Genomic DNA, 52,976 nt, shown 5'->3' with positions numbered 1-52,976 from the left:
GGACTGGAGACATTATTGCAGTCGCTTCTTGAAATATCCAAGATGGAAACTGGACTGATTCAGATTAATAAGAAAAAACTTCCGCTTATGGATACTGTCATATCTGCTGTGAACTGTACTTATCCAAAAGCGGATGAGAAAGAAATTGAATTCGTTTTTGACTATGAAAAAGAGCTGGAAACATGCACGATTATGCAGGATAAAAGGTGGCTTGGTGAAGCTGTGATCAACGTTCTGGATAATGCGGTCAAGTACAGTCCGTGTGGTTCAAAAATATTTATTCGGTTACAAAAAAGAAACTATCTTGTAAGAATGGAAATTGAGGATCAGGGAATTGGTATTCCGCAGAATGAGTATCACAAAATTTTTCAACGATTTTACAGAGGAAGTTCCAAGGAGGTCATGGAAAAGAGTGGTACAGGAATCGGACTTTTTCTATCGAGAGAAATTATCGAAAAACACGGAGGTACAATCATGGTAACCTCCGGCAAAAAGAAAAAAGGAAGCACGTTTGTGATTCAATTACCATATGTTGGTTAAATTTTAAGTGGGCAGAAATCTTACAATTCTGTAAGACTTCTGCTCGTTTTTTGAAAGTGAAATGAAAGATTGTCCTGATACAATTTGGATGTAGGTTGAAAAATGACCAAATATATAAACAGGCAAAGAAAGCGTGCTGAAAAGGTACGCTTTACAGAATTGAAAGGGAGGCAACACATGAGTGTGATATTAGAAACCAAGCAGCTTTGTAAGTTTTATGGCGCAGGTGAGAATCAGGTCAAAGCGGTCAATCAGGTGGACATTCAGATTGAGCAGGGAGAATTTGTTGCAATTGTTGGAAAGTCAGGTTCCGGTAAAAGTACATTACTTCATATGCTTGGAGGCCTTGATACCCCGACAAAAGGCAGTGTTACTTTAGCAGGGAAAGATTTATACAGGATGAAGGAAGATGCCCTTGCTGTTTTCCGCAGAAGAAAAATCGGATTTGTTTTTCAGGCATTTAATCTGGTTTCATCTGTTAATGTCTGGGAAAATATTGTACTGCCACTGGGGCTGGATGGAAGAAAAGTGGATGAAGCGTATGTAAATGATATTATTGCAACTCTGGGGATTGAAAACCGGATTTATAATCTGCCAAATCAGTTATCCGGAGGACAGCAGCAGAGAGTAGCAATTGCAAGAGCACTGGTGAATCGTCCGGAAATTATATTTGCAGATGAGCCGACAGGAAATCTTGATTCTAAGACCAGTGATGAAGTAATCGCTCTGCTTAAGATGACAGCAAAAAAATATGGACAGACAATTGTAATGATTACCCATGATGACGAAATTGCACAGGTCGCTGACCGTATTCTGGTGATTGAGGACGGACAGGTGGTGGATTTCAGATGAAGACAATAAGCAGGATTGCATATAGCAATGACAAAAGGAACAGGACAAGAAGTATACTGATCATGATGGCAATCTGTCTGACCACGATGCTGCTTGTTATCATCAGTACTGTGGGAAATGGGGGAATTCATTTACAGAAAAGTCAGGCGGCAGGATCATATGGAAGCAATTATGGTCTGTTTGTTTCCGCAGACGGATCGCAGTTAAAAGAAGTAAACCGCCGTGCGGAAATAGATGCTACAGGCACTATGTGCACCGAAGGTATCATAAAAGGCAATGAAAAAGGCGGGTTTGTCTGCATGGATGAGACTGCAAGAAAAATGCTTCCCTATAATAAGGAATATGAGTTAAAGGAAGGAAAGTATCCGGGGGGAACGCAGGAAATTGCCGCAGGAAGAGCATTTTTTCGTGCAATGGGGTATGGTGATGTAAAGATCGGAGATACGGTTACACTGGATTACCGCGCAGGGATGCAGTCAGAATATAAGCCGGAAGAATTTGTTGTCAGCGGAATCCTATATGATCGGGATGAGTATACCATCGAGGCATCTTATGTTGCTTTCGGGTCACAGGAGTTTTATGATGAGCACGTCGCAGAGAATGACAGACAGTATAATATTTATTTTACTTTAAATGATTCTGCAAATGTATCTATGAATAATATTGATTCGGTTATAAAGCAGATTGCAGCAGCTTGTGGGATCGAAGAAAAAAACGTTATAGTCAATGATCTCTATTTGCAATGGGTCTTGCAGCCGAGTTATGAAACGATTGCGGTATGCGGGGTTTTGATTCTTGCAATTGTACTTTTCTCTGTTGTGGTCATTTATAATATTTTTCAGGTCGGTATTGCCAACAAGATACAGGAGTATGGAAAAATCAAGGCTCTGGGAGCGACAAAAAAGCAGATGAAACAACTGATCTTCAGAGAGGGCATTTTTTTGACATTTTTTTCAATACCAGTTGGATTGCTTTTTGGCTTTCTGATTGCAAAATGCGGTTTTAACTGGCTGGTAGAACAGGGGAACCTTGTATCAACCGGAACTGGCTCTATGGGAGTTCAAAATCAGCAGGTGCCTTTGTTTTCCCTGCCTGTTATGCTTCTCTGTATTTTCGTATCATTTCTTACCGTTGCTTTGGCACTGCGTAAACCAATGAAAATTGTTTCACGGATTTCACCTATCGAAGCAACACGGTATTTAGAAAATGCAGAAACACAAAAAAAAGGAAAACGAAATGGCAGAAAAAATGTCACCGTGTTTTCTATGGCAATGGCAAATGTAACGGGTAATCCCAAAAGAACTATTGGTACTATCATCACAATGGGTTTTTCTTGCGTATTGTTTGTGATTATCTCTAATTATGTGGGAAATATTGACACGGAGCATGAAGCACGTCTTTCCGTTAATCATGGACAATTTGAACTGCAGCTTGACTATTCTGCTGAGTATGATGAAAGATATCCGGAGAATAATCTGGATACGATTCTGACGGATGATCCATTGAATGATTCGCTGATTGAAGAAATCAAAAGCATTCCGGGAGTAACAGATGTCATGACGAGAGAGATTGTCTCTGTAAATCTGAACGGAACAAGATTTCCGGCTACTATTGTGAGTAAAAAGGATTTTGATTTTATGCGCCAAGAAGGGGATATTGGCTCTATGGACTATGATCAGGCGGTAAAGAATGGTGATATTTTCTTTGGCTGGTCAACGTGGATGGAACAAGATGGATATGCTCCGGGTGAATCCATTGCATTTGACTTTGAGAATGGAAGTGGAACCTATACCTATCAGGGAAAGATTGCAGGATCTTTTGTAAGTGCGGACACTTATCTTGTCATTCCGGAAGGTGTATATCGTTCCATGAATCCGAGAGGAACAGCCTATGGCTATCTGTGGGTGGACTGTGATAAAAAAGATGTGGCATCTGTGGAACAGAGTCTGAATACTTTGATTTCTAATACTTCACATATAAAAATGGATACCTATCATGCGCAGTTACAATCTGCCGAATTTGCAAGCAGCATGATGAAGCTTGGCTGTTATCTGTTTATGGCTATTGTAGGACTCATCGGGTTTATGAATATGGCGAATACCATGATCATGAATATTACGACAAAAAAGCAGGAATATGGTATATTACAGGCTGTGGGTATGACAAATAAACAATTAAATTTATGCCTGCAGTTACAGGGACTGATGTTTACGGTTGGTACCATATGCGTAGCTTTGATCATTGGTCTGCCGCTCGGCTATGCACTTTTTTCCTATGCAAAACATAATGGAATATTTGGAATGAATATCTATCATGTTCCAATCGTACCAATTTTTATTATGATTTTTTTGGTCGGTCTGTTGCAGATTGTACTTTCCTGCGTTTTAAGCAGTAATCTGAAAAAGGAAACGCTGGTAGAAAGAATAAGGTATGATGGATAGCAAGTAATATGTAATGAACTAGGTCTTAACGAAGAGGAGAAATAGATAACTTCAAGTTTGCAGAACTAATAGAGAAGTAACATATAAAACAATAAATATGGTCAAAAAATCATCGACATCCGACCTACAGCACGTTATAATATAGTTAATCTAATAAGAAAACCAAGTGATCATTGTTACGAAGCTGAATCGTAATGGTGGCCAACTGAGTGAACTCGATGGAACGGAATGGTTATATCCTCCGGGTGCTCCGAGCACCGGACGAGCACCGAAAGGTGCTTTACAGAGATGAAAACAGGTTTTCTTATTTTGACGAGGAGTAACAGAATAGTTAGGAAAATCAAGGATTTCCTTGACTTAACTTTACTAAGAATTATATATGTTTTCAGTGGTATCTCAAGCTCCTAAGCGAGGGGTCGGAGGTTCAAATCCTCTTGGCGACGGGCTTCAAAGCGTTCGAAAATGTTAGCTGGATTAGCTGACATTTTCGAACGCTTTTCTTGTTTTCTAATCACGTTCGTGACATGAAATTCCATTCAAAATGATCAATTTCCAGCTAACGCAATTCGCTCTTATGTAAATATAAAATGATTGAAATTTTTCATTATTAAATACATATATTTATAATTAAGAGAGTTGCGGTCAATTTGTTATCGACAGTTGGCCGCAAGCACGGTATAATAGATGTAGATCTAATAAGAAAACCCAATAATCAGATGTCAGGTAATGGTAGTCATCATTTATAAAATGTAAAGGGGCTGTCGCACTAATTTTCCTTTAGTGCGACAGCCCCATTTTTATTTTACTGCTGATAAAGTACCAGTCTTTCGTTCTGCAGATCATTACACAGTTCGCATGATACTTTGCTCATATCATACACATGAACAACCTGCTTCAACTCAGGATCCTCCGTAAACAGGCTTACAATATCAGGATATTCTGCCAGTTTTTCCGGTGCAAACCGTAACGTTTTTTCATTGGCAAATACTGCGGTGTACAATATCTCTGCTTCTACCAGATCCTGAAAAATATGGCTTCCATACGAAAGTTCCGGATTATATCCCGCCTTTTTCTCTTCTATCTCACAGATTGCTTCAAATTCACTGATATCTGCAAATGTTGTCGGAACACCAAGTTCCGGAGAAGATGTACCTATACGTCCCGGAACCATAAGAAGCATATGCTTATTTTTTCCTTTGTATTTCCAGTTTATTGTTCCGATCAGTTTCGCCACGTTTGGCTTTTTGGCATACGGCATATTATAGTATGCAATCGAATCAACCAGAACAATGTGATCGATTTTCACATTTCTGGACAGTCCCATCGAAGAATGCACATTCTCCAGAATTATTTTTTCTTCTGCAATATCCTCCGGAATCTGTGCTTTTCCGATATCCTTAAACACCTTCAGTGGCCGGCACTGCAACAGGTTTATGGAATATTCTCCTGTTTCTGAAAGGTTCACCGTAAATTCGATATCAACCGGATATTCATATTCTTTCTGGAGCAGCTGCATAATATCCTGTATCTGCTTCATCAGAATCTGATTCTTTACTATACCACTGCACGCAATAAAACGAACGGATCTGTTTATTCCCCTCTCCCTGAATGATCTTTCTGCGTCAAAATCATGATCCAGAAGAATATTAGCAAGGTATTCCGGAAGGAATCCTTCGATCTGATCCAGATACATTTGTCTCACGCAGTGTCCTGAGGTATCCACTGCTTCTACTTTTCGCTGCGAAAACTGATGTTTCTCTGCAATGGTTGTACAGCTTGTTGCCTGTGGCATATCCAGACTGACAAGCCGGGGATAAGAACCTTCCGTGCGGTCCACTGCTGCTGTTCCAAGACCCATAACCAGCCTCAGCATTCCTGCTTTTGGATCGATCTGCTCTAAAAACTTATAAGGGCTGTAAGAGTACCCAACTCCCGCTGCACATGGCATATAATAAGATCCATAGTAAGAGCCAGAAACGCGCTGTACAAGAAGTGCCATCTGTTCATCCCGTTTGTCAAGTCCTCTCCGCTTTCTGTAATCCAGTGCCGACAGACTCATGGAACTGGCATATACAGTCCTTATTGCGTTTTCAAACTCCAGAAGGCGCTCTTCCAGAGTTCCCCTGTTGGCGCAGAAAACTGACTCATATTTTCCTGCAAATGCATTGCCGAAACCATCCTCGAGAATACTGCTGGAGCGTACTATAAAAGGATCCTGTCCATAGTATTCCAGAATATGCAGAAACTGATTTTGCATTTCTTCCGAAAAGACACCATTTTTTAGTTTCTGTGCAAATTCTTCTGCCAGCGAAAAGTATTCCTCTTCCTCTCTCTGACGAACACGGATATCCCAGAATCCATTATCTACAATGTAAGTATAATAAACATCAGATCCGATAAAAAAGGAATCATGAGGTTCAAGCACCTCATCAATGTCCGGTGCCAGATTTCGGACAATTGCTCTGGAAAGCAGCATTCCACATGCTTTTCCACCAATCATACCTGTTCCGATCATATGATTTCGAACATTAAAATAATCCTGTGGCGTAAAGTGCTTTTTCACCATGAAACGCATCTTTTCATCTCTGGTCATCATAATATTACACATGGTATTACAGGCATCATCTGTATTCATATGATTGTCATATAACATTTTTGCTGTGTTGAAAAACCGATTCCAGGAATCTGTAAACTGCTCTTCACCTGTTCTCTGAAATTTGTCAAGAACCTGATAAAAACGGCTGGACTGTACTCCATCCAGGATCGGACGGAATGCACCTGTTTCTCTGTTATAAATATGTGGTCGAAACATGGTTTCCGAATCTCTGTTCCACACTTTTGCAGGACGGACGTATGTATTTCTCCTGTCAGAATAGACATCCAGAAGTAACTGTGTAGTATTTAATATTTTCTTTACTGCATGAAAAGAATGTTTTCCCCTGATAATCGGAAAAAATGCAACTGTATCCAGTGTAAAAAGGAACGGACACGTAACACGAAAGAAGTTTCCCATCATAAGGTCTGTTGCCCAGGCTGTCTGAAGTTCTGAAAGACAGTCAAATACATAAAATACATCAAAACCTTCTTTTTCAATGATTTTATGTATTTTCACAGTAAAATCCTCAAACCTGTGTGATAAGGGAATTTCTATACGTTCTACCTGTGGACATTCTTTTACCAGCGGCTCATGACTGGCAAATCGAAAATATACAATTCTTCTATTGTCCTTGATTGCCTGCTCTATATAAGGTTCGCAGAAATACCTGAATTCCTGGAGATTTGAAACTCTCCAGACCACATTATCCCCCAGCCGGATATTATCCAGTGCCTGATCCATATCCGGAATTCCCGAACAGATTCTCTCAAAAGCTGCCATATTTTCCCTCCATAATCCAAGAATAAAGTAAAAAAAGCACACAGACATTCCTGTCTATGTGCCACGCTGCACCCTTTTTATGAAATAATTATAAAAAGAATATATTATAAAGTCAACCATCTTTATTGGTGTTACCTGTCATCTCGCAAAAGCAGACGATACGGAACAGATTTTATATGTAGACATAGACATGCAGGAATCCTTAAAAATAAGAAATGCAAAACCGTATACACAGCTTAGAAGACCGGATTTTTATTTATAAGAGCCTTGGAATCAGCCCTAATAGACATATATACTGCGGAAGCATATTTTGTAAAAGCGTCAAGTTAGCTGAACCGCTGGATGCAAAAACGCGTGTCTGGCAATTTGATGTAAATGCTGAAGAGTGGGGTGATACAGTGAAAGCAATAATGGGAATTATAAGACTATATCTGCAAAATTTGATACAACCAGATTCCAGTTTGATGGAGAAAACAAAAATCATTCATGCACTTTGTTATATAGTTTTTGAATGTTTGCTGCAAGAATGGCAAGGTGCCGACCAGTTCATCATTGTCATGGATACTTGGTTCGAAAGACTGATGGCGGAATAATAGATGTTGTGATAGAATGAAGAAAACGATTTGAAGTGCAATCGGAATTTGGAGGTAAAAAGCATGATGAAGCTCGATAATTTTATTAATATGATGACGGGACACTTTAATAACAAAGAGCAGTTTGATAATATGCAGAGAGAAGGGAAAACATATCCTTATGCAGAACACATTAATACAATCTGTAATGAGAAAATTTCGAACCTTCCTAAAGATTTTAATGGTAAATTTGTTGTTGAAGAAAGCTACTATGAGATAAATGGTAAACGCCATGCTTCCCCGCATCTTTTCCTTATTACAGAGAAAGAAGATGGAATTGTGTTGTATTCTTATGAAATACCAGAAGGAGAAGATAAAAGTACGTTTTCATATGATTCTATGAAAAATGCTGACTACACTGAATTGAAAAAATCTGAAAAATTCACTCCGGCGCTCTATCATAAAAAAGATGGAATCTGGGAAGGAGGCAGTACAAGCCAGTTTTCACCGGTAATGACATTTAAGCTTTGGGAAAAGTTTTCTGATAGTTGTCTGGAGGTATCTGAAAGCATGGAAGTTAATGGAAAGAAAACTTTTGGATATGATGAACCAATTATCTATAAACGAGTATAATCCAAGTGGTTCAATATGATATAAACTGAACATTGCAATGAAAAGATCATTTACCGTAAACAAACAGTAGATGGTCTTTTTTGTAACTTTTTTGGAACAAGTAGCGATTTATAGCTGGAAATATATGTTTTATCATAATCTGTGAAATAAGGCGGGTTAATTCTTCAATTTACATATTTTTTAAGGTGTTCCGGCATGGTATTATGGTACTTATAAAGAACCAATTATATCTATTGGAGAGAGCGGTGAAAAGTTATGAAGCTATTGTTTAAACAAAGGTTGTTTTCATGGTTTGACAGCTATGATATCTATGACGAAGCAGGCAACACTGTTTATGTAGTAAAAGGTCAGTTGTCCTGGGGACATAAACTTGTAATTTATGATGCCTATGGAAATGAAGTAGGAATGGTTGTTCAGAAAGTACTTACTTTTCTTCCTAAATTCGAGATTTATAAAAACGGCAGTTATATCGGATGCCTGAGCAAAGAATTCTCATTCCTGACGCCACATTATAATATTGATTACAATGGATGGCATATTGATGGAACCATTATGGAATGGGACTATAGCATTCTTGATCGAAGCGGTTATTCAATCGCCCGGGTCAGTAAAGAACTGTTTCATATGACTGATACATATGTTATTGATGTTCAGAATCCAGGAAATGCGTTGGATGCGCTGATGTTTGTACTTGCGATTGATGCAGAAAAATGTTCTAGGAATTAAATAGTTGATCTTGTTACAGTAATTATTCGGAGGATGAAGCATGGGGATATTCAAAAAGAAAATCGTGAAAAAAACATATGACCGAGAACATATGAAACCTGTTATTCGTGCAAGCATTTGTACCGGAGAAGAAGTAGCAGGGTTTAAAGACATACGGACCGGAAAAATCGAAGAAATCATGCTGATCAGATCGCCGGAGGACTTAGAAAAATTTAAAGAGATATATGAGATAGCAGAGGAAATTACAAAAGAATATTAGACATTGGATAAGGGGGATGTGTATTGTGAAAAATAAATTTGTTATAGTGACAATATCAACAAAAAAGCAGAATATAAATGGGGTGATTAGATGGAAGCAGCGCAGAGAATTCGATTAGTACGGATAATAGAAAAGATGGAGAAAAATCCGGCATTCAGTAATAAGCTTGGTATGAAGAACACATCTGAATATTTAGCAGAAAAAGAACAGAAAAAATGAAAGACACATATCAGAATGAGTTTCGGAAGGAGTAAAAAATGTTATCGTTATTATTTACAATTTGTATGATTTGGTTTGTAGGAAAATTTTTTGTTTTTGGGTTAAGAGCATCCTGGGGAATTATGAAACTACTTTGTACAGTTATTTTCTTCCCGGTGATATTGATAGGTATGGTTGTAGGCGGACTGATGTACATTGCTTTTCCATTGTTGATTGTCGGTGGCGTTATAGCATTGGTGACGTCACATTCATAATGGATCAGGAGGAGAAAACGAATGGGATATGATATTGAAAAAGAAAAAAGAGAAGCAATTGAAGCTGGGCGTAGAGCGTTGAATAGTCTTCAAGCAGCAAAAGAAAATTTAAACAGTGCAAAGAATTGGGGACTGGTAGATATGTTTGGCGGTGGTTTTTTCACAACGATGCTAAAACATTCCAAAATGGATCAGGCCAAACGGAATATGGAACAGGCAAAGTATGATCTTCGTAATTTCAGTAGAGAATTAAATGATGTAAATATGGCATGTAACTTGAATATCGATACTGGAGATTTTCTTTCTTTTGCGGATTATTTCTTTGATGGTTTTGTTGTGGACTGGGTGGTCCAGGATCGAATCAATAATGCAAAAAGACAGGTAGAAGAAGCAATTCGAAGAACAGAAAGTATAGTCAATCAATTACAGCGTATGTAAAGTAAAAGGCAATGAGTCAGAAATGGTTCATTGCCTTTCGTGGCGTTATGGATTATTTTAATTTTTCTTTCTCGGCATTTAAGAGTTCAAGATTAAGCCCCTGTTCTCCGGCGGTCTTATCTACCCAAAGATTCAAAGAGTCTATGGCTAAAGAAATTTCATCAAGTTTTTTACTGATATAAGCAAAATCTTTCATTTCATCATCGCTGATCTTACCGTCACGGGCAATCTGGATCAGACGACCGGTAAGAGGATTGATTTCATTTAGACTGGCAATTGTCTCCAAAATGATATTTGACAGATCGGTTACTTCTACTTCTGGAACATAACGATAGCCGATTTCGCATTTGTGAGAGCAATAATAATTGCAAAGATCTGGTCTTTTATAGGCATCTGCCATCTGGAGGATATCATAAGGCGTAGGTTCTTGTGTTTCATATTCAAATTTTTCAATTTTTGAATCAGAGACAGCAACCATTTTTTCACTGGCCTCTGCTCTTGTAAGTCCTGCCGCTTCTCGGCAAAGCTGGTAAATTGTTTTGTTTTCCCTGGTGGATTGTTTGCCCATAAGAATTTCCTCCTCGTATATCGCTAAACATGAGGATTATCAATCTTTAAGTCCTCATGCAAGACGCGTATTTCTCGTATAGAGTTTATTATACTTGAATTATCAATTAACAACAAGCTCAATAATGAACATGAAGTCAAAAAGAGTGATAGAGGAAAGAGAGGTTACAGAAAGGGCATTATGAACAAACAGGAAATCAATGAATCTATTGAAAAAGAAAATCCAGAGATAAAGAAATTTAATTAAACATAATGTAGACGGTGTGCTATAATTGCTGACAGTAGACGTCAGAAAAGAAGGGACAAAATATGCAGATCAGTTTATTACTAATGGAAGAGATCGCAAAGCTTTTTGCGATCATGCTTATGGGATATGCGGTTGTAAAAGCTGGACTTATGAAGTCATCGGAGAGTAAAAGCATATCTGTAGTCATGGTTTATCTGGTTATTCCATGCGTGATTATCGACGCATTTCAGGTGGACTATACAGCAGATGTAAAAAAAGGACTGCTCCTGGCATGTGCAGCAGCAGTTCTGGTACATGTTTTATTTCTGATACTTACCACAATATTAAAACAAGTATTGCAGCTGGATACCATTGAGCGTGCAACTGTTATTTATTCAAATGCTGGGATACTGGTGATTCCGCTGGTACAGGAGTTGCTTGGACAGGAGTACGTTATTTACTCCAGTGCTTATATTGCGGTACAGCTGATTCTGATCTGGACACACTGCAAAAATATGCTTTGCGAAGAAGATAGATTAGAGTGGAAAAAAGTATTTCTGAACGTAAATATTATTTCAATCATAGTAGGAGTGATATTGTTTGTCTGCAAAATCCAGTTGCCTTCGGGTGTACAGGATGTCTTGGATATGATGAACAATATGATTGGTCCGATCGGTATGCTGCTTGCCGGAATGGTTATTGCGGATGTACCTCTTAAGACTGTATTTACTAAAAAAAGAAACTATGTTTCGACAGTATTGCGATTGGTTATTTATCCAATATTTATATTGATTTTAATGAAAGTGATTAATACATTTGCGGGAGTGAATGATTCCAAACAGATTCTTCTGACTGTGTATATTGCGTCCATAACATCTGCCTGCGCAACTGTGACATCCATGGCGCAACTATATGATAAAGACGCGGCATATGCGAGCTCGTTGTATGTGCTTACGACACTGCTGTCAATTGTGACCATGCCAGTGATGGTGGGAATGTATGAGATGTTTGTGTGAGAGAATAGAAAGATTGAAGAAATGACAGAAGAGACACTGACTGCGGTTGGTGTCTTTTTTTGTTGGTTGTCGGGATTTTTGTACAGTCATTTGCTATAAAATGATAACATCAAAAAAATCCAAGGAGGACTGGCAGATGAAAGGTTATAACACAAGCAACGGATATATGGGATATGTAGAAGGCAAATACATTTTATTTGCCAGTGAACAGGAATATTTCGAGTTTATGGAAGATTAAGAGGAGGAAGGGCAATGAGTAAAATTTATTTTACTATACTCGGCTATTTGCTTTGGCTGATGGGAAGAAACATAAAGAAACAAGGAAAGCAACAAAATACGGAAAGTTATTTATGACAATTTATTACATGTAAGGTATAATAATGAACAAAAGGTTCATTTTAATAGATATTTGAGAAAATCAAAATAAGGAAGAATTAGATCAGTAGATGCGAATGTAATCAATGAATTGAAAAGCGGCTTAAGTGCTATTTCCAGAATCTTTGGAATAGTGAGTATGCTTTATCTTAGTTGGATTTATGCAGAGGAAGAAAGAATATGGGAATTAGATTAACTGGACTTAGTACTCCTGTTATAGGTGCAGAGTGGGAATATGTAGACAAAGATATTATTGAGTATCGTACGATGGAATATTATCGGAGAAGGTATGTAGAAAACTGATTCTTAATATTATCTCAAGAGGAATTAAAATATGATGTACACAGTAAAACGAATCGATGAAGACCTGGATTTTGGTTGTGAAGAACGGCCGGATGATGCACCAGTCATGGCAATAGTGACTCTTGTGGATTCTTCAGGAAAAGAAGTGACAGTAAAAGCGGAGGACGCCAGGCTCTATGAGCGTAATATCAATGAAGGAGACAAAGTTTGTTTCGATGTAAATAATAAATTGGAAAAAGTAGAATGAAAGCTACAGGGAGAAAGTAAATGGTAAAGCAAATTGTAAGAGACGTTTTCTTTTTAGGCCAACCATCTGAACCAGCCACGAAAGCTGATATCCAGGTTGGAAAGGATCTGCAGGACACACTGCAGGCGAACCGGGAACGGTGTGTTGGTATGGCTGCCAATATGATTGGTGTAAAGAAGAATATCATCATTGTGAATATGGGATTCATAGATGTTGTGATGTTCAATCCGATGATTGTTTCAAAGTGTGATATGTATGAGACAGAAGAAGGCTGTCTGTCCCTGGACGGTGTTCGTAAGACGACCAGATACCAGGAAATTGAAGTAGAGTATTATGACTTCAACTGGAAGAAAAAGCGCCAGAAATTGTCAGGATGGACAGCACAGATTTGCCAGCATGAAATTGATCATTTGTCTGGAAAGATTATTTAACCGCATGCGGATTGCGAATATTCGCTTGACTCAAAGCGGATTGTGAGGTGACGGATATGCTGAAAAACGTACTGATTGTGGTAGATGATATAGAAAAATCCATAGAGTTCTATAAGGACTTATTTGGACTGCAAGTGATTCTTAAGAATGAAGGTAATGTGATCTTATCGGAGGGACTTGTTTTGCAGGATGCCGACGTATGGGGGAAAACATTGAATGAAACTTCTACGCCATTTAATAACAGGATGGAACTGTATTTCGAGGATTTTGATATAGATGGATTGCTTGCAAAATATGAATCTGGTAAGTATTTCGTCCGATATGCTACTGAACTGACAGAACTTGTAGGTGGACAGAAGCTTGTAAGGCTGTATGATCCGAGTGATAATCTCATCGAGGTTCGTACGCCATTTATGTCTAATTAAAGGAGAAGATATGCAGATTTTTGTTGATGCAGATGCCTGTCCGGTAGTTGGTATTGTTGAAAAAGTTGCAAAAGAGCACAGTGTTCCGGTAACGTTATTGTGTGATACCAATCATGTGTTATCATCTGATTACAGTGAAGTGATCGTAGTTGGAGCCGGAGCAGATGCCGTGGATTATAAACTGATCAGCATTTGCCATGAAGGCGATATTGTTGTATCACAGGATTATGGAGTGGCGGCAATGGCACTTGGAAAAAATGCGTATGCGATTCATCAATCTGGGAAATGGTATACCAATGAGAATATTGACCAGATGCTTATGGAGCGGCATCTGAATAAGATGGCACGAAGGGCATCCGGAAAGAATCATTTAAAAGGATCAAGAAAACGAACATCGGAGGATAATGAGCATTTTAGAGAATCCTTCGAGAAAATGATACATATGGCGATGGATAAGGAGAATTAGTTCGAAATGGAAGAATGTAGATTTCATATTGGTGATGTAGTCCAGCATTTTAAACGGGAAAATGTAAATCTGGAAACAGCGGAGTACTTGTACCGGATTCTGGCTTTTGCGCAACATACAGAAAATGATGAGAAGCTGGTAATTTATCAGGCATTGTATCCGCCTTATAAAACATGCGCCAGACCATACGACATGTTTTGCAGTGAAGTGGATCGGGAGAAGTATCCGAATGCGAAGCAGAAATATCGATTTGAGGTAGTGCCGGTAGATTTTTGGCCAAGATAATATGGATAAGGATCTTCTGCTTGTTGCCAAGGACGACGAGATGGGCAGGCAGCTACAGGATCTCAATCTAATCACAAGAAAACGCGCACCAAGGAGGTCTAAATAATGGTGGTTACCAATACGGATGATCACCTGAGAAATCGTGCGTTTATTCTGACAGACAAGGGATGGATTCTTTCACCTTTGTATGACGTAAATCCTGTTCCTTATGGCGATGAGCTGTCTCTTAATGTGGATGAGGAAGATAACAGAATCAGTATTGATCTGGCAGTGCAGACCGCTGTGAGATTCGGTATTTCCAAATCGGATGCGGAAGACTATGCGGAAGATATCTTGAAAATCATCAGAGATAACTGGGAAAAAACAGCTGTCGGATATGGCTTGACTCGCAGACAGATCGAAGAAATGAGACCTGCTTTCAGCGCTTGTTACTAATAAAATAAATAGTGGACGGCTCTTCCATGATGGAGTAGTGGTTATGAAAGATATGGTTTGCAAAGTCTCAAATAATGATACTCCAAGAAGCGTAATTGATGGTTGCATGCGAAAGCAACTATTAACGAACATTGATAGCTTAACAATTGCTCTGAACTCTGCGATAGGGACTTTATATTTGCAGCAACATACTCTGCAGAGACAATGGCTATTTACAAATATGACAATAACAGGTATCATTCTTTTATAAATACATTCATAAAAGAAGGTAGAAACAGAATGAGCGGACTGGAAAAGAAATTTGCTACGAAATCAAAAATCGTAAATTATATTATAAATAGAGAATCCACATCAAAAGTGGAAATATCCAAAGAACTGAATCTGAGTATGCCAACAGTTCTGTCTAATGTAAAAGATTTATTGGAAAAAGGTATCATAATAGAAACTGGAGAATATGAATCCACAGGAGGAAGAAAGGCTAAAAGTATTGGAATCAATCCATCCTATCGTTATGCAATGGGAATTGTGATCACTGCAAATCATCTGGGAATGGTGCTGGTAAATCTGAAGTATGAGATTGTGAAATCAGAGCGGATTCGTCTGAAATTTGTATCTGATATGTCATATTGCAGTCAGGTGGCAGATTATGCGGCGAAATTTCTGGATCATATGGATGATGCAGAACAGAAAGAAAAGCTTCTGGGTGTTGGAATCTCTATTCCGGGAATCATTAATCAGGAGCAGAAACTGGTGATAAAATCCCACGCACTGAAACTTGAAAACTATAGTCTTAGTTTCCTGGAACAGGCATTTTCTGTCTCGGTTTATTTTGCAAATGATGCCAATGCGGCAATGATGGCAGAAGATATGAACACCTATCAGAATGCAATTTACCTTTCGTTGAATCAGACTCTTGGTGGTGCATTTTGCATAGGGGGAAATTTGTTTTCCGGAGAAAATCAGAAGGCCGGAGAATTTGGACATATGATACTTGTACCTCAAGGCCGCAAGTGTTATTGTGGAAAATTAGGTTGTGCAGATGCTTATTGCGCTGCAGGTGCACTTGTTGGTGAGTCAAAGGATTCTGTGGAACAGTTTATGCAGCTGCTCAAAAGTAATGATGAAAAGGCAGAGAAAAAATGGGAAGAGTATCTTGATTATCTTGCAATTCTGATTTCAAATCTGCGCATGGCATATGATATGGATATCATTCTTGGAGGTGAAATGGGTGGATATCTCTCAGATTATATGATACCGCTTGGGGAAAAAGTAATGAAGTATAATGGATTTGATCATGATCTGAGATATCTGAAAAACTGTTCTTATAAGAAAGAAGCCTCAGCTGTAGGTGCAGCAAAGCATTTCCTGCAGGATTTTATCGGAAAGATATAGATTTGCCTATAATCTGCCGATATATCATAGTAAAAAAATATCTGAATACAAAAAATACCCTGATTACAACAATGAAACGTTGTGATCAGGGTGTTTTTGTTGAGGGAATTCCGAAGACAATCAGAAGGATTGCTATAGTAAAATCTGCATAAAAACAAAATCTTTACTTTGTGCAACTGGTAGAAATGAGAAATATTTTTAAATGTTTATTGACAAAGTTAGAGATTTGAATAATAATGTAATTACTTTAATAAAACATTTAATAAAATATAACAAATAACTAGAGGTTCAAAGTACATTCAACAAACAAGGAGGAAAATATTATGTTACAGCAGGTTATGACAAATCCAGGAGAAATTATTTTCAGAGAGGTTCCCGTACCAGAGATTAAAGACAACCAGGTTTTGGTTAAGATTATGAATATTGGTATCTGTGGTTCTGATATCCATGTATATCACGGAAAACATCCTTTTACAAAATATCCGGTAACCCAGGGACATGAAGTATCAGGAGAAGTGGTAAAAACAGGTGATGCAGTAACAGAATTTCATGTGGGACAGAAAGTAACAATTGAGCCACAGGTATATTGTGGACATTGTTATCCATGCCGTCACGGAAAATACAATCTCTGCGAAGAACTGAAAGTAATGGGATTCCAGACAACAGGAACTGCATCCGAGTATTTTGCAGTTGATGCATCAAAAGTAACACCGATACCGGAAGATATGTCTTATGAAGAGGGCGCAATGATCGAGCCTCTGGCAGTGGCTGTTCATGGTGTTAAACAGATGGGCGATGTAACAGGAATGAATATTGTGGTGATAGGAGCCGGTCCGATTGGAAATCTGGTAGCGCAGTCTGCAAAAGGGATGGGAGCAGCTAAAGTTATGATCACAGATGTCAGTGATCTTCGTCTGGAAAAAGCAAAAGAGTGTGGAATTGACGTGTGTGTCAACACAAGAAATAAAAATTTCGGGGAAGCAATGGTAGAAGCCTTTGGACCGGATAAGGCAGATGTTATCTATGATTGTGCAGGAAATAACATTACAATGGGACAGGCGATCAAATATGCAAGAAAAGGAAGCGTGATTGTGCTGGTTGCAGTTTTTGCAGGAATGGCTGAGATCGATCTGGCAGTTGCAAATGATCATGAGCTTGATATCAAGAGCACAATGATGTACAGACATGATGATTATGTAGACGGAATCAGACTGGTGAATGAAGGAAAAGTGCATTTAAGACCGCTGATCTCTAAGACATTTGCATTTAAAGATTATCTGAAAGCATACCAGTACATTGACGATAACCGTGAAACTACAATGAAAGTGATTATCAATGTGCAGGAAAAATAAAATACCCTGCTGATCATAAGCCTTATGTAAGACAAAGATATAATAAAAAAGACTGCTGTAAAGAAGACATGAGTAAACGGAAAGACGGAGGATGGCAGCAGGCAGGAGGAATTATGGAGAGTAAAAACGAAAATGTAAAAGTTCCGTTGATCAGTAAAATCGCATATGGATTTGGCGATGTAGGATGTAATTTCAGCTGGATGTTCGTCAGTAATTTTCTCATGATTTTTTACACAGACGTATTCGGAATCAGTATGGCAGCAGTCTCTGCCCTGATGCTGTTTTCGAGATTTTGGGATGCGATCAATGATCCGATCGTGGGTGGACTGACAGATAAAACCAAAACAAAATGGGGACGTTATCGTCCATGGCTTCTCATTGCAGCTCCGATCACGGCCGTGCTTCTGATTATGACATTCTGGGCACATCCGGACTGGTCGGACAGATCAAAGGTTATCTATATGGTAATTACATACTGTCTGTTGGTACTTGGATATACTTGTGTAAATATCCCGTATGGCACCCTTTGTGGAGCAATGACACAGGATATCGATGAACGTGCAAAGATTAATACATCACGTTCAGTATCTGCAATGGTTGCAATTGGAATTATCAATATCATTACAGTTCCACTGATTGGAAAACTTGGCAGTCAAAGTGCTAAAACCGGATACCTACTGGTAGCAATCATATACGGATGTATTTTTGCAGCCTGTCATTTCTTCTGTTTCGCAAAAACAAAAGAGCAGGTGATTATGCCGGAAAAAGACAAAATATCCATAAAAGTGCAGTTAAGAGCAGTGATGCAGAACCGCCCATATATTCTGGCATTAATCGGACAGGTGTTATTCGGATTTACACTTTATGGAAGAAATGCAGATGTTTTATACTATTTCACTTATGTAGAGGGAAATGCATCCTACTATACTACATATTCCATGTGCATTATCATTCCATCCATTATCGGTGCTGCATGTTTCCAGCCTGTATTCCGAAAATTGAATAATAAAGGAAGAACTGCATCTATTTTTGCCCTTTTTACCGGAATTTCCATGCTCTGTATGTTCTTCTTCAATGTAAAAGAAACATCGGCAGCGTTCTATACACTTGCAGGAATTACACAATTCTTTTTTTCTGGATTTAACACTGCAATCTATGCGATCATTCCCGATTGCGTAGAATACGGAGAGTGGAAAACGGGCTTAAGGAATGATGGTTTTCAATATGCATTTGTGTCACTGGGAAATAAAATTGGCATGGCAATAGGAACAGCGCTTCTTGCAGCACTTCTTGGAAAATATGGATATGTGGCAAATCAGGTACAGAATCCGGCTGTTCTCAGTATTATGAGACATTCCTTTACTACAATTCCGGGAGTTTTATGGATAGTGACAGCAATTGTACTGTTTTTCTATCGTCTGAACAAAAAACGTTACAATGAAATCGTAGAAGACCTGAAAAAACAGGATAAAATAAATCCCAGATATTGATATTGCAATATCAATGGGATGCAATGTGGGATGTCCTTTTATTGGAAGGGCGTTTGATGATAACTGGGGACTTGATGATCCAACGGGAAAATCAGATGATGATTTCAAGGCTGTGATACAGCGGATTGAGGAGAATATCATTGAGCTAAAGAAAAGGTTGAGTGAAAGTTAAAGTGGAGTTTTGCGTGAGCAAACATTAGAAAATACAGATGGTTAAGGTGGTGATCAATGTGGTCATCACTTTTTCTATTTCTGAAAAGACAGGAATATTTCGAGTTTATGGAAGATTAAGAGGAGGGTTCAACTAATGAAGTCAAATATAGAAATGAAAATGGAGCTTATGGAGCGAAGACAAGCGGTACATGCAAATAAGATACAGGCACTTATGCTAATGATAACAGTGATGCAGATCCCGGAAAAAGAGAAGAACCGAAAGATATTAAAAGCTGTTCGAGTTAGTACCGCATTATTGTGGATTCTTACATGTGTAGAGGATTTAGTGTTAATGATCCGAAAAAGATGAATGCAGATGCTGTGGCATTAGAGATAATGGATCGCAGGAATTAGAAATAGTAATTAAAATCGAGGGATAAAATAGGAAAAGAACAAATATTTTTACAGGGACAGGTGATTGTACAGAATGATAAGTTTGTTTTACAGGAAAGATGTACTACAGAGGTTATATCTATGTTATACTTGAGTTGATCTTGCGTGAAAAATCTATCAAAAGGTGTATAGTAAAAGGAAAATTAGATTGTCCGTCTGTCTTTCGATAGACTGCGAAAAGTCAATAACTCAAACTTCGCACATAGATTTTAGCTATGCACCTTGAAAATTCAATACCTGGCAGTTATTCGGTTGTCAATGTTCAGACCTTAGGAAGAGAGTTTCTGCAGTTGATTGAAACAACGGATATGCAGAAAGTGTATAAGATGCCGATTCTGTACGGTTTCTATAACGAGGGAGATGTACGGCTGGCTGTTACAGATGCTGAGGTAGTGGAAAGCTGGAAAAAGTTCTTTGACCGAGGAACAAACTGGAAGGATTTTCCGAAAGTAACTTCATACGAAGAGTATCGTACGATGGAATATTATCGGAGAAGGTATGTAGAAAACTGATTCTTAATATTACTTCAGAGGAATTGAACTATGATGTACACAGTAAAACGAATCGATGAAGACCTGAATTTTGGTTGTGAAGAACGGCCGGATGATGCACCAGTCATGGCAATAGTGACTCTTGTGGATTCTTCAGGAAAAGAAGTGACAATAAAAGCGGAGGACGCCGAGCTCTATGAGCGTAATATCAATGAAGGAGACAAAGTTTGTTTCGATGTAAATAATAAATTGGAAAAAGTAGAATGAAAGCTACAGGGAGAAAGTAAATGGTAAAACAAATTGTAAAATATGAATCTGGAAAGTATGTCGTCCGATATGCCACAGAACTGACAGAACTTGCAGGTAGGCAGAAGCTTGTAGCCGAATGCAAAACAGAAATATAGATTTGAGGTAGTGCCGGTAGATTTTTGGTCAAGATAAATAAGAATTAGAAACAGAACACAGGAGAATTCGGAGGTGTAGAATGATGGAAAAGAAAAGAACCTATATTGCAATCGATCTTAAGTCATTCTATGCGTCTGTGGAATGTAAAGAACGAAATAGGGATCCTTTGACGACCAATCTTGTGGTTGCGGATAAAAGCAGAACAGAAAAAACCATCTGTCTTGCGGTATCTCCAGCATTAAAGTGTTATGGGATACCAGGAAGAGCTCGTTTATTTGAGGTTGTTCAAAAAGTAAAAGAAGCCAATAGCGCCCGCAGGTGGAAAGCGCCGAACAGAACTTTTATCGGAGTCTCTGATGACAGCACAGAATTAGATATCAATCCGGCACTGGAGATTGATTATATTGTCGCCCCTCCTCGGATGGCTCTCTATCTGGAATACAGCACCAGAATTTACAGCATTTATCTGAAATATATTGCGCCGGAAGATATTTTCCCGTATTCGATTGACGAAGTATTTATGGATGTAACGAATTATCTGCATACCTATAATATGACAGCAATAGAACTTGCAATGACCATGATACAGGATGTACTGAAAACAACAGGCATAACTGCAACTGCAGGAATCGGAACAAATATGTATTTGTCCAAGATTGCGATGGATATCGTGGCGAAGCATATTAAAGCAGATAAAGATGGCGTACGAATTGCGGAACTGGATGAAATGTCATACCGAAGGAAACTCTGGAGCCACAGACCTCTTACTGATTTCTGGAGAGTCGGAAAGGGATATGCAAAGAAGCTGGAAGAATATGGACTTTATACGATGGGCGATATTGCAAGATGTTCCATCGGAAAAGAGAATGAATTATACAACGAAGATCTGTTATATAAGCTGTTTGGCGTTAATGCAGAGCTGCTGATCGATCATGCCTGGGGATATGAGCCCTGTACCATGGAAATGGTCAAGGATTATAAGCCGGAAACGAACAGTGTTTGTTCCGGGCAGGTACTTCATTGTCCTTATGACTTTGAAAAAGCAAAATTAGTCGTCAAAGAGATGACGGACCAGATGGTTTTGGATTTGGTGGATAAGAAGCTTGTAACGGATCAGATTGTGTTGACGGTTGGCTATGATATTGAGAATCTGAACAATGCCGACAGGAAAAAGCAGTATCATGGAGAGGTTACGATCGACCGTTATGGAAGAAGAATTCCGAAACATGCACATGGAACGATCAATCTGAAACGGCAGACTTCCTCAACAAAACAGATAATGGATGCAGTAATAGAGTTATATGACAGGATTGTTGACAGAAACCTGCTTGTCAGAAGAATCAATATCACGGCGAACAGGCTTGTGGATGAGAGTTCTGTAAAGAAAGAAGAAGTGTATGAGCAGATGGATCTTTTTACAGATTATGAGGCGCAAAGGAAAAAGAAGGAAGAGGAAGAAGCCGCGCTGGATCGCGAAAAACGTATGCAGGAAGCAATGCTCAGTATTAAAAAGAAATTTGGAAAAAACGCTGTGCTGAAGGGGATGAATCTTCAGGAAGGTGCAACCGCCAGGGACAGAAACGAACAGATTGGCGGTCACAAGGCGTAAAGGAGTTGAAAGAGGATGAAAAATAATTCTTATGACGATATCATCAATTTACCCCATCCGGTCTCTAAGAATCATCCGCAAATGCCACTTCGGGATCGGGCTGCGCAGTTTGCTCCTTTTGCAGCCCTGACCGGGCATGATGCTGCGATAAAGGAAACAGCAAGATTAACCGATGAAAGATTGGAACTGAGCGAGGAAGCGATTGCTCAGCTGAATGAAAAAATCAACATAATCAGAAATAATATCGGTATAGAACAGAATGTATCGATAACCTATTTTGTTCCCGATGCAAAAAAAGCCGGCGGCTCCTATGTCACGTGCTCTGGTATTGTAAAAAAGATAGACGAATACGAGCATACCATCATTATGACGGATCAAACGGTTATTCCAATCGAGCAGATAAGTGATATTAAATGTGAAGAGTGGTAAATGTAAAAACAGATACAAAGAATATAGAATGTTTCACTAGAAAAAGTTGAGACAGAAAGTGGAGGTGACCATCATGGCTTCTTTTGATCAGAAGCTCCGTAAGTTATATCTGATGGAAATCCTGCTGGAACGTACCGATGATGAACATATGTTAAATGCATCGGAGTTGTGCACGGTTCTGGATCAGGAATGGCCGACTGATAAAGTGGCACTATCTCGCTGACTTAAAGCAATTTATCACATCGAGTTGGAATTGTTGACAATCATATTGGCCTAGACTATACTTGTTTTATCAAGCACGGCTCGAAAATTCTGTATTGTCAGAAAAATAAGTAGATGTTGAGTTCAAGAAAGTAAAACTTTCATAAAGAGGTGTCAGAATGGATAAAAAAACAACGTTGGAAATGATTGCAGCAATTTCAAATGCAAACGGTACATCAGGCTTCGAAGATGAAGTGGTTGCTGCAATTCGTCCTTATGCAGAAGGACTCGGAGAAATTACAGAAGATCGCATGCGCAACCTATATATCCGCCGTAAAGAAAATAACGGCAAACGTCCGGTTGTTCAGCTTGATGCACATAGTGATGAGGTTGGCTTTATGGTGCAGGCTATCTGCCCGAACGGAACTCTCCGCATCATTCAGATCGGAGGTTGGGTGAACCACAATATTCCCGCTCATAAAGTCCTGGTTCGTAACCGATTCGGAGAATATATTCCAGGTATTACTGCCAGTAAGCCTCCGCATTTCATGACAGAGCAGGAGCGTAAAGCACCTCTGGATATGAAAGATATCACGGTAGATGTTGGCGCTGTTTCTAAAGAAGAGGCGGTTGAAAAGTTCGGCATTCGTATCGGTGAACCGGTAGTGCCAGATGTGACATTTACATATTCAGAAACCACAGATCTGATGGTGGGCAAGAGCTTTGACTGTCGTCTGGGATGTGCGGCAATTCTTAAGACCATGCATACTCTGGCTGGTCAGGATTTGAATGTGGATATTGTTGGCGCTTGTGCAGCACAGGAAGAAGTTGGTGTACGTGGTGCCACTGTGACAGCACAGGTAATTAAGCCGGATATCGCAATTGTTTTTGAAGGCTGCCCGGCAGATGATACGTGCGTTGAGCAGTATATGGTTCAGACGGCTATTAAGCGTGGCCCGATGCTTCGTCACATTGATTCACGCATGATCACCAATCCGCGTTATCAGAGATATGCGCTTGATCTGGCAGAAAAGCTTGGCATTCCGGTTCAGGATGCAGTTCGCAGTGCTGGTTCAACCAATGGTGCAGTTATACATCTGACTGAAAAAGCAGTTCCGGTCATCGTTATTGGTGTTCCGGTTCGCTATGCGCACACACATTACGGAATTTCAGCTTATGCTGATTTTGATAATGCGGTTAAGTTGGCATGCGAAATTCTTAAAAGATTTGACGAAGAGCAGATTATGAGTTTCTAAAAAAATATAATGATGTGCTGAAAGCGACAGGTATAACGGCAACTGCCGAAAAAGGATATGCAAAGAAACGCATCACAGTTATTTAAACTTTTATGTGACAAACGTAACTGTCTGTGATATTATGAAAGTGGTATAGGCGAAAATGACTTTTGCAGAAACGAAAGTATTTTCAAATTTTATTTAAAAATATACTTATTCTAATGAATAAGTGAGAGGTCATATAGATACGGGACGGTATGAGTACAAAGAACATTACCAGTGAACAGTAATGTAGGAGAACAGTTCGAACATATGTATCGGCTGTTCTCCTTTTGTTTTCAGGCATTAATGGGGGAATATTTTCTATATAAGTGTTGGGAGATTTTATGGAAAAGTTTAAGGCAAATGATAATAAGAATGAAGAACATGAGATTAATTACAGACAATTTAATAAAAAGCTGGAACTTCTGAATCAGATTCTGTCTCTGATATCAGACATTAATCAGGCATCGGATGAGAAAGAGATAGATACCATTCGATTTTATTGCACAGCCCGCTGAAAAACAGTTGGAAGAAAACATAATGAGGAAAATTCAATGAAAATAAATAATACAGCTGCTAAACCTATTAAGAAATACTGCTATATTGTCGGCCTCCTCTCTTTCTTGATCGCGTTTTTTGCGTGTAGTCAGATGCTCAGATATCAGGAAAAAGAAAAAAAAGCATCGGGAATCTATATGGCACAAAGTACGATAAGGAGAGTCAAGGCAAAGCTGGACAATTATATAACGATTTCTGATCTTCTTGGAAACTATATCATTGATGGATCGGATATGGATGAAAACACTTTTTCAGAACTGGCAGAAAAGATCCCAAATGAGGATGGTGTGGTAAAGGCATTTGAGCTGGCACCGGAAGGAATCATAACCGAAATCTATCCTATGCAAGGAAATTCAGAGGCTCTTGGACTGGATGTACTGGGGGAACATGAACGGAAAAAGGATGCAGCTCTGGCTAAGGAAACCGGGGAGTATACACTTGGCGGCCCCTATCAGTTAAAGCAGGGAGGAACCGGAGCATTACTTTTTAAACCGGTTTATCGAATCGATGATTCCGGAGAGAGTAGTTTCTGGGGATTTGTACTCCAGGTGATTGACTGGGATCGTTTTATGAGTGACATAAATCTGCAATCCTTAAGTGAGGCGGATTTCAGTTATAAAATCTGGTCTTATGACAGAAGCAGTGGAGATAAGGTTATTTTTGCCCAGAGTCAGGACGATATGCCGGAAGACAGCCTGACGATAGAATGCGAGATCCCGAATAACACATGGTATTTTGATATTGTGCCTTCGAATGGGTGGATCCCGGTTTCATACTGGCTCCTCGCTATTGCCGCTTCTTATATATTTTCATTATTGGTCGCTACAATTTATTATCAGATATCCAGCAAAAAGCACAGAGAAAAACAATATGCAGCTGATCTTAAGAATGCAGCGGAGCTGGCGAAAAGTGCAAACGAAGCAAAAACGCGATTTCTGTTTAATATGAGTCATGATATACGGACGCCGATGAATGCGATCATAGGTTTTTCCGGATTACTGGAAAAGAATCTTCAGAACGAGGAAAAAGCAAAGGAATATCTGGGAAAAATCTGTTCTTCCGGAAATCTGCTGATGACGATCATTAACCAGATCCTGGAGATAGCCCGTATTGAAAGCGGTACTACAGCGCTGCAGATGAAAGCTGAGGATATAAACACAGTATTTCATACGGTAAACACAGTATTTGAGGAAGATATAAGGAAGAAGAACCTGCAGTATTCGGCAGATTTGGATGTATATCATACGTTTATCTTTTGTGACAGAGTGAAACTTCAGGAGATAATGCTGAATATTATCAGCAATGCAATAAAGTACACGTCCGATGGGCATGCGGTCCATGTAAAGATATATGAGAAAGATTCAGAGGATCCCCGGAAAGCCCGGTTTATTTTTAACTGTGAAGATACAGGCATTGGCATGAGCGAGGAATATCTTCCACATATCTTTGAAGAATTTTCCAGAGAGCATACAACCACAGAGAACAAGGTCGCGGGTACAGGACTGGGCCTTCCTATTGTGAAATCCATGATTGAGCTGATGGGAGGAAGCATCCAAGTAGAGAGCACGCAAGGTGTCGGGACAAAATTCACGGTAGATATTTCTTTTGATATGGCATCAGAATCGGATGTATATAGGGATCAGATATCTGAACAGCCAGATATATTAGAAAAGCTGGAAGGAAAACGTATTCTTCTTGCAGAGGATAATGATCTGAATGCAGAGATTGCGATAGAACTGCTTGCGGAACAAAAGATCATTACAGACCGTGCGGAAGATGGAGCAGAGTGTCTGGATAAGCTGGAGAAAGCAGATTCCGGATATTATGATATGATTCTTATGGACATTCAGATGCCGGTGATGGATGGATATGATGCTGCAGCCAGGATACGCAGAATGAAAGATGAGAAGAAAGCCTCCATCCCCATTATTGCAATGACGGCTAACGCCTTCGCAGAGGACAGGCAGAAGGCAATATCAATGGGAATGAATGATCATGTGGCAAAACCAATTGATATGAATGTACTTTTACCGGTGATAGCAAAGCATATAAGGTGAAAGATCAGTGTTACTGTTCATTGGTAACGTTCCGCGAGGTGTTTTTTGTGAACAAAGTTCACAGAAAACCCGAGAATCTCAGCGCGAAATCATGCGAATGCATGATTTCTGTGCATCGCGAAGTGTGTTACTGGTCACGGGGTGAACCGTAACTAAGAGTAAACGGCGACTTGACTTATTAGTTGCAACCACATATAATTGTTTCGGAACGTAACTTAAAACTTACATTTCGAATACATGAATAAATTCCTATGAAGGGAAGAATAAATGAAATTATGAAACCTGTGGAGGCATATGATAATGTCAAAAGATGAGTATTTAATCACAGATGCGCCTCTTAAAGCGCTGACGGTCTTTGCAATGCCGATGATTCTCGGCAGCTTTTTTCAGCAAATATACAATATGGCTGATTCCATTATCGTCGGTCAGTTTGTGGGCTCCTCCGCACTTGCAGCTGTCGGTGCATGTGCAGCGCTGACCAATGTTTTCATTTGTGTGGCACTGGGTGCCGGTGTGGGTGCCGGTGTGCTTGTGAGCCGCTATTTCGGTGCCAGGGAGTATGGAAAAATGAAAACCATCGTGTCAACGTCTTTGCTTAGCTTTTTGATCCTAAGCATAATCCTTGGTATTTTTGGCTTTAGCTTTTCCCATTGGATGATGAGCGCGTTACAAACCCCTGCAGATATAATGGATGACGCAGTGCTGTATTTGCGGGTCTATTTCGTGGGTTTTCCGTTTTTGTTTATGTACAACATTCTTTCAACGATGTTTACTTCCATAGGCGAATCAAAAATTCCACTGGGACTCCTGATATTCTCGTCAGTCTTAAATATTTTTATGGATCTTTGGATGGTGGCTGGTCTTGATCTCGGCGTGTTCGGTGCGGCGCTTGCAACCTTGATTGCACAAGGCATTTCCGCCGTGTTTTCGCTTCTGATTTTCTTATATCGGATGCGACGATATAAGAGCTCTTTTCAACGATTTGACTGGCGGGAGCTGCATTCCATGCTTCAGATTGCGGTTCCATCAGTTCTCCAGCAGTCTACAGTGTCTATTGGTATGATGATCGTGCAGGCAGTTGTAAATCCTTTCGGCACACAGGCGCTTGCGGGATATGCGGCGACGATGCGGGTGGAGAATGTTTTTTCCCTGATTTTTGTATCCATCGGCAATGCAGTTTCGCCATATGTTTCACAGAATCTCGGCGCAAACAAACCCCAGCGTATCAAAAAAGGCTACCAGGCTGCATTGGTATTGGATGTGTGCTTTGCAGCCATTGCCTTCATCGTCATTGAAACGCTACATACGCAAATTTCCTCGCTGTTTCTTGGTAAAGACGGAACCGCCCTGGCCTATCAGGTATCCGGGGATTATATGAGATGGCTTGGTTATTTCTTCATTTTTATGGGAATCAAAATGGCAACCGATGGAGTCCTTCGTGGTCTCGGAATCATGCGTCCGTTCCTTATTGCAAACATGGTAAACCTGGCGATTCGCCTGTCTGTTGCCTTGATTTTTGCACCGCGTTTTGGTATTGAATTCGTCTGGCTTGCTGTACCAGCAGGTTGGTTTGCGAACTTTTTAATATCCTATGTGGCGCTCAGGAGATCATCAAGTCTATAGTATCTGGCTGTATTTTGCAGAAAGTTTTTTTTAAACATGCTATAGAAAAATGTTTTTCATTGGACGTGCTGCTTCAGAAATAGCTGAAAGAGAACGCGGGAAATGAAGGAGGTATCATGAAAATTACTTACATTAATCACAGTGGATTTTTAATTGAGACCAGAGACTGCTACTATATTTTTGATTATTACAAGGGTGAATTGCCGCACCTTGACAAGGAAAAAGAAGTAATCGTTTTTTGCAGTCATTTCCACGAGGATCATTTTAACCCACAAATCTTTGGGATTCTTGATGATATGGGGATGACTTATCAGGCAGTCCTGGCGAATGATATACGAAAAAGGAATCATTTATCGGATCTGAAGATCACATATGTTTATCATGATCAGACTTATAATCTGGATAATGGTACTGAAGTTGATACCTTGCTGTCTAACGATAGTGGTGTCGCATTCATTGTCAGAACAAAGGAAGGCACCATTTATCATGCCGGCGATTTAAACGACTGGTACTGGGATGGTGAGCTGAAAGCTGGCAACCAGAGACTTACTTCTGCATATCGTGCAGAGATCAGGAAAATTAAGGGTATGCATTTTGATGCTGCATTTGTTCCCTTAGATCCGAGGCAGGGAGATCACTATGCTGACGGGATCCTGTATTTCCTTAAAAATGTAGATTGCAATGTCATTTTTCCAATGCATTACTGGAATGATGCCAGTGTAATTAAGCGGTTCATTACTGAATATCCGCAATATAAGTCACGCATTAAAAACACAGAATGTACAAAAGGAGAAGAAGTATGAAATTTAAGATGATTCACGAAAACTACAATGTGTCAGACCTGGACCGATCTATTAAATTTTACAATGAGGCCCTTGATCTGCACGAGGTAAGAAGAAAGACTACAGATGATTTTATCATCGTGTATCTGAGCAATGATGTAAGTGATTTTGAGCTGGAGCTTACCTGGCTTAAGGATCATCCACAGCCATATAATCTGGGTGAATGCGAATTCCACCTGGCATTCCAGGCGGAGGATTACGAGGCGGCGCACAAGAAGCACAAAGAGATGGGCTGCATTTGCTTCGAAAATGAAGCAATGGGAATCTATTTCATCGTAGATCCAGATGGCTACTGGCTTGAGATTGTGCCGTAAAGCTGGTTGGGAAATCGAATAAAGCTGGCGTATATTATTTTACAGGAGGGCACTTATGTACCTGGATAATTTAGATGAACTGGATCAGAAGATTATCCAGTTACTTATAGAAAATGCACGTATCTCCTACTCGGATATCGGTGAAGAAACTGGCATTTCCAGAGTGGCAGTAAAAGCCCGGATTCAGGCTATGGAGAAAAAAGGGATAATTGAAGAATATACAACAATAATAAATCCTCAAAAAATCAGTGGGGCTGTATCCTGTTATTTTGAAATTGAAATAAAACCAGATCATTTGTCACAGGTGACGGATATTTTATACAAAGATGATACAGTCACACAGATTTATCGTGTCACAGGAAGAGATAAATTGCATGTACATGCAGTTGCTTCATCAAGTGATGAAATGGAACACTTCCTGCACAACGTCATTGATACACTGCCCGGCATTATCAGCTGCAGCTGCAATACAATCTTATCACGGATTAAGGATATTAAAGGGTTACGGTTGTAGAGGTCAAATTGAGGTGGAACACTATGGCTTCTTTTGAAGAGAAGGAGGATAAATTTTATTGTTATTATTTGCAATTACAGTGTAGGTAAAATAAAAGGCAATGAACCAGAAATGGTTCATTGCCTTTTGTGCGGTATGGATTATTTTAATTTTTGTTATTCATTGCCCATATTTTCTTTCTGCCGTATAATAGAACTAATCAGATTAGAATTCAAATGATGAACACACAAAAGATTTTCTATGAACACAAGTTTATAACCAAATGAACGGAAATGGGAACCTTTATAATTGCATAATGTTCAACAAATGAACTCTACGTGACAAAAATAGAAAAATATAAAACATGCACAAACTTAATACACGAAATTTGTTCATTAATTTAACACAAAATGATTGACTACTAGGGGGATTTGCGTTAATATAATTAATACAAGGAGACGAGAAATGAACATTACAGAGTGTTAATGATTCGAACACATCAGTCTTAAGTTTAATAAAAAAACACAAAAGGTAGGGACAGCAATGAGACGTGGAATGAATAGCATGGAGATGCAGAAGAACAATCGGATCCTTGTTTTTAAAACTCTTCAGGAGAAAGGCATGATGACCAGAGCAGAGTTAGCCGTAGAGTTAAACCTGCAGAAAGCAACGATCACCAACATTATCAATGAGTTTTTTGAAATGGGGATTGTTGAAGTAAATGGTGAGACTGCCGCTGGACGAAGAGGTGAGAAGCTTAATTTGAAACTGGATGACATTTATACAATGTCCATAGGAATTACCCGTAAGGATTACCAGTTGGCGATTTTTGATCTTAGCGGCAATATGATCAAACACAGCTGCTGCAATTTTCAAAAAGAGAATGGCTTCCGGGAAATTGTTGAAAACCTGAAAGCCGATGCGGTGAAAATGGCAAATGAATATGGAAATAACCGTATCCTAGGAATTTGTCTGGCAGTGCCTGGACTGTTTATCAACAGACCGGAGAAGAACGAAGAAATCTTCATGGTTTCCGAATTCGAAGAGCTGAGCCAGATCAATGTGAAAGCTGAACTTGAAAAAGCACTTGGCAGAAAGGTTATGATCAAGCATGACGCCAAACTTTCCGCTTACGCAGAATGGAGATGTGCAGAGGAAATCAAAGGTCAGGAGCGGGGAAGTCTGGTAGTGGTACGATCCAGAGGATTTGGTATTGGTACTGGATGTGTTGTAAATGGGAATATTATGAATGGTCATTTGGGGCTTGCCGGTGAAGGTGGTTACATGGGAATCAATTATAACCAGGCAAGGGGAAATAAAGGAACCTTTGAATATTGTGCAGGTTCAGAAAGCGCGGCGCGATATGTGAAAGAAAGGTTATTCGAATTTCCAGACACTATTTTAAATGAGAAAAGTACATATCTGGATGTATTTGATGCATACCGGAAAGGGGATGCGCTGGCCACATGGGCAGTACATAAAGTAGCCTGGATGCTGGGATATGGAATTGCCAATATTATCTATCTGATCAATCCAGATTGCATCATTATTGGACCTGATTATCCGGATACAAAAGATTTTGTAAACAAAATCCGGGAGGCTATTCGAAATTTTGTACCTGCATTTGTGGAAGAAAATGCTTCTATAAGATATTCAAAAATCAGTCAGGAATCTTTCCTGTTGGGTGGATTTTACTATACATTTGATAATCTCTGCAGAAGAGATAATATATTTGATCTGATCCGAAGCGCTAAGGATGCGCGGTGGAAACCAGCCTGAAATCGGGCAGTGAAACATGTACTGATCATCTGATTATAACAAAATATGGGAACCTGCTAATGGAATCCGGAGTCCATGAACATCTTTTCGAAAAGTTATAATCAGAAGATAAAATAAATGAGCAGAAACGTAAAAAAAGGAGAAGAATCGAAATGAAAAAAAGAAATCTCGCATTAGCAATGGTACTGGCAATGGCAATGACAACAATGGGAAGCGCAACTGTATTTGCAGACGATGCATCTGATGATGCAGCTGGAAACGACTACACAATCGCATATGTACCGACCACAATGAACAACCCATTCTGGACCGCAATGCTTGGCGGTATCAAAGAAGAGATGGAAGCAAAAGGAATGGACGTTGATTCCCAGCTTGTAACAGTTGATGCAAACAGCGATCAGGCAACCATGAACAACTACGTAAACGACTTAATCGCTCAGGAAGTTGATGCGATCATCCTTGCTCCTATGGATTGTACAGCAGTAACAGAGGCTCTTCAGGCTTGCGAAGATGCTGGAATCCCGGTTATCAACGTAGACACAGCAGTTGATGCATCCGACAAAGTTGTTAGTATTATCGCTTCCGATAACTACAAAGCAGGTGTTGAGTGTGCAAAAGATATGATGAGCAAACTGGACGAGGGTTCCAAGATCGCAGTTATGGATCAGCCATCCGGAACAGCTTGTGTACAGCGTGAGCAGGGCTTCCTTGATACAGTTGGTGATTACTTCGAAATCGTATCTACAACAGATACAGAAGGTGACACAGCTAAGACAATGACAGCAGCAGAAGATGTTTTAACAGCTGATGATGACCTTGCAGCATTCTTCTGCATCAATGATATGGGCGCTCTTGGATGTGTACAGGCCGCTCAGGCAGCAGGCAAAGATGACATCCTGATCTATGGTGTTGATGGTAACCCGGACTTCATGGGATATGTTGCTGACGGTTCTGCTACAGCTTCTGCAGCTCAGCAGCCATCTGTAATCGGACAGAAAGCTCTTGACGCAGCAATCGATACTCTGGAAGGTAAAGAAGTAGAGCATGACCAGACTGTAGACGTAGTTCTGATCAACAAAGACAATATTGCTGATTTCGATGTAACAGATTGGCAGTAATCCATAATCCGTTATTGTCTCGAAATATCGGAAGACAGGAATGAAAACTGGCTGCCAGAGAGTGAAATCTCTGGCAGTTTTTCAGAGGAGCACAAATATGCAAAAAGAACTTTTACGTATGGAAAACATAGTAAAAACTTTCCCCGGTGTTAAAGCGTTGAATAATGCAGCAATCACAGTTCACGCCGGAGAGGTTATGGGATTTATGGGTGAGAACGGAGCCGGTAAATCCACACTGATGAATGTTCTGGGCGGTGTTTTTCCGGCTGATTCAGGAGACATTTATATTGAAGGAAAAAAAGTAGCAATCCATTCAATTCATGAATCTCAGGCTCTGGGAGTTGCATTTATCCATCAGGAACTTGCGCTGGAGCCATATCTTACAATTGCAGAGAACATCTTTCTTGGAAGAGAGATGAAGAACTCTTTTGGTATGGTAAGTAAAGATAAAATGGCAGAAGCCGCAAGACCATTTCTTGAGAGAGTTGGTCTTGATGTAGACCCAAATGAATTTGTAGGAAGACTTTCTATTGGACAGCAGCAGATGGTGGAAATTGCAAAATCATTTTCACTGAATGCGAAGATTTTAATTTTGGATGAACCGACATCTTCTCTTTCTGAAAAAGAGGTAGATGTGTTGTTTGATACAGTACGAGACCTTAAGAAACAGGGAATGGGCATTATCTTCATCACACATAAGATGGCAGAGGTATTCCAGCTTTGTGATGCAGTTACCATTATGCGAGATGGAGAATTTATGGGAGAACGTCAGTCAGCTGAATGTTCAGAGAGTGAGCTGATTTCCCTGATGGTAGGTCGGGACCTGGGTAACTACTATGTTCGTACTTATAATAAACCAGGCGACATCATGATGGAAGTTAAGAACATTAATGCAGGAAAAAGAGCAATCGACTGCAGCTTCCAGGTAAGAAGCGGAGAGATACTTGGTTTCTACGGACTGGTAGGGGCCGGAAGATCTGAGCTTATGAAAGCAATCATGGGACTTGATCCTATGGATTCCGGAGAGATTTATCTGAACGGAGAAAAAACAAAGAAACATGATCCGGCGTACATGCAGAAACATGGTATTGCCCTTGTTCCAGAGAGTAGAAAGACAGAAGGTCTTTTGTTAAACAATACCATCAAGTTCAATACTACACTTGCTGTACTGGATCGTTTCATTAAGAATCTGGTAGTAAATACCCGAAAAGAAGATGAGATCACAGAGGACGGAATCGAGAAACTTCACATTAAGACTCCTTCATCTCTTGTAAACTGTTCTACTCTTTCTGGTGGAAATCAGCAGAAAGTACTGCTGGCGAAATGGCTGGCTACTGATCCGAAGATTCTGATCCTGGATGAGCCGACTCGAGGAATTGATGTCGGTGCAAAAGCAGAGATTTATACCATCATCAACAACCTGGCGAAACAGGGACTGGCAATCATTCTGATTTCTTCAGAGATGCCTGAAGTAATGAACATGAGTGACCGAATGATGATCATGAGAGAAGGTCACATCATGGGTGAGTTAAGTCACGATGAGTATGATCAGGAACGGATTTTGAAGTACGCTATGGGGGTATCCAACAATGAATAATAAAAAATCACAGAGCTACGTAGGCCGGGCTGTAAAAAACTATTTTTCCCAGAACTGGGGAATCTTATTAGGCTTAGCAATTCTTTGCGTAATCTTTTCCATCTTTGGAAATAACTTTTTGACACAGAAAAACATTCTTAACCTGTTAAGAACATGTGCAACAAACTGCTTCCTTGCAATCGGTGTTCAGATGGCAATCATCCTTGCTGGTATTGACCTGACCGGTGGTGCACTTGCAGCGTTGAGTGGTGTTATGACCGTTGCAGCTTTCCAGTGGTGGGGATTCCCGGTACAGCTTGCTGTTCTTATGGGTATTCTGATTGGTGTTGTAATCGGTTTACTGAATGGTGTAATTGTTGCTTACACAGGAATCCATCCATTCGTTGTAACACTGGCAATGCAGTCCCTCTGTCGTGGTACTGCTTATCTGGTAGCAAACGGATCTCCTGTAACAGCTTATGGTAACGATGGTTTCGCAAAAATCGGACAGGGTTCTCTTGGACCAGTTCCGCTTCCAGTTGTATATATGATCATTTTCCTGATCCTGGACTATTTCTTCCTTAATAAAACCCAGACAGGACGTCATATCTATGCAGTTGGTGGAAACGAAGTATCCGCTCGTTTCTCCGGTATTAATGTAAAGAAGATTAAAATTCTTGTATGGACAATCAGTGGTGCGCTTGCTGGCTTCTGCGGTGTAGTTCTTGCTTCCCGTCTTGCTTCCGGACAGCCATCCACAGGCGAAGGTTATGAGACAGATGCGATTGCAGCAGCGGTACTTGGTGGAACCTCTTTCTTCGGTGGTACAGGTTCTGTAGGTGGACTTCTGATCGGTGTTCTGATCATCGGACTTATTTCAAATGGATTAAACTTAATGCATGTCAACTCTTATTGGCAGTTTGTATTAAAGGGAATTATCATCATCGCAGCAGTTTATGTTGATATGGTGAAACAGAAAAAACAGAACGCAGCAAAATAATCATATAAATTCAAAAAGGAGACTAAACAAATGGACAGCAAGAAGAAAAAAGAGTTGGAGTTATGGGCTGCAAAAATTCGTAAAACAGCTTTGCAGACAATCCAGACTGCAGGTTCCGGACATATTGGAGGATCTTTCTCCATCTGTGATATTATGTCAGTACTGTATTTCGACAAAATGAATGTAGATCCGGCAAACCCGGACAAGCCAGACCGTGACAGACTTGTTCTTTCCAAAGGACACTGCTCACCGGCAATGTATGCAACATTAGCTCTCAAGGGATTTTTCCCGGTAGAACATCTTTCTACATTCCGTAAACTGGACAGTGATCTTTCCGGACATGTAGAGATTCATGTGCCAGGTGTTGATATGTCTGCGGGTTCTCTTGGACAGGGACTTTCCACGGCTCTTGGAATGGCTATGTATGCAAAAGCAAATAAGACTGGAAACCGTGTATTCTGTATCATGGGAGATGGTGAAATTCAGGAAGGCCAGGTTTGGGAAGCTGCTATGTGTGCAGGCTTCTATAAAGCTGATAATCTGATCGCATTTGTAGATAATAACAATCTTCAGCTGGATGGCTCTCTGGAAGAAGTTATGTCTCCATACCCGATCGGTGACAAATTCAAAGCATTTGGCTGGAATGTGATCGAAATCGACGGACATGATGTAGAGCAGATCGCAGACGCTGTAGAGCTTGCTTCTGTAGTAACCGGAAAACCTACTGCAATCGTAGCACATACTATTAAAGGCAAAGGCGTTTCCTTATTTGAAAATAATGTTGACTTCCACGGCGGACAGCCAAAACCGGAACAGTGGCCGGCATGTTTTGCTGAATTGGATGCTAGACTTGCGGAACTGGAGGACTGATAAAATGGGAGAGAATATTTCAACAAGAGTAGCATATGGACGTGCATTAGCTGAATTTGGTGCAGATGAGAACATCTATGTATTTGACGCAGACTTAAAGAAATGCACCATGACACTTTATTTTTCAGAGAAATATCCGGAACGTTTTTACAACATCGGTATTGCTGAGGCAAACATGGTAGATGTTGCAGCTGGTTTTGCAACATGTGGAGCAACTGCTCTGGTACATACATTCGCTATTTTTGCAGCAGGCCGTGTTTATGACCAGGTAAGAAACAATGTCTGCTATCCAGGATTAAATGTAAAGGTAGTAGGAAGCCACGCTGGCCTTACAGTTGGTGAGGATGGTGCAACCCATCAGGCTCTTGAGGACATCAGCCTTATGCGTACAATTCCGGGAATGACTGTAATTGTTCCATGTGACGCAAATGAGACTCGTCTTGCAACAAAGGCTATGCTTGATTTCCAGGGACCATGCTATTTCCGTACAGGGCGTCCGGCAGTTGAGTGTGTAACTGATACAATTGAGAATTACTCATTCGAGATTGGCAAAGGCGTACAGCTGAAAGATGGTAAAGACGTTACAATCATTGCATGTGGCCTTATGGTTCAGGAAGCTCTGAAAGCACAGAAACTTCTGGAGGCTGAGGGAATCAGTGCAAGAGTTATTGATATGCATACAATTAAACCGATTGACCGTGATATCATTCTCAAAGCAGCAGAAGAGACCGGTGCAATTGTTACAGCAGAAGAGCACAATGTGATCGGCGGACTTGGAGCAGCTGTTGCAGAAGTTCTGGTTCAGAACAAGAGTATTCCGACTGAGTTTGTTGGAGTTCAGGATACATTTGGACATTCCGCTTCTCCGGCAGAACTGCTGAAACATTACGGATTAACCCCTGAGAATATTGCTGAGAAAGCAAAGAAAGCAATTTCCAGAAAATAATTACAGGAAAGAAACGGTTAAGCAAATGGCAGAAAGTTATGTAATTGGAGTTGACTTCGGAAGTGATTCTGTTCGTGTGCTTATTGTAAATACAGAGACTGGGGAAAATGTTGGACAGGGTGTTGCCTGTTATCCACGTTGGAAAGCTGGACTCTATCAGCATCCGGAGCACAGCATTTTCCGCCAGCATCCATTAGATTATCTGGAATCTTTGGAAAAATGCATTACGACAGCACTGGCAGAGCTTACCGAAGAGCAGAAAGATCATGTGATTGGAATTGGAGTGGACACTACTGGTTCCACTCCGGTTCCGGTAGATAAAAATGGAACTCCGCTGGCGCTGCTTGATGAGTTTGCAGAGAATGAAAACGCCATGTTTTTCCTCTGGAAGGATCACGCTGCAGCTGCTGAGGCGGACGAGATAAACAAGTTATTCAGAAACAACAGTGAGAATGACTATACCAAATACCAGGGAGATTACAGTGCGGAATGGTACTGGGCAAAAATCCTTTATGCAGTGAGACATGATGAAGCAATCCGCCAGGCAGCTTATACCTGGGAGGAGCATTGTGACTGGATGACTGGTATTCTTTGCGGGGAAACAAGACCGGAGAAAATTTACCACAGTGCGTGTGCAGCTGGTCATAAGGCTTTGTGGCACAGCGAGTGGAACGGTCTGCCGGCAGCTTCTGTTCTGGAACAGCTAGATCCGTATCTGGTACAGGTTCGCGAGCGGTATGGAAATGCACCGCAGCCGTCTACTGTGAAGGTTGGAACTCTTTGTCCGGAATGGGCTAAGAAACTGGGATTAAAAGAGAGTACTGTGATTTCAGGAAGCTCTTTTGATGCTCATGCAGGCGCTGTGGGTGCTGGTATTCAGAAGAAGACTTTTGTATGTACGATGGGAACTTCTTGTGTGGATATGTTCGTGGAGAAGCCGGAGAACCTGAAGGGAAAAGATATTCAGGCGTACTGTGGACAGGCTGAGAATTCCATTTTGCCTGGATACGTAGGCGTGGAGACCGGACAGGCGGCTTTTGGAGATATATTTGCATGGTTTAAGAGGCTGTTGGAGTGGCCGCTGGCAGAACTTGCAGCTGATGAGAATTCTGGTATTTCAGATGAACTATACAAAAAAGTCGAAGATCGGATTTTGATTATGCTGCAGAAGAAGGCGGAAGAACTTCCGGAAGAGCCATTCCCAATTGCACTGGACTGGTTTAATGGGCGCCGTTATCCAAATACAGACGATTTCCAGAGATCTGCCATTTCCGGATTATCGCTGGGAATGGATGCGCCGTATCTCTACCGCAGTCTTGTGTTTGGAGCCGTATGTGGTCTGTACCGTCTGATTGAAGGTTTCGAGAAACAGGAAATTGATATTGAAAAGGTGATCGCGGTAGGTGGAATTTCCAAGAAATCACCTTATGTTATGCAGATGTTGTCTGACTTAAGCGGACGTGAGATACACATTCTGGACAGTGACCAGACATGTGCACAGGGAGCCGCTATGTATGCCGCTGTGGGAGCTGGAATTTACGAGACATTGGAAGTGGCAGCAGAGCATATGGCAGCGAAATGTATTAAGATTTGCAAACCGGATTCTGAGAAGAAAGACTGGTATAAGAAACATTACCAGGAGTATCTGAAACTGGCAGAAGCGGTTAATAAATTAAGTTGAAGATAGAAATTGCTATAAAATTTTGAAAAAACCTCGGAAAATGCAGGCTGGTATTCAGGAAAGGTGAGTACCGCCTGTATTTTTGGCTTCTTTAATAGTGCTGTCGCCGGTTGGCAAGAATAGTGTGAAAGAATAATTGTAATATTGTTTTAATGTTTACGGCAACAAGATATCAGAAAAGATGGTGTAATTAAACTTTGCGAAATGAAGTTTATAGACGAACCCTTTCTCAAACACATTCTAAAAAGAGAATGGAGATCAAAGTGTGGCGCACATCTTGCGAAAATCCTTTTCAAACAGGCTCTAAGGTAGTCAAAAGCAAAAAAATGTTATATACTTACGCTATAAGAATATGGAAACGGATAAGGACACAGGAGGTAACCATGGGCAGATATCTGAATCCGGGAATGGAGAGCTTTGAAAAAAGCGTAAATTCTGAAATCTACGTAGATAAAACTGGTTTGGTCGGATACACGAATCGGGTAATGAATACAGTGCAGGGATATGTCTGCGTCAGCCGCCCGCGGAGGTTTGGAAAATCCATGGCTGCGAATATGCTTACGGCATATTACAGCAGAGGCTGTGATTCCAGAGAAATATTTTCCAAATTTGAAATATCCGAGAGTCCTGATTTTGAAAAGTACAGAAATAAGTATAATACCATTTTTTTGAATATGCAGGAGTTTCTGAGTAGAAGCGATAGTGTTGAAGCATTGGTTGACCGGGTAAAAAAACTTGTTTTGCGGGATCTGAAGCGAGAATATCCGGATGTGGATTATTTTGACGATACGGATCTGGTGGAATCCATGCAGGATATTTATGAGACTGAGAAGTGTCCATTTGTTGTTATTATAGATGAGTGGGACTGTATTTTCAGGGAGTTCAGGCAGAATAAGGAAGCACAGGAGAAATACCTGGATTTCCTGAGAGACTTGCTGAAGGATAAGGCATGTATTCACTTAGCGTATATGACGGGTATTTTGCCAATAAAGAAATATGGAACCCATTCTGCATTAAATATGTTTGATGAATTTTCCATGATAAATCCAGGCCCTCTTGCACCGTATGTGGGTTTTACTGAGGTGGAAGTGGAATATCTGTGCCATAAATACAGGATGGATATGGAAGAAGTAAAAGCCTGGTATGATGGATATTCATTTTCTATGGCGGCATCTGTTTATAGTCCGCGTTCTGTTGTAAACAGTATGCTCTTCGGAAAAATAGAGAATTACTGGAATCAGACGGAAACATTCGAGGCCCTGCAGGTTTATATTGATATGAATTTTGATGGCCTGAAGGATGATGTTTTGAGCATGATTGCAGGGGAAAGGATTCCGGTTAATACGGGAAGCTTTACCAACGATATGACAACCTTCCGAACAGAGGATGATGTATTGACATTGTTGATTCATCTGGGGTATCTGGCTTATGATTCGGAGAATAAGGTGGTGAAGATTCCGAATAATGAAGTGCGAAATGAGTATGTTAACAGTGTAGCTGCATCGGACTGGGGCGAGGTATCAATTGCGCTGAAGCAATCTGCTGACACGTTAAATGCAATCTGGCAGAGACGGCCACAACAGGTTGCGGAAGGAATACAACTGGCTCATTTTGAAACGTCTCATATTCAGTATAATGATGAAAACGCCTTGAGTTATACGATTTCTCTTGCTTTATATGCTGCAAGGAATTTTTATACAATGCACAGGGAATTGGCTGGCGGAAAGGGATTTGCGGATATTGTATTTATTCCACGTAAGAAATTTCAGGATAAACCGGCACTTGTGGTAGAGCTGAAATGGGACAAGAGTGCAGATGGGGCAATCAGCCAGATTAAAAGAAAAGAATATTGCAGAAGTCTGGAAGAATATGCTGGAAATGCACTTCTGGTTGGAGTGAATTACAATAAGAAAACAAAATTACATGAATGTATGATTGAAGAGTATAAATTTTGAAATATAAGATATAAAAATGTATATTGATCGAGGCTGTCAGGAGTGTGAACGGACAGCCTCGATTGTTTGTGACTTTCTCGATGTTCAATTTTTTATCCAATTTTCATTTTGATAAAAATTAATTGAAATAAACTGTGTAAATTATTGCATAAAATGAATTTTAAGACTTTAATTTTGTAAAAAACATCCAAAAAAGATTGTAATGTAAAATGGCAAATGATATACTGTTGCTACATACAATAAGAAATACAACATAATAACAGGAAGAAAAATAGTTTGTATGAAAGTGAAGGAGGCGATTGTTTGGCTAGTATAAAAGAAGTAGCACAGAAGGCTGGAGTTGGTGTTGGTACGGTATCGAGGGTTTTAAATTCTACAGGGTATGTATCGGATGAGACACGAATTAAAGTAGAGACCGCAATGAAAGAATTAAATTATATTCCAAATGAACTTGCAAGAAATTTGTTAAGTAAGAAAAGTGGAATTGTCGCAATTATTATTCCCAAAATATCACATCCGTTTTTTGCAGAGGTAGTTTTATATGCTGAAGCAGAACTAATGAAAAAGGGATATAAGACAATGATCTGTAGTACCTACAGTGAGCAGAACTACGAAAAAGAATACATTAATATGTTGAACAGACATATTGTGGATGGGATCATAGCAGGAAGCCATATGCTGGATTTTGAGGAATATCAAGGTGTGCAGGGACCCATTGTTGCGTTGGATCGTTTTTTGGGTGAAAATATTCCTGTTGTTTCAACAAATCATAAGATTGGCGGAAAATTGGCGGCAGAGGAATTGGTTAGAAATAATTGTCGTTGTGTGTTACAGATTCAAGGCGCTCGAGTAGTTGATTCTCCGTCACATGAAAGGCATTATGAGTTTGAGCGATACATGAAAAAACGTGGTGTGACTGTTTATTCCCATGAAATGGACTGGAATGATTTTGATTATGGACAGTATGATGTAATGGCAGATATGCTTATGGATAAGTATCCGGATATTGATGGGATTTTTGCAGTGGATATGGTAGCAATTGCATGTATAAGACAGCTATTAAAACGCAAGAAAAAAGTTCCAAGAGATGTAAAGGTAGTAGCTTATGATGGAACTTATGTAGCGAAAGTTGGAGTTATGAACCTGACTGTTGTACAGCAGCCTATTGAGGAGCTGGCAAAACGTGCAGTTAATATTTTGCTTAATATGATACAGGGGAAAAAGTATCATAATAAAAAAGTGTTTTATGAGCCTACGTTACTTCTGGGAGATACGACAGATGATAAAGAATAAAACGTGGAAGAAAGTGTTACAATTTATCCTAATTGAATTTGTGCAAAATAAATAAAAAATATAAAAATGGAACGGATTCCATATAAAACTATTGACAAAAATAAGAGCAGAGTATATACTCGTAACCATAAAGGATGAGCGCACATCTAGGTAACTCGTATCAAATAATGTATTGGAGCTAAGGATTTCTGAAAGGAAATTCTTTTTAAAACACAAATGTGGAAACCTTTCCACGTTAAGGTATGGAGGTTTTAGAATGAGAAAAATGATGAAAAAAGCGATTGCATTAAGTCTTATAGCAACAATGTCTATGTCAGCAGCTACTATTGTTCATGCAGAAGATGAAGTGACTCTTAGAGTATTAAACTGGGGAAATACTGATGAGGAAAAGATTGCAAATGATGCCATTGCTCGTTTTAATGAGGAAAATCCAAATGTAAAGGTGGAACAGACTTGTGTACCGGTTGAGTCATGGTCAGACTTTATTCAGAAGTGGATTACCATGTGTACTTCAGGAGAAGCTCCGGATGTAATCAGCCTTGGTCTGGAAGCTGTTAATATGGCTGTAAGTAATGATTTACTGGTACCACTTGATGACATTATTACAGATGATGAAGAACTTACGGCTAAGAAAGATCAGTATGCACCATCTTTACTTGAAGGTTTTACTGTAAATGATTCTCTGTATGGTCTCCCGAACGGAACTCAGACAATGGTAGTTTATTATAATAAGCATATGTTTGATGATGCTGGTTTAGAGTATCCACAGGATGGATGGACATGGGATCAGTTCAGAGAAACTGCTGAGAAGCTTACCAAGGATGGTGTTTACGGATTTTGTTTCCCATGCACTTATTTCCAGCTTACACCGTGGTGGTCAACTAACAATGCAGCATTAGTTGGTGAGGATGGCGAGACACCTACTGTTAACAGTGAAGGTATTGTGGAAGCAGTAGATTTCTTAAATGGTATGTATAAAGATGGTATTTGTCCAGAACCAATCAGCTCAGACGGATACTCCATGTTTGCAAATAATCAGGTTGCTATGGTTGGTGCTGGTCGTTGGGTATTAAATACCTGGCAGGATGCAGGATTAACAAATGATGATTTTGATTGCGTTCAGTGGCCGGTAAAAGAGAAAGACGGTTCTGTATATGGAGGATCTGCATGGTGCATTGGTTTCACAACAGAGCATCAGGATCTTGCAATTGAGCTGTTAAAAGAAATGGTATCTGATGAAACATTAACAGCTGTTGCAGCAGGTGGCCAGCAGGTACCGCCAACAGAAGCATTGGCAACATCTACAGATATTATGGGAACATGCCCTGATAATATTATGGGAATCTGGAAAGCAGTTACAATTGCAGATCCAATTGCGGCTCCAAGTTATTTCGGAGATCTTGAGCAGACTTTCTTACGTGAGTTGGAGGAGGTGTTCTCTGGAGCGAAAGAACCTCAGGCAGCAATGGATGAAGCGCAGGCTCAGATTGAGAGCGCAATTCAGTAAAAGATATGGCCAGGAGGGATTTATCCTCCTGGCATACTGTAAGACCGTTTTATCCGTAAAGGAGGAAAAAATCGGTGAATAAGAAGAAAAACAGACATAAATGGGATAAAAAAGAGTTAAAAGCAGCGTATCTTTTTACACTTCCATCATTTATTGGCTTTATGTGCTTTGTACTCATTCCAATTATATGGGTAATTGTAATTTCGTTTCACAAATACAACGTGTTTACCGGTGCCAGTACTTTTATAGGGCTGGAAAACTATAAAAAAATATTTACAGATATCAGATCTTTAACTGCTCTGAAAAATACTTTATGGTACACCATATGTTGTTCACTGGGAAATACAGCAATAGGACTTATTCTTGCTGTGCTGGTTGATAATATTCTGCCAAAAAAAATAACCGTATTTTTTAGATCTGTTTATTTCTTTCCATCATTAGTAGCACTAACGTTTGTGGCAATCATATGGCAGGCCTTTTTTCAGACAGATGCAGGGGTTATCAACTATTATCTGGGACAACTTGGAATCGCTAAAATTGGATGGTTGAATGATCAGGCTTATTCTAAACTTTCTGTTTTGATTCTGGATATCTGGAAAAACTCTGGCATGTCAATGCTTTTGATATTAGCAGGATTACAGAATGTAGACCAGGGACTTTTGGAGGCTGCCAGCATTGATGGTGCGAATGTAGTACAGCGCTTTTTCAAGATAATTATTCCGGTAGCGTCACCACAGATATTTTTTGTTCTTGTTATGAATGTAACAGGCGCACTGAGAATATATGAATCTATTTATGTATTGACGAACGGAGGACCGGGAGATTCATCAAGAAGTTTGGTTATGCTGATTGCTGAAAAGGGATTTACATCGTTTGATTATGGAACGGCGTCGGCACTATCAATTATGCTTCTGATTCTTATTGGTATTGTAACGGTATTTCAATTTGTAGGAAGCAGGTGGTGGGTACATTATGAATAAGAAAATACATTTATTTGGAAAGACAATAAAAGTAAGCCATATCCTGCTGACTATTATCATGTTTGGCATAGCATTTTTGATGATTGCCCCATTTCTTTGGGTGCTTTCAGCATCATTCAGAACATATAGTGAAGCAACTTCATTACCGCCTAAATGGCTGCCTCCATTTTTTACAGAAATGAGATTAGGATATTTTAAAAAATTATTTTCAAATACTATTCCGTTTTTTGTATTTATGAAGAACAGCTTAAAGATAAGTGTGATTATTACACTTGGCATGAGTTTGCATGGTGCTATTGCAGGATATGCATATGCAAAGTTTGATTTTCCAGGAAAAAATATTATGTTTGCATTGCTGATGGTTGCAATGATGGTTCCGATTCAGGTTACGATTGTAGCATTGTATAAGATCATGACGATGCTGGGAGTGATTAACACATCCTGGGCAGTTACGCTTCCATCAATTTTCGGTGCAAGTTGTCCCGGTCTGGCAGGTGCATTTGGAGTCTTTATGATGAGACAGTTCTTTATGGGAGTTCCTAAAGAATTGAATGAAGCAGCTGCAATTGATGGCGCGGGACCGATAAGAACATTTATTTCGATTATGCTGCCAATGGCGAAATCAACATTGGCATCGTTAGCAATTATTGTGTTTACATATTCTTGGAACGATTATTTTACAACATTTATTATGATCAATGATACGGAGAAACTTACACTTCCAGTCGGAATTTTGTCAATAAAACAGCCGTTCTCAACAGGAGACAATGTAGTATTTGCAGCAGTAGTTCTTGCTATTCTGCCAGTTCTTATTGTATTTCTGATTGGACAGAAATGGATTGTCAAGAGTATGACCCATGTAGGAGTGAAAGGATAATAAATAATATATCAGGAGGTTAATGACATGAACAAAGATTTATTACATTCCAAGGTTGAGCTGTTTGAAACAGGTGGAGAGATTTCTTATCAGGGAGATGCAAACGTGGCAAAATTTCTTCTTGGTGGAATCGGAACAGGAAACATTGCAGTAGGTGCAAGAGGACAGTTATTAGATTGGGAAATTTTTAACTGGCCTGGAAAAGGACAGTTTGTACCATTTTCTTTCTTTGCAATTCGTACAAAAGAAGAGGGTGAAGAACCAGTAAGCAGAATTCTTGAATCTAAAATCAAACCACCATTTTATAAATCCCATGGATTTCTGAATGGTGAGTTAGCAGGAATTCCAAGATTTGAAAAATCCAAAATGGTTGGAAAACAGCCATTTGTTTATGTGGATTTGGAAGACAGTAAAGTTCCGGTAAAGGTTCGTATGGAAGCGTATACACCTTTTATTCCACTGGATGCAGACAATTCTGGTATTCCAACAGCAATTATTAAATATAAAGTGTCTAACCCGACAAACAAACCTATTGATGTGTCTGTTGTTGGTACAATGGCGAATGTAGTTGGTTTTGATGGATATGATGTTTTCAATAATGTTAAACTGGTAGATCAGGTTGAAAATGAATATCGTGAAGAAGCTGGATTAAAAGGCTGGTATTATAAGGCTAAAAATCTTACAGAGAAAGATATGAAATTTGGTTCCATGTCAATTGCAACTACAAATGAAAATGGAATCAGCAGAAAGAAATGGCTTCATGGTCAGTGGACTGATAACGCGCAGGACTTCTGGGATGATTTTGTTGAAGATGGAAAATTAACAGAAGAAGAGGAAATTGAAGCAAAAGGATGTGACCTTCTTGCTCATTATGACTTCAGCTTCTTAAACCTGAAGGAGAGAATCAGTTCTATCTGCTGTTCTGAAACAATCAAACCAAACGAGGAAAAAGAATTTGAATTTTTAATTTCCTGGTATTTCCCAAATCGTCCTAAGGGATGGATTGAGTATGATGCTGATTTAGAGCGTTACAGAAATGGTGGTTATGACATCATCCGTAACTATTATGCTACTTTATTTAAGGATGCATGGGATGTAAGTAAATATGTAGTAAATAAGAAAGACTATCTTGAAGGAAGCTCCAAAGACTTTGAGAATGCATTATTTAATACGTCACTTCCGGCATATGTTATTGATGCAGTTGCCTCAAATATTATGTCAATGAAGAGCCATTGCTGCTTCCGTATTGAAAATGGCAATTTCCTTGGATGGGAAGGTATTCGTGACTACGTTGGATGTGGACAGGGAAATGTTAACCATGTATGGAACTATGCGACTGCTGTTGCAAATCTGTTCCCGGAACTTGAAATTACAATGCGTAATGTAGAGTTTAACGTAGAACTGGATGATGATGGATGCATGCCTTTCCGTGCAAGAAAATGTCTGGGAGAAAGCAGATGGGATATGATTCCAGCCTGCGACGGAGAATTTGGTTCTATTCTCAGAATTTACAGAGAGTGGAAATACACTGGTGATGATGAATTCCTCAAAGGCATCTGGGACAATATGATGAAGGCACTGGAATTCTCTATTAAAGAGTGGGATACAGATGGAGACGGTGTTCTGGATGGAAAAATGCATGTCACATATGACATTGAGTTCTATGGTCCAAATACAATGACAAACACCATTTATCTGGGTGCTATCAAGGGTGTTGTAGAAATGGCAGAACATCTTGGCAAACAGGATATTGCAGATAAATATCGTGCTTTGTATGAAAAGGCTTCTGTATTAGTTGATGAGAAGCTGTTTAACGGCGAATATTATATTCAGGAGCTTGAAGACGTAGATGCATATCGCTATCAGTATGGTATTGGCTGCCTTACAGATCAGCTTCTTGGCCAGTTCATGGCTCAGGCAGCAGGACTTGGATATGTGCTTCCAAAGGAACATGTAAAGAAAGCTTTGCAGTCTATTTATAAATATAATTTCAAGGAATGCATGGATGATGTTCCTAATGTACAGAGAACATATGCATTGAATGATGAAGCTGGACTGGTTCTCTGCTCCTGGCCGAAAGGTGGAAGACCGAGATTCCCATTTGCATATTGTGACGAGGTATGGACCGGAGTTGAATACCAGGTTGCTGTAACCATGATTAAAGAAGGTATGATTGAAGAGGCCTTTACAATTATCAAGGCTATCAGAGATCGTTATGACGGTTATAAGAGATGCCCATGGAGTGAGACAGAAGCAGGCCATCATTATATCAGACCAATGTCCAGTTACTCTCTGATTCCAACACTGGCAGGCTATAGCTGTGATATGGTAAATAAGACAATGTCATTTGCACCTGTAATTAATGAAAAAGACTATACTACATTCTGGATCAATGGAAAAGGCTGGGGAACTTATCATCAGACAATTGATGATAAGGGAGAAGTCAAGAAAGAAGTAACCGTATTGTATGGAAATATTGACGATGTAAAGGTAGAATAATTATGGAGCAGGCTCTTGAAAGAGCCCTTAAAAGATCAGAAACTGAAGGGAAATGGCGGCAAAGATATCATTTTACGCCGCCGGTTTCCTGGATGAATGATCCCAATGGGCTAGTATATTATAAAGGACTTTATCATCTTTTTTACCAGTATAATCCTAAGAGCTGCAAATGGGATTCGATGCATTGGGGACATGCTGTCAGTGAGGATATGATTCACTGGAAGGATATGCCGGTTGCATTAAAGCCGGATCAAGAGTATGACTGCCATCCAGAAGGTGGCTGCTTCTCTGGAAGCGCTGTAGAGAAAGATGGTGTCTTATTCCTTTTTTACACGGCAACAACGCAAATTGACGGAGTTGTACATCAGACACAGTGCATTGCAACGTCGAAGGACGGCATGACTTTTGAAAAATACCCAAATAATCCAGTGATCAAAGAACCACCGCAGGGATTTTCCAATGATTTTCGTGATCCGAAGGTGTTTAAACACAATGGAAAATGGTATATGGTTGTTGGTGGCTGCATAGGAAGTGCTACTTTTGATGGAGATGGCCGTATTTGCCTGTATGAATCGGATGATCTTTATAATTGGAAGTACAAGGGAAATGTGCTGGAGTCCAATGGTAAACTGGGAACTATGATGGAATGTCCGGATATGTTTGAACTGAATGGAAAATGGGTAGTTACATGTTCCCCTATGAATCATCCTGATTATAATAAATCTCTTTATTGTGTAGGAACAATGGATTTTGAAAATTGTATTTACACAATTGAAAAAATGGGTAATATGGATGTGGGATTTGATTATTATGCTCCACAGTCATTTACAGACAAAGAAGGAAACAGAGTGTTGATTGCATGGCAGAATGGATGGCTGTGGATGCCCTGGTGTATAGACTGGGGTCCAACCAGTCTGGAAAATTGGAGAGGCTGTCTGAGTGTACCGCGTAAAGTACAATTGGATAGTGAAAACAACTTGTGTATGTATCCGGTAAAGGAAGTTGAATCTCTGATTTCGCAGACTGTTACCTATACAGACATGGAAATTGGTGAAAAAGCAATCAAGTTATATGATGATCCAAACAGAAGTAATCGTATAATTTTGAAATTAGATATTACTAAGATTGAATCAAGAAATCTGGAGATTTGTGTCCTTGGAAAAGAATCCAGTTATACGGCAATTCAGATTGATTTTCTGTCTAAGATTATTACTCTGGATAAGAGCTACGGAGACCACTATGAAGGTGGCAGAATGAACTGTCCATTTGAGCTGCATGATAATTATCTGGAACTTTGCATTTTGGTTGATCACAGCAGTGTTGAGGTGTATGTAAATCATGGAGAAAAGTGCATTACAACAAACGTGTATCCGGAAGAAAACCAAACAGAGTGCTGGATCCGCACACCGTATAAAAAAGCAGTAGTGGATTATGTGCAGATAGATTTTCTTACTTCATCATGGGAAGTGTAAGAAGTCTGTAAAGTTATAAGGTACTGGCTGCTTGTTTCATTCGAATAAAATATGTGGGGAATCAAAAAATGGACAACGTTTACAGAAGAGATCATGAAATGCCGTACATTGCCGATGACGCAGTTACATCACAGCAGAAAGAAACCAAAAAAGCCATCAGGGAGTATAATGAGACAATGCCTTTTGAATTGGGAAAAGGTATGGAATGTCTGGAACGTGCAGGAATCAAACATAAGGAAAATGTATATTTTGAGCCGCCGTTTTACTGCGAATACGGAAACCATATTGAAGTTGGGGAGAATTTTTATGCCAATACTCACTGTGTAATGCTGGATGTGGGAAAAATTACTATCGGAAACAACGTATTGTTTGGACCAAATGTAGGTATTTACACAGCTGGACATCCTATTCATCCGGAGAGTCGGAATTCAGCATTTGAGTATGGAATTTCTATCGCCATCGGGGATAATGTGTGGATTGGCGGAAGCTGCTGTGTCCTTCCAGGAGTAAAGATTGGAAACAACGTTGTGATTGGTGCGGGAAGCGTGGTTACAAAGGATATTCCAGACAACGTATGTGCCGCTGGAAATCCTTGCCGCGTGATTCGTGAGATTACTGATGCGGACAGGCCATATTATTTTAAAGACTGTAAATTCGATGAGGAAGCATGGACAAAAATAAATGAGAAATAAAAGAGCTCCGGTATTTACCAGAAAGCTTATAAGTCTGGTAATGCCCATAGCATTCCAACAGTTTATGCTAGCCCTTGTCAGTGCGTCTGATGCTTGGCGTAATTTCTTAGGATTCACTGTCAGCGGTATCTCTGGCAGGACAGGTTACTTTTATTCACAGCCTGCTTCTAGAAGCTATGACTATTGGTCTTTCTCTTATAGCTGTCCAGTACTGGGGCAAGGGAGATATTCTGGCAGTAGAGATGATATTCGCCTTTGTGACGAAAGTTACAACTGTGATATCACTAATCTTTACCTTATCTGCACTGCTGCTTTCGGGAATGCTGATGAGAATTTTTACAAATGACCTGGTCTTGATCTGGAGAGGTTCCCTGTATCTTAGGGTGATTGCTGCATTTGTACTGAAACTTCCGGTGCTTGCAGTTTACTTTATCATCAGTCTGGATGAAATTGTAAAGATCCCGGTTGTGTACCTAAATTATAAGAAATATAGATGGGGGAAAGATCTGACAGTCAAAAGTGAATAAATGTATAAACAGCAGAGCGGTATATTCTGAGATTACAGGTAATATACAGCTCTGTTGTTTTATATGAAAATAAATTTCCAGGAGCGTCCTGTATACTTTAAAGAGTAAAAGGAATTGACCAAAAAGAATACCTCAAGTAAATTTAGATTATTACTGACCGGGCAGTTAGTAAAAATCTAAAGTACAAGAGGTATCTTAAATGAATGTTAAAGCAAATAAGACAAAAAAGCAAGCAAATGTAGAAAATCAGGCAGTGAAACTCATTATATAAGGGCAATCGACATCCGAGGAAGGGAATTAAGCAGAAAAGCATTTGAATTCAGTGACATGGCAGAGGGCTTTGAAGCAGCTAAAGCATGAATGCTGGAGCTTGCAGTACAGAATAGAAAAAGCCAGATTGTCCTGGGGCTTGAAACGACTGGCCACTACTGGTTTACACTGGCTACATGGCTGATCACAGCTGGAATCTTCCTACCCTACCATGGTTTTTTCAATATTATTTACAGAAAAAGTCGTTGGCTTTAGTGATATGATACCTCTAAAGTAGACAGATTAAATATAAAAATCTGTTACTTTGGAGGTATTTTTCATGCCAAAATCAAAACATTCACCTGAGTTTAGAGCTAAAGTATCGCAGGAATATCTGGATGGTATAGGTTCTATTCAGTTCCTTGCTGATAAATACAGTATAGGATATTCAACACTAAAAGGATGGATTAATGAATATCAAATTCATGGGATAGCTGCATTTTGTCATCCATCGAATAGAAATAGAACTTATTCAAAGGAGTTTAAACTCCGATGCGTAGAAGCAGTTCTAAATGGAGAAGGGACTGTTGACGATATCATCGCTAAATATGCAATATCTAGTCGTTCTGTTTTGCGAAGTTGGATTAAGGTGTATAATGCCAATAGAGAGTTCAAGGATTATAATCCAAAACGGGAGGTCTATATGGCAGAGGCACGAAGAAAAACAACACTTGAGGAACGAAAAGAAATCGTTAATTATTGCATCAACCATAATCGTGACTATAAGAATACAGCTACAAAATTCAATGTTTCTTACGGTCAGGTCTATTCTTGGGTAAAGAAATATGATAGTGATGGGGAATCCGGATTAACTGACAGACGCGGTCAACGTAAAACAGATGATGAAGTAGATGAATTAGAACGTTTGAGACGTGAAAACTTACGACTAAAGCGTCAGCTGGAAGAAAAGGATATGGTTGTTGAATTGTTAAAAAAAGTGAAAGACTTCGAAAGGATGTGAGGCTGGGTAAGGTTCGTCATGAATCAAAATATCTTGCGATAGAATATTTTCATACAGAGAAAAACTGGAGTATTGGATGGATGTGTAAACATTTGGAGGTCGCAAGAGCTGCTTATTATAAATGGCTACACCGTGAAACACCTGAGGATGAAATGGAAAACATCAAACTTGCAGAGCTCATTAAGGAGTATGATGAACGCTTTAGTCATATCTTAGGGTATCGGAGAATGACTTCTTGGATCAATCATTTTAATCAAACAAAGTACAGCAAAAATAGAGTTCACAGAATTATGAAAAAACTGGGAATCCATTCCGTTATACGAAAAAAGAAGAAAAAATATAGGAATGCCAATGCAGATGAAACAACACAAAATATATTACAAAGAGATTTTTACGCAACTGCACCCAATCAAAAATGGGCTACTGATGTGACTGAATTTAAAGTGCCAGGTAAAAAAAAGAAGTTGTATTTAAGTGCCATTATAGATCTGTATGATAGATATCCTGTGTCATATGCTGTTAGTGCCAGAAATGATAATAAATTAGTATTTAAAACTTTTGATAAGGCAATTGCGTTGAACCCCTGTGCAAAGCCGATTTTTCATTCAGATCGGGGATTCCAGTATACCAGCAAAATGTTTAAAAAGAAACTTGTAAAACAAGAAATGAGACAATCCATGTCTCGGGTTGGACATTGTATTGATAATGG

Annotated in this window: 53 protein-coding genes and 1 pseudogene; 52 read left to right on the top strand and 2 right to left on the bottom strand. The window is 39.7% G+C overall.

What is annotated here, in order from left to right; translation table 11 throughout:
• The 3 genes from AB5170_RS15340 to AB5170_RS15330 form a co-directional block, all read left to right on the top strand.
• Nucleotides 1–540, top strand: a 540-nt coding sequence (locus AB5170_RS15340) for a sensor histidine kinase (RefSeq protein WP_368365095.1), incomplete at its 5' end; no start/stop codon positions are given.
• A gap of 177 nt (nucleotides 541–717) precedes the next feature.
• A complete protein-coding gene (locus AB5170_RS15335) occupies nucleotides 718–1,392 on the top strand; it encodes an ABC transporter ATP-binding protein (RefSeq protein ID WP_006426335.1) in 675 nt (224 codons plus the stop codon).
• Nucleotides 1,389–3,833 carry an ABC transporter permease gene (locus AB5170_RS15330; protein ID WP_368361731.1) on the top strand — a complete coding sequence of 815 codons (2,445 nt, stop codon included), beginning with the start codon at nucleotides 1,389–1,391 and terminating at the stop codon, nucleotides 3,831–3,833. Before AB5170_RS15335 ends, AB5170_RS15330 begins: the two co-directional genes overlap by 4 nt.
• Nucleotides 3,834–4,635: 802 nt before the next feature.
• Here AB5170_RS15330 and AB5170_RS15325 read toward each other — a convergent pair.
• Entirely contained in the window at nucleotides 4,636–7,209 is a 2,574-nt protein-coding gene (locus AB5170_RS15325; RefSeq protein WP_195477985.1) for a PEP/pyruvate-binding domain-containing protein, read from the bottom strand.
• Between the two features lie 215 nt (nucleotides 7,210–7,424).
• On the opposite strand from AB5170_RS15325, the gene AB5170_RS15320 reads away from it, so the two are divergent.
• The 6 genes from AB5170_RS15320 (at nucleotide 7,425) to AB5170_RS15295 (ending at nucleotide 10,310) form a co-directional block, all read left to right on the top strand.
• Complete coding sequence (locus tag AB5170_RS15320; RefSeq protein WP_368361732.1) at nucleotides 7,425–7,802, top strand: hypothetical protein; 378 nt, start codon at nucleotides 7,425–7,427, stop codon at nucleotides 7,800–7,802.
• A 63-nt stretch (nucleotides 7,803–7,865) separates the two neighbouring features.
• Nucleotides 7,866–8,414, top strand: coding sequence for a hypothetical protein (locus AB5170_RS15315; RefSeq protein ID WP_368361743.1), 549 nt, complete (start codon nucleotides 7,866–7,868; stop codon nucleotides 8,412–8,414).
• Between the two features lie 255 nt (nucleotides 8,415–8,669).
• Nucleotides 8,670–9,140 carry an LURP-one-related/scramblase family protein gene (locus AB5170_RS15310; RefSeq protein ID WP_148463123.1) on the top strand — a complete coding sequence of 157 codons (471 nt, stop codon included), beginning with the start codon at nucleotides 8,670–8,672 and terminating at the stop codon, nucleotides 9,138–9,140.
• Nucleotides 9,141–9,180: 40 nt separating this feature from the next.
• The gene (locus tag AB5170_RS15305) at nucleotides 9,181–9,399 is read left to right on the top strand and encodes an aspartate dehydrogenase (protein ID WP_148463122.1); all 219 of its coding nucleotides are present in this window, start codon (nucleotides 9,181–9,183) and stop codon (nucleotides 9,397–9,399) included.
• Nucleotides 9,400–9,656: 257 nt separating this feature from the next.
• On the top strand, nucleotides 9,657–9,872 hold the full coding sequence (locus tag AB5170_RS15300) for a hypothetical protein (RefSeq protein ID WP_256144259.1): 216 nt from the start codon (nucleotides 9,657–9,659) through the stop codon (nucleotides 9,870–9,872).
• 21 nt (nucleotides 9,873–9,893) lie between these two features.
• Entirely contained in the window at nucleotides 9,894–10,310 is a 417-nt protein-coding gene (locus AB5170_RS15295) for a hypothetical protein (protein ID WP_148463121.1), read from the top strand.
• Nucleotides 10,311–10,362: 52 nt separating this feature from the next.
• Here the strand turns inward: AB5170_RS15295 and AB5170_RS15290 are convergent, their stop codons facing one another.
• Nucleotides 10,363–10,878, bottom strand: coding sequence for a helix-turn-helix transcriptional regulator (locus AB5170_RS15290; RefSeq protein ID WP_195477981.1), 516 nt, complete (start codon nucleotides 10,876–10,878; stop codon nucleotides 10,363–10,365).
• Between the two features lie 308 nt (nucleotides 10,879–11,186).
• Between AB5170_RS15290 and AB5170_RS15285 the strand changes: the two genes are divergently transcribed.
• The 43 genes and pseudogenes from AB5170_RS15285 to AB5170_RS15075 form a co-directional block, all read left to right on the top strand.
• Nucleotides 11,187–12,119, top strand: a complete 933-nt coding sequence (locus AB5170_RS15285; protein ID WP_368361733.1) for an AEC family transporter — start codon at nucleotides 11,187–11,189, stop codon at nucleotides 12,117–12,119.
• A gap of 555 nt (nucleotides 12,120–12,674) precedes the next feature.
• On the top strand, nucleotides 12,675–12,797 hold the full coding sequence (locus tag AB5170_RS15280; RefSeq protein ID WP_368361734.1) for a hypothetical protein: 123 nt from the start codon (nucleotides 12,675–12,677) through the stop codon (nucleotides 12,795–12,797).
• Nucleotides 12,798–12,828: 31 nt separating this feature from the next.
• Nucleotides 12,829–13,044, top strand: coding sequence for a hypothetical protein (locus tag AB5170_RS15275; RefSeq protein WP_368361735.1), 216 nt, complete (start codon nucleotides 12,829–12,831; stop codon nucleotides 13,042–13,044).
• 20 nt (nucleotides 13,045–13,064) lie between these two features.
• Nucleotides 13,065–13,475, top strand: coding sequence for a peptide deformylase (locus tag AB5170_RS15270; RefSeq protein ID WP_368361736.1), 411 nt, complete (start codon nucleotides 13,065–13,067; stop codon nucleotides 13,473–13,475).
• A gap of 56 nt (nucleotides 13,476–13,531) precedes the next feature.
• Complete coding sequence (locus AB5170_RS15265; RefSeq protein ID WP_173770201.1) at nucleotides 13,532–13,900, top strand: VOC family protein; 369 nt, start codon at nucleotides 13,532–13,534, stop codon at nucleotides 13,898–13,900.
• 10 nt (nucleotides 13,901–13,910) lie between these two features.
• Nucleotides 13,911–14,366, top strand: a complete 456-nt coding sequence (locus AB5170_RS15260) for a YaiI/YqxD family protein (RefSeq protein WP_368361737.1) — start codon at nucleotides 13,911–13,913, stop codon at nucleotides 14,364–14,366.
• 6 nt (nucleotides 14,367–14,372) lie between these two features.
• Nucleotides 14,373–14,651: a DUF1653 domain-containing protein gene (locus AB5170_RS15255; protein WP_195477976.1), complete on the top strand. Its 279-nt coding sequence runs from the start codon at nucleotides 14,373–14,375 to the stop codon at nucleotides 14,649–14,651.
• Nucleotides 14,652–14,756: 105 nt separating this feature from the next.
• Nucleotides 14,757–15,086: a HipA domain-containing protein gene (locus AB5170_RS15250; RefSeq protein ID WP_173719335.1), complete on the top strand. Its 330-nt coding sequence runs from the start codon at nucleotides 14,757–14,759 to the stop codon at nucleotides 15,084–15,086.
• Nucleotides 15,087–15,365: 279 nt separating this feature from the next.
• Nucleotides 15,366–16,478 (top strand): ROK family transcriptional regulator, encoded by a 1,113-nt coding sequence (locus AB5170_RS15245; RefSeq protein ID WP_173770198.1) that lies wholly within the window; start codon nucleotides 15,366–15,368, stop codon nucleotides 16,476–16,478.
• A gap of 323 nt (nucleotides 16,479–16,801) precedes the next feature.
• Nucleotides 16,802–17,830: a zinc-binding dehydrogenase gene (locus AB5170_RS15240; RefSeq protein WP_008706353.1), complete on the top strand. Its 1,029-nt coding sequence runs from the start codon at nucleotides 16,802–16,804 to the stop codon at nucleotides 17,828–17,830.
• Nucleotides 17,831–17,943: 113 nt separating this feature from the next.
• Nucleotides 17,944–19,320 carry an MFS transporter gene (locus AB5170_RS15235; RefSeq protein WP_173719333.1) on the top strand — a complete coding sequence of 459 codons (1,377 nt, stop codon included), beginning with the start codon at nucleotides 17,944–17,946 and terminating at the stop codon, nucleotides 19,318–19,320.
• A pseudogene (locus AB5170_RS15230) lies at nucleotides 19,307–19,492 on the top strand (arsenate reductase ArsC); the annotation flags it as partial. The gene AB5170_RS15235 and the pseudogene AB5170_RS15230, both read left to right, overlap by 14 nt.
• Before the next feature lie 135 nt (nucleotides 19,493–19,627).
• Nucleotides 19,628–19,843: a hypothetical protein gene (locus AB5170_RS15225; RefSeq protein ID WP_173719332.1), complete on the top strand. Its 216-nt coding sequence runs from the start codon at nucleotides 19,628–19,630 to the stop codon at nucleotides 19,841–19,843.
• Nucleotides 19,844–20,216: 373 nt separating this feature from the next.
• A complete protein-coding gene (locus AB5170_RS15220) occupies nucleotides 20,217–20,438 on the top strand; it encodes a hypothetical protein (RefSeq protein WP_173719331.1) in 222 nt (73 codons plus the stop codon).
• Between the two features lie 30 nt (nucleotides 20,439–20,468).
• Nucleotides 20,469–20,684, top strand: a complete 216-nt coding sequence (locus AB5170_RS15215; RefSeq protein WP_368361738.1) for a hypothetical protein — start codon at nucleotides 20,469–20,471, stop codon at nucleotides 20,682–20,684.
• A gap of 220 nt (nucleotides 20,685–20,904) precedes the next feature.
• Nucleotides 20,905–22,431 (top strand): DNA methylase, encoded by a 1,527-nt coding sequence (locus AB5170_RS15210; protein WP_173770203.1) that lies wholly within the window; start codon nucleotides 20,905–20,907, stop codon nucleotides 22,429–22,431.
• A 15-nt stretch (nucleotides 22,432–22,446) separates the two neighbouring features.
• On the top strand, nucleotides 22,447–22,860 hold the full coding sequence (locus tag AB5170_RS15205; protein WP_368361739.1) for a hypothetical protein: 414 nt from the start codon (nucleotides 22,447–22,449) through the stop codon (nucleotides 22,858–22,860).
• 73 nt (nucleotides 22,861–22,933) lie between these two features.
• On the top strand, nucleotides 22,934–23,083 hold the full coding sequence (locus AB5170_RS15200; RefSeq protein WP_368361740.1) for a hypothetical protein: 150 nt from the start codon (nucleotides 22,934–22,936) through the stop codon (nucleotides 23,081–23,083).
• Between the two features lie 157 nt (nucleotides 23,084–23,240).
• Entirely contained in the window at nucleotides 23,241–24,317 is a 1,077-nt protein-coding gene (locus AB5170_RS15195; RefSeq protein WP_195379361.1) for a M42 family metallopeptidase, read from the top strand.
• A 365-nt stretch (nucleotides 24,318–24,682) separates the two neighbouring features.
• On the top strand, nucleotides 24,683–24,856 hold the full coding sequence (locus tag AB5170_RS15190) for a hypothetical protein (RefSeq protein WP_173770183.1): 174 nt from the start codon (nucleotides 24,683–24,685) through the stop codon (nucleotides 24,854–24,856).
• A gap of 36 nt (nucleotides 24,857–24,892) precedes the next feature.
• A complete protein-coding gene (locus AB5170_RS15185; RefSeq protein ID WP_195379360.1) occupies nucleotides 24,893–26,953 on the top strand; it encodes an ATP-binding protein in 2,061 nt (686 codons plus the stop codon).
• A gap of 300 nt (nucleotides 26,954–27,253) precedes the next feature.
• A complete protein-coding gene (locus AB5170_RS15180; RefSeq protein WP_195379359.1) occupies nucleotides 27,254–28,576 on the top strand; it encodes an MATE family efflux transporter in 1,323 nt (440 codons plus the stop codon).
• Between the two features lie 116 nt (nucleotides 28,577–28,692).
• Entirely contained in the window at nucleotides 28,693–29,379 is a 687-nt protein-coding gene (locus AB5170_RS15175; RefSeq protein ID WP_195982854.1) for an MBL fold metallo-hydrolase, read from the top strand.
• Nucleotides 29,376–29,732: a VOC family protein gene (locus AB5170_RS15170; RefSeq protein WP_148463109.1), complete on the top strand. Its 357-nt coding sequence runs from the start codon at nucleotides 29,376–29,378 to the stop codon at nucleotides 29,730–29,732. Before AB5170_RS15175 ends, AB5170_RS15170 begins: the two co-directional genes overlap by 4 nt.
• 55 nt (nucleotides 29,733–29,787) lie before the next feature.
• Nucleotides 29,788–30,246 carry an Lrp/AsnC family transcriptional regulator gene (locus AB5170_RS15165; RefSeq protein WP_173717985.1) on the top strand — a complete coding sequence of 153 codons (459 nt, stop codon included), beginning with the start codon at nucleotides 29,788–29,790 and terminating at the stop codon, nucleotides 30,244–30,246.
• A gap of 522 nt (nucleotides 30,247–30,768) precedes the next feature.
• On the top strand, nucleotides 30,769–32,004 hold the full coding sequence (locus tag AB5170_RS15160) for an ROK family transcriptional regulator (protein ID WP_148463107.1): 1,236 nt from the start codon (nucleotides 30,769–30,771) through the stop codon (nucleotides 32,002–32,004).
• Nucleotides 32,005–32,156: 152 nt separating this feature from the next.
• On the top strand, nucleotides 32,157–33,122 hold the full coding sequence (locus AB5170_RS15155) for a substrate-binding domain-containing protein (protein ID WP_148463106.1): 966 nt from the start codon (nucleotides 32,157–32,159) through the stop codon (nucleotides 33,120–33,122).
• A gap of 97 nt (nucleotides 33,123–33,219) precedes the next feature.
• Entirely contained in the window at nucleotides 33,220–34,719 is a 1,500-nt protein-coding gene (locus AB5170_RS15150; protein ID WP_148463105.1) for a sugar ABC transporter ATP-binding protein, read from the top strand.
• Nucleotides 34,712–35,698 (top strand): ABC transporter permease, encoded by a 987-nt coding sequence (locus tag AB5170_RS15145; RefSeq protein WP_148463104.1) that lies wholly within the window; start codon nucleotides 34,712–34,714, stop codon nucleotides 35,696–35,698. Before AB5170_RS15150 ends, AB5170_RS15145 begins: the two co-directional genes overlap by 8 nt.
• 30 nt (nucleotides 35,699–35,728) lie before the next feature.
• A complete protein-coding gene (locus AB5170_RS15140; RefSeq protein ID WP_148463103.1) occupies nucleotides 35,729–36,568 on the top strand; it encodes a transketolase in 840 nt (279 codons plus the stop codon).
• Between the two features lie 4 nt (nucleotides 36,569–36,572).
• The gene (locus AB5170_RS15135) at nucleotides 36,573–37,514 is read left to right on the top strand and encodes a transketolase family protein (RefSeq protein ID WP_148463102.1); all 942 of its coding nucleotides are present in this window, start codon (nucleotides 36,573–36,575) and stop codon (nucleotides 37,512–37,514) included.
• Nucleotides 37,515–37,539: 25 nt separating this feature from the next.
• Nucleotides 37,540–39,195, top strand: a complete 1,656-nt coding sequence (locus AB5170_RS15130; RefSeq protein WP_148463101.1) for a ribulokinase — start codon at nucleotides 37,540–37,542, stop codon at nucleotides 39,193–39,195.
• A 383-nt stretch (nucleotides 39,196–39,578) separates the two neighbouring features.
• Nucleotides 39,579–41,150 (top strand): AAA family ATPase, encoded by a 1,572-nt coding sequence (locus tag AB5170_RS15125; RefSeq protein ID WP_148463100.1) that lies wholly within the window; start codon nucleotides 39,579–39,581, stop codon nucleotides 41,148–41,150.
• Between the two features lie 303 nt (nucleotides 41,151–41,453).
• Nucleotides 41,454–42,443: a LacI family DNA-binding transcriptional regulator gene (locus AB5170_RS15120; RefSeq protein ID WP_118577957.1), complete on the top strand. Its 990-nt coding sequence runs from the start codon at nucleotides 41,454–41,456 to the stop codon at nucleotides 42,441–42,443.
• A 256-nt stretch (nucleotides 42,444–42,699) separates the two neighbouring features.
• Complete coding sequence (locus AB5170_RS15115) at nucleotides 42,700–43,950, top strand: sugar ABC transporter substrate-binding protein (protein ID WP_368361741.1); 1,251 nt, start codon at nucleotides 42,700–42,702, stop codon at nucleotides 43,948–43,950.
• A gap of 74 nt (nucleotides 43,951–44,024) precedes the next feature.
• Nucleotides 44,025–44,930, top strand: coding sequence for a carbohydrate ABC transporter permease (locus AB5170_RS15110; RefSeq protein WP_294424077.1), 906 nt, complete (start codon nucleotides 44,025–44,027; stop codon nucleotides 44,928–44,930).
• Entirely contained in the window at nucleotides 44,923–45,807 is an 885-nt protein-coding gene (locus tag AB5170_RS15105; RefSeq protein WP_294424079.1) for a carbohydrate ABC transporter permease, read from the top strand. The genes AB5170_RS15110 and AB5170_RS15105 overlap by 8 nt, the downstream gene beginning before the upstream one ends.
• A gap of 27 nt (nucleotides 45,808–45,834) precedes the next feature.
• Nucleotides 45,835–48,306, top strand: a complete 2,472-nt coding sequence (locus AB5170_RS15100; RefSeq protein WP_294424080.1) for a GH116 family glycosyl-hydrolase — start codon at nucleotides 45,835–45,837, stop codon at nucleotides 48,304–48,306.
• 2 nt (nucleotides 48,307–48,308) lie between these two features.
• Nucleotides 48,309–49,778 carry a glycoside hydrolase family 32 protein gene (locus AB5170_RS15095; RefSeq protein WP_118577864.1) on the top strand — a complete coding sequence of 490 codons (1,470 nt, stop codon included), beginning with the start codon at nucleotides 48,309–48,311 and terminating at the stop codon, nucleotides 49,776–49,778.
• Nucleotides 49,779–49,846: 68 nt separating this feature from the next.
• Complete coding sequence (locus AB5170_RS15090; RefSeq protein WP_368361742.1) at nucleotides 49,847–50,470, top strand: sugar O-acetyltransferase; 624 nt, start codon at nucleotides 49,847–49,849, stop codon at nucleotides 50,468–50,470.
• A gap of 116 nt (nucleotides 50,471–50,586) precedes the next feature.
• On the top strand, nucleotides 50,587–50,997 hold the full coding sequence (locus AB5170_RS15085) for an MATE family efflux transporter (RefSeq protein ID WP_294424195.1): 411 nt from the start codon (nucleotides 50,587–50,589) through the stop codon (nucleotides 50,995–50,997).
• Nucleotides 50,998–51,586: 589 nt separating this feature from the next.
• The gene (locus AB5170_RS15080) at nucleotides 51,587–52,267 is read left to right on the top strand and encodes a helix-turn-helix domain-containing protein (protein WP_173717586.1); all 681 of its coding nucleotides are present in this window, start codon (nucleotides 51,587–51,589) and stop codon (nucleotides 52,265–52,267) included.
• The coding region (locus AB5170_RS15075) for an IS3 family transposase (RefSeq protein WP_368365094.1) at nucleotides 52,264–52,976 on the top strand (713 nt) is incomplete at its 3' end. The genes AB5170_RS15080 and AB5170_RS15075, both read left to right, overlap by 4 nt.

This window comes from Ruminococcus sp. RTP21484sp1_RTP21281st1_A8_RTP21281_210402 (genome assembly GCF_040914025.1).
GTDB classification, from domain to species: Bacteria; Bacillota; Clostridia; order Lachnospirales; family Lachnospiraceae; genus Blautia_A; species Blautia_A faecis.
This window is presented reverse-complemented; position numbering and strand designations above follow the sequence as displayed.

Bases quoted from the DNA above. Each gene is read 5' to 3' on its own strand.
- AB5170_RS15335 (WP_006426335.1), top strand. From the start codon at position 718: ATGAGTGTGATATTAGAAACCAAGCAGCTTTGTAAGTTTTATGGCGCA.
- AB5170_RS15330 (WP_368361731.1), top strand. From the start codon at position 1,389: ATGAAGACAATAAGCAGGATTGCATATAGCAATGACAAAAGGAACAGG.
- AB5170_RS15325 (WP_195477985.1), bottom strand. From the start codon at position 7,209: ATGGCAGCTTTTGAGAGAATCTGTTCGGGAATTCCGGATATGGATCAG.
- AB5170_RS15320 (WP_368361732.1), top strand. From the start codon at position 7,425: ATGCAAAACCGTATACACAGCTTAGAAGACCGGATTTTTATTTATAAG.
- AB5170_RS15315 (WP_368361743.1), top strand. From the start codon at position 7,866: ATGATGAAGCTCGATAATTTTATTAATATGATGACGGGACACTTTAAT.
- AB5170_RS15310 (WP_148463123.1), top strand. From the start codon at position 8,670: ATGAAGCTATTGTTTAAACAAAGGTTGTTTTCATGGTTTGACAGCTAT.
- AB5170_RS15305 (WP_148463122.1), top strand. From the start codon at position 9,181: ATGGGGATATTCAAAAAGAAAATCGTGAAAAAAACATATGACCGAGAA.
- AB5170_RS15300 (WP_256144259.1), top strand. From the start codon at position 9,657: ATGTTATCGTTATTATTTACAATTTGTATGATTTGGTTTGTAGGAAAA.
- AB5170_RS15295 (WP_148463121.1), top strand. From the start codon at position 9,894: ATGGGATATGATATTGAAAAAGAAAAAAGAGAAGCAATTGAAGCTGGG.
- AB5170_RS15290 (WP_195477981.1), bottom strand. From the start codon at position 10,878: ATGGGCAAACAATCCACCAGGGAAAACAAAACAATTTACCAGCTTTGC.
- AB5170_RS15285 (WP_368361733.1), top strand. From the start codon at position 11,187: ATGCAGATCAGTTTATTACTAATGGAAGAGATCGCAAAGCTTTTTGCG.
- AB5170_RS15280 (WP_368361734.1), top strand. From the start codon at position 12,675: ATGGGAATTAGATTAACTGGACTTAGTACTCCTGTTATAGGTGCAGAG.
- AB5170_RS15275 (WP_368361735.1), top strand. From the start codon at position 12,829: ATGATGTACACAGTAAAACGAATCGATGAAGACCTGGATTTTGGTTGT.
- AB5170_RS15270 (WP_368361736.1), top strand. From the start codon at position 13,065: ATGGTAAAGCAAATTGTAAGAGACGTTTTCTTTTTAGGCCAACCATCT.
- AB5170_RS15265 (WP_173770201.1), top strand. From the start codon at position 13,532: ATGCTGAAAAACGTACTGATTGTGGTAGATGATATAGAAAAATCCATA.
- AB5170_RS15260 (WP_368361737.1), top strand. From the start codon at position 13,911: ATGCAGATTTTTGTTGATGCAGATGCCTGTCCGGTAGTTGGTATTGTT.
- AB5170_RS15255 (WP_195477976.1), top strand. From the start codon at position 14,373: ATGGAAGAATGTAGATTTCATATTGGTGATGTAGTCCAGCATTTTAAA.
- AB5170_RS15250 (WP_173719335.1), top strand. From the start codon at position 14,757: ATGGTGGTTACCAATACGGATGATCACCTGAGAAATCGTGCGTTTATT.
- AB5170_RS15245 (WP_173770198.1), top strand. From the start codon at position 15,366: ATGAGCGGACTGGAAAAGAAATTTGCTACGAAATCAAAAATCGTAAAT.
- AB5170_RS15240 (WP_008706353.1), top strand. From the start codon at position 16,802: ATGTTACAGCAGGTTATGACAAATCCAGGAGAAATTATTTTCAGAGAG.
- AB5170_RS15235 (WP_173719333.1), top strand. From the start codon at position 17,944: ATGGAGAGTAAAAACGAAAATGTAAAAGTTCCGTTGATCAGTAAAATC.
- AB5170_RS15225 (WP_173719332.1), top strand. From the start codon at position 19,628: ATGAAGTCAAATATAGAAATGAAAATGGAGCTTATGGAGCGAAGACAA.
- AB5170_RS15215 (WP_368361738.1), top strand. From the start codon at position 20,469: ATGATGTACACAGTAAAACGAATCGATGAAGACCTGAATTTTGGTTGT.
- AB5170_RS15210 (WP_173770203.1), top strand. From the start codon at position 20,905: ATGGAAAAGAAAAGAACCTATATTGCAATCGATCTTAAGTCATTCTAT.
- AB5170_RS15205 (WP_368361739.1), top strand. From the start codon at position 22,447: ATGAAAAATAATTCTTATGACGATATCATCAATTTACCCCATCCGGTC.
- AB5170_RS15200 (WP_368361740.1), top strand. From the start codon at position 22,934: ATGGCTTCTTTTGATCAGAAGCTCCGTAAGTTATATCTGATGGAAATC.
- AB5170_RS15195 (WP_195379361.1), top strand. From the start codon at position 23,241: ATGGATAAAAAAACAACGTTGGAAATGATTGCAGCAATTTCAAATGCA.
- AB5170_RS15190 (WP_173770183.1), top strand. From the start codon at position 24,683: ATGGAAAAGTTTAAGGCAAATGATAATAAGAATGAAGAACATGAGATT.
- AB5170_RS15185 (WP_195379360.1), top strand. From the start codon at position 24,893: ATGAAAATAAATAATACAGCTGCTAAACCTATTAAGAAATACTGCTAT.
- AB5170_RS15180 (WP_195379359.1), top strand. From the start codon at position 27,254: ATGTCAAAAGATGAGTATTTAATCACAGATGCGCCTCTTAAAGCGCTG.
- AB5170_RS15175 (WP_195982854.1), top strand. From the start codon at position 28,693: ATGAAAATTACTTACATTAATCACAGTGGATTTTTAATTGAGACCAGA.
- AB5170_RS15170 (WP_148463109.1), top strand. From the start codon at position 29,376: ATGAAATTTAAGATGATTCACGAAAACTACAATGTGTCAGACCTGGAC.
- AB5170_RS15165 (WP_173717985.1), top strand. From the start codon at position 29,788: ATGTACCTGGATAATTTAGATGAACTGGATCAGAAGATTATCCAGTTA.
- AB5170_RS15160 (WP_148463107.1), top strand. From the start codon at position 30,769: ATGAGACGTGGAATGAATAGCATGGAGATGCAGAAGAACAATCGGATC.
- AB5170_RS15155 (WP_148463106.1), top strand. From the start codon at position 32,157: ATGAAAAAAAGAAATCTCGCATTAGCAATGGTACTGGCAATGGCAATG.
- AB5170_RS15150 (WP_148463105.1), top strand. From the start codon at position 33,220: ATGCAAAAAGAACTTTTACGTATGGAAAACATAGTAAAAACTTTCCCC.
- AB5170_RS15145 (WP_148463104.1), top strand. From the start codon at position 34,712: ATGAATAATAAAAAATCACAGAGCTACGTAGGCCGGGCTGTAAAAAAC.
- AB5170_RS15140 (WP_148463103.1), top strand. From the start codon at position 35,729: ATGGACAGCAAGAAGAAAAAAGAGTTGGAGTTATGGGCTGCAAAAATT.
- AB5170_RS15135 (WP_148463102.1), top strand. From the start codon at position 36,573: ATGGGAGAGAATATTTCAACAAGAGTAGCATATGGACGTGCATTAGCT.
- AB5170_RS15130 (WP_148463101.1), top strand. From the start codon at position 37,540: ATGGCAGAAAGTTATGTAATTGGAGTTGACTTCGGAAGTGATTCTGTT.
- AB5170_RS15125 (WP_148463100.1), top strand. From the start codon at position 39,579: ATGGGCAGATATCTGAATCCGGGAATGGAGAGCTTTGAAAAAAGCGTA.
- AB5170_RS15115 (WP_368361741.1), top strand. From the start codon at position 42,700: ATGAGAAAAATGATGAAAAAAGCGATTGCATTAAGTCTTATAGCAACA.
- AB5170_RS15105 (WP_294424079.1), top strand. From the start codon at position 44,923: ATGAATAAGAAAATACATTTATTTGGAAAGACAATAAAAGTAAGCCAT.
- AB5170_RS15100 (WP_294424080.1), top strand. From the start codon at position 45,835: ATGAACAAAGATTTATTACATTCCAAGGTTGAGCTGTTTGAAACAGGT.
- AB5170_RS15095 (WP_118577864.1), top strand. From the start codon at position 48,309: ATGGAGCAGGCTCTTGAAAGAGCCCTTAAAAGATCAGAAACTGAAGGG.
- AB5170_RS15090 (WP_368361742.1), top strand. From the start codon at position 49,847: ATGGACAACGTTTACAGAAGAGATCATGAAATGCCGTACATTGCCGAT.
- AB5170_RS15080 (WP_173717586.1), top strand. From the start codon at position 51,587: ATGCCAAAATCAAAACATTCACCTGAGTTTAGAGCTAAAGTATCGCAG.